The organism is Bdellovibrio sp., from assembly GCF_036384735.1.
Classification (GTDB): domain Bacteria; phylum Bdellovibrionota; class Bdellovibrionia; order Bdellovibrionales; family Bdellovibrionaceae; genus Bdellovibrio.
On sequence record NZ_DASVLT010000017.1, the window covers coordinates 1 to 46556 of the forward strand.

The window sequence follows — 46556 nt, forward strand, 5'->3', positions numbered from 1 at the left end:
TTCCATTGGGGATCCACTAATGACACCTGCTTTCTTAGATTTTGCTTCGTAACCAAATCTTAAGAAGATTGTGTAATTAACTGGATCCCTTTTTTCTTAGGTCCTAACGCCTAGCATTCCACCATTAACTGGGAACAACCGAATGTGTTTATGAAATCAGATTCCTTCTATTACGCCGTCATTTTTAGTTCTCAACGAAATTCATCTGACTGCGCAGGCTATGAGCAGATGGCCGAACGCATGGTTGAACTTGCGAAAATTCAAAAAGGTTTTCTGGGGATGGAAAGCAGTCGTGGAAGCGATGGCTTTGGAATCACGGTTTCTTATTGGCAGACGCTTGAGGATATTAGTGCTTGGAAGTCGAACTCGGAACATAAAATCGCGCAGGAGTTTGGGCGATCGAAATGGTATGAGAGTTTTTCGACGAGGGTTTGCAAGGTGGAGCGGGAGTATGGGGTTGGGAAGTAGATGCTAGAATGATCGATTCTGTGGAAACCCGAGAGCCAATTTCTGACGTTAACTAATTACCTAGCGTTTTTATTGCAGATCACTAGTGGAGGGGGGGCAACTCTCGAAATTTCAGTAACGGGACAATAGTTTTTAAAGACTATGCAGAGAATCTATGACCGCTGGAAGACGAATCACTGAAACATTCACACCAAGTTCCAAAGCTGTTCTACCAGTGTATTCAGAAGCGATGCGGGGATTTTGATGATGTTCATCGAAAATATCTTCCAAGGCTAATTTTCCTGGGCCTTGGCTTCCGATGCCCAAGAACTAAGTATGTAGTTGTGGCAGGTTTCGATTCTTATCGCCTCCATCATTTGAAAAATCCTGTCAAGTTTTGGCTGGTCATCCAACGAATTTTTAGCGAGAATTCAATTAGTTGGGTGCACTCCGAGCGGGTTGGATTATTTGAGGAAGTTTGTAGGCAAATGGAATTAAAGGACATCTACAAGAATCTTCTTACTAAAATTCGAAGCGAAACTGATATTGTTGAAATTAAGAGAGAGTACTTACTTCCGCAAGATTCAAAGTATCAATACCGCAGAACTCTTCAAAGCAACGGATTTAAGCGCCCACATATCTTAGTATATCGCAAAGACAAGCCAGGCTATCTCAGCACCGATACACAATTCGACGAGTTTTTTTCCGAATGTACAGACTATCTCGACGAGCTAATTTGTATGGCTCATGAATTTGGGCACCATTTTTCGCCAGATCATGAGATTGATTCTCTATATGATAAAATCAGAGACAACGGCAATTGCGCGACTCCTGATGAGAAACGAAGAATTTTAGAAGAAGAAAGCCTTGCGTGGGATAAGGCAGAAGCAATTCTAAAGGAATTGAAATTTTCTAATTGGGAGGCTTTTCATGATTCAAAGAAGAAGGGTCTTCGGTCGTATCAACAGAATATTCACGAATGGCAGCCGCTGTCGATTGATGAGGCCATTCAAACCTTGAAATCTTAAAGTGCCAATGGATGTTGGCAGGTGGATGGGCATTGGATATTTTTCTAAGAGAGCAAACAAGAGAACATTCTGACATCGATATTTTGATACCTCGACAGGATCAACTTGAGATTCAGGAGTCCTTAAAAGGCTGGGATCTTCAGGTTGGTGATCCACCTGGTACTTTGAGGGTTTGGAAACCGGGCGAGTTTTTGAACAAAGGTATTCACGATATCTGAGGTCGTCCATTCCCTGAGTCTCCTTGGAAAATTCAATTCATGCTTTTCGATATTGAAAACAATGAATGGGTTTATCGAAGGAATTCTGCAATTCGTGGTAGTTTGGATTCGATGGCGTTAGAGTCTTCGCACGGATTAATGTACCTCGCGCCCGAAATTCAACTTCTTTATAAGTCAAAAGGACTTCGTCCAAAGGACATTAAGGATTTCGAGTCAACTTTGCCAGCGCTGACTCAAGATAAGCGCAGTTGGTTGAAAAAGGCTCTTCAGATTTCTTACCCTGATGGTCATGATTGGATCTCACGCCTCTAAATTTTAAATATTAATACGATTAATTTCATAATTAGTCGGGTTTCTCAATTCAGTTTCTTGAAATCATCAAGGAATTCGATACGATTTTCATAAGCAAAATTTATACGGAAATGGCGTTTTGACGGTTCAGAAACGGCGAGAGGAATTTCGGAATGAAATCTTATTATCACGCACACGAGTCGGCTTATCAGCAAATTAAATCAAAAGGATTTGTCGGCTGGGGAAACGCAAAAAACTTATCTGAACTTGGCGACGCAAAAACTAATGAGTATTTAAAACAAAAAATCGGAAAATACTTTTCGTATGTGAACGCAAAGTCGGCATTAGATCTTGGATGTGGAACTGGAACGACAGCGTTCACCTTCGCGAAACATGGTTTCCAAACGACTGGAATAGACATTTCAGCAACTGCTATTGAGATGGGTCGGGATTTAGCTCGCCAGCAGAATCTAGAAATTCGGTTCGTTGCAGGCGATGCTTTAGATTTAAAATCACTCGGTCAAAAATTTGATTTAGTTTACGATAGTCATTTTCTTCATTGCATTGTTCTTGAAGAGGACCGAAGAAAAGTATTTGAAGGAGTTAAAAGTGTTCTTTCTTCAAACGGCATTTTCATTTTAGACACAATGGTCATGCCCGTTGGTCAGGTTGATCCGGCGAGAATGTTCGACACGCTTCGCTTCGACGACGATTTTATTTTATGGCACAAAGTCAAACCGTCAAACGATCGAGGCATTCTTGAGATTGAAGGTCAGCATTGGTGTGCTCAACGTCGAATTTATCCCGCCGACAAAGTTGTGAGTGAAGTTACCGGTGCGGGTTTCGAAATCCTAGAACAACAGGTAGATGATCAAGAAAACAGCCCTTCGATGCTTAGAATGGTGCTTCGCTGATTAGTTGATTTTAGGTCGCGAATGCTTTGTATTGTCCATCGCATTTTTCTTTCTGCGAGCTGACTGCATTTGCAGCTTTCTAGAGATGGCCAAGCCGGCGAAGTAATTATCCCGTAATCTTAAAGTAATCTTTAACGAAGCCCCCCTCGATTAGAAAAGTGGCAATTTTCGCTCTAGTGAAAGGCCTTAGACACAGATTGCAGCCTTTAAACGAAATAATCCGTCTCGGCTCTGGTATGGTTATCGCTTGAATCCGTCCTCATAGGAGTTTTATATGAAATTAAGCTATTTCTCTTTTGCCCTGGCAGCCCTTGTTAGCACCTCTGCTTTTGCTCGCACTATCGACGCCTATGTTTATGCGGGAGACTGTCCTGCTAATTCAATTTGTGTGCAAAAAGGCGGTATGACCCAGGACGGAACAATCTTTGTGAGCGCATTGCTGGATACTTCTGCCAATGTTTACATCCAACCTCACCAATCCACGGTGGTCATTAAGGAAGGCAATCTTTTAGTAAATGGGACTCGCATTGGAGCAGTAGAAAATGTGAATGCCGTTAACGGTAATCACCTTGTTCAGCTTGAACAAGGTGTGAGTTTGAATATTTCTACAGCTCAGGGGCCTGATATTATTGTGCCTCGTAAAATTTGTGTTGCTGTGGATGTTTGCCAGACATTCGGCACGAAAAGACTTCCGGGACTTATTGACACTCTGACTGTCAACGGAGATCAGGAGTTGTCCGTTCAATCGGATCCGTATTCTCTTCAGCAATAGGGATCCGTGACTTATCATCGCAATTACCATTCCGGATTTGTTTTGCCTTCGCCTGTTTTGATCAAGCTCTTCAAACTTTTTTTGATGTAGTATCCCCAGCCCTCAAAACAGGCGTCGTAACATTCCACATCCGGAGTCAGACCCACGTGAGTAAAGCGCAACTGAGTTTTATCGCCCTTCTTGGAGATTTCAAAGATCACATCAGTGCCAGTCCATTCGTCCTTTTGCTTTAAAAAACTAAGATTACTTTCAGTAACATGCCAGACGATTTTTTTATTCGGTACAAACTCAGTCACTTTCTGAGTGCTCTTGTGAATGTCTTTGTATTGATAGGTAAACTTGCCGCCCAGCTTGTTTGAGGAGCCTTTTAGATCTTCGGCCCACCAGCCGCGAACATTGGCGATGGCATCGAAAACTTTTTTTGGAGACTCATCAAAAGACATTGTTATTGTGAGGTTCTTATTTGATCTCATAAAATCTCCGTCATTTTTTTAGTGAAGGATTCCCAGCCAGCACGATGTGCTTTTTGTTCCGCGAGGCTGTGAAGTCCTTGATGAATAATTTCAATAAACGAGCTGCCATCTTCCTTGCTGTTGAAAGCAAGTGTGGCCGTGCCGCCAAGACCAGAAAGTTCGATTTTTTTATTCGGACCCACTTTGAAATTTACAGAGTCACGGAATGCTTCACTCATAAGAGATAAAAAGCGCTCTTGGTTTTTGCAAATTTCAAAAATCTTTTCGGCTGAAGCAGGATAAGCTCGCAACATACGCAATTGACCATTTTCGACTTGAGCGGTGAAGTCATTGATTCCACCGTCCCAGCCCATTTGATGGTTGTCTCTGGTAGCTTGATCTTTAAAGCCCGTGTGATTCAGAACCAGTCGAGTTTTAGACCCGTCCTCAAAAAGTTCGATCACGACTTGAGTGTCGGGTTTTTGATCGGCTCCGAAGGTCTGACACCAACTAAAAACAATTTTCTTATTGGGAATGATTTCTAAAAACTCTCCGAAATTTGCGAGGGTTTTATTTTTAAAGTTGATGTGATATTTTCCACCGACACGAAAATCTATTTGCATAGAACCCGAGTCAGCTCCGCAGTTCATAAAAAGGAGTCCGTCTTTGAGGGCGTTAAAGACTTCACTTGCCGGGCGGCCAATCAATTTTTCGGCTTTCACTTGATAAGTCATTTTACTTGATTCCTTTCGATGATTTATTTTTTGATTCTAAATTTTCCGCAAATGAATCTAGATGGTCATTCCAGAACTTGGTGTAAAATTGAATGCACTCTTCTGCGGTCTTCAGGGCTTCCGGATTCAAAGTGCATTCATGAATGCGTCCCTGTTTTTTCCGGTTTAAGAGTTTTGCTTTTTCGAGAATTTTGATGTGTTTCGAAATCGCTTGCAGTGACATTTGAAAAGGATCACTGAGAGCTCCCACTGTGTGAGTGCCTTCGTTCAACATTTTCAAGATCTGTCGGCGAGTCGGATCTGAAAGCGCATAAAAGAGACTGTCTAAGTCTGACGAAAGAATGTTAACCATATGGTTTAATATTAGATGACGTCAGATAAACAGTCAACCAAATGGTTTACTATTCATAAGTACCTGTTATAACTAGGTAAAAAGACGAGAACTGCCGGCTAAGTTCACACAGTCGTACCGAACAACGCACCAATGCCTGCGGTGAGAGCCATCGCTAAGGCTCCCCAGAAGCCTACTCTCAAAGCTCCTTTCCAGATATTTGCACCACCTACGCGAGCGGCTACAACACCAAGTACTATTAAGAAAGCAAGAGAGGCAATGGAAACAATCGCAATAAGATTTTGGGGCAAAGAAATCAGGACCATCAATAGAGGAAGAACTGCACCAACTGAAAACGCACCAGCTGATGCAAATGCCGCTTGTATGGGACGAGCGCTCAGTGCTTCTGTAATTCCCAATTCATCTCTGGCATGGGCCCCCAGCGCATCGTGAGCCATCAGCTGCTCGGCAACTTTCGATGCCAGTTCAGGCTCAAGTCCACGACCGACGTAAATTTGTGCAAGTTCAGCACGTTCAAATTCAATATTTGAAGCAAGCTCTGACTTCTCTCGAGCAAGATCGGCATTCTCGGTATCTGCTTGAGAGCTTACGGAAACATATTCTCCTGCGGCCATCGACATTGCGCCAGCTACGAGACCCGCGACTCCAGTTATAAGGATACTCTGATGTGAAGAGTTGGCGGCAGCAACACCCACGACAAGACTTGCGGTTGATACAATTCCATCGTTAGCACCCAGAACGGCTGCACGAAGCCAGCCGATGTGTTCAGAGCGATGAGATTCAGGCGGCATTTGAGTTGATTTCATCTAAAGTCCTTTTATCTAGTTCGTTCAGGTTGATAACCTGTTCCACCGGTGCCAATGGGTTCTCTCTTTGCAGGCTTTTCTAGGAAATATTTAACGACAGGAATAGCTCGTTCTGGTTCAGAGAATAATAAAAAGTGGCCCGCGTCGGGAATCACGGCAAGTTCTGCATTTGGAATTTTTTTGAATGTATCGACGGCGTGATCGAGTCGAACAAAGTCGTGGTCTCCTAGAAGAATGAGCAGAGGTGCTTTAATGGAAGATAACTCTTCATCGGAAAAACCTTCCCATTTCATCGCGGTTGCCTTCGCCCAAAGTTGAGACCAATCGGTTGGGATTGGTGCAACTTTTTTATAGCCTTCTCGCTGAAAGGAAAGGCTTTGTGAGTCCGCTGTCTGCGTTGAGACATCCTTCAGCATTTCAAAATTGAGAGCATCCTTTGATGGGCCGAATGTTCCTCCGTAAGATGCAACACGATCGACAAGTTCTGGATTGCGAACGGCAATCATGGTGGCAATGGCACCGCCGTAGCTTTCTCCAAAAAAATTGGCTTTTGATATGTTAAGATACTTGAGAAGTGCCACGATGTCTTTCGCATGCTGCTCGATACTTAAAGGGCGATCTGCAAGATCTGCGGTACGGCCGTGACCTTGAAGGTCCATGCAGATGACTTGGTGGGAATCAAATAGCTCGGGCAAAGATTTTAGTCCTGTGAAACCAAAGGCTGGATGAATATAGACCAGAGGTTTGCCTTGCCCCTCGATTTCGTAATACATGTTTAGTCCGTTAATCGGGGCATATCCGGTTGTTTTTTTATTTTCTGCCATCGCCTGTACCGCCATAATTGAATAGACCACGCCAGAATTGTGCGGGCTCAATTAACTTTCGTTTCTTGGTGTCTTTTAGGTCAATTATATTTTCATTAAGTGGCTATATTTGAGATGGGGGAGTATCCTTGTTGTGTTTAATCTTTTCTACTTGTCATCTGCCCTATTCGGAAGGCAAATGTCGCATAATATTGGATTTAAAGGACAGCTATGACCCTTCCATTTTCCGCAGCCGCAGACCGTAATAAAGAACCCATTCTTGAAGTACTTAAGAAAGTTCTTCGTCCAGAAGACGAGCGACTTCTTGAAGTAGGCGCGGGGACGGGACAGCATGCGGTTTATTTTGCGCCGTTTTTTCCCTGGATGGATTGGCAGCCGACGGAGGTTGCGGAAAATCTACCGATGCTTCGCGAGCGCATTAAGGAAGCGGGAATTTCTAACATCATGACTCCGTTTAAGATGGTTGTAGGCGAGGATGATTTTCCGATTCGTATGTTCGATGCTGTTTTGACTGTAAACACCTTCCACATCATGTCTTGGAAGGAATGTAAGACCTTTATGAAGTTAATCAGCGGCCGCTTGGAGGAAGGTGGGAAGGTTTTAATTTATGGACCTTTCAAATACAATGGTAAATCAACAACTGAAAGTAACGAAGAGTTCGATAAGTCTTTGCGCGAAAAGGATCCGCAAAGTGGAGTTCGCAATTTTGAAGACGTGATCGCAGCGATGTTTAAGAATGAATTCGAACTAGTTCGTGATTTCGAAATGCCTGCGAACAATCGCATGCTTTATTTCCGCAGACTGAAATTCATGCGCAAGAAGTAATTCTTCCTGCGCACTTTTCATCATCGTCAAGACAACTTGGCCTTTTGCAACGCTAGCTCTAAAGCTTTTTCCCGTTGAAACTCTGGCAAGGCTACGCCTTCAACGCGAATAGTGGTGATGTCTGCCATGCCCATGAATTCCAAGACTGTACTTAGATAAGGAACCAAAAAGTCGTACGCCTTCTGAGGCCCTTGGGAATAGACACCTCCAGTTGCGACGGCAAGATAAACTTTCTTGCCCTTTACCAAGCCCACAGGTCCTTCTGGTGTGTATTGAAAAGTCACCCGAGGTCTTGAAATGAGATCCAGCCAGACTTTCAAATTCGATGGAATAGAAAAGCTATACATAGGTGCGCCAATCACGATGATATCGGCGTCTAAAACCTCTTTCACTAACTCATCGGAATAGTGAAGTGCTTCTTGATCTAAAGCAGTTCGGTTTTCAGAAGGTATTAGAATCGCTGTGGTCTGCGCTGATGTCAGGTGGGGCGTTTGTGGACTATCAAGGTCACGTACAATGACATGGGCATCTGGGTTTGCAGCCTTCAGCGTTTTTAGAATTTCGCTAGTCAATGCGCGAGTGATAGAGATCTTGCCTCGAGGGCTTGATTCGACAACTAAAATTTTTTTCATAAAGCCTTCTCTAGTATGGATTCCGTTGTTGGAATGAAATTCATACTTAGAATATACTTAAATCGATTTTCAAAAAAGAAGGCAGAATATTCTGCCTTAGTCAGATGAGGCGTACTAATGAAAGAAAAGGGAAAAAGAAAACAGCTCCCGTCGCTGGAGGGTTGCAAAAGTGAACGATCTTTAGCTACGAAGGAATTCATCAGTCGTATTGGTGATAAGTGGAGCATCATGATTGTTTTGGCATTGTCTCGTCATGAGGACTCACGAGCGCGATTTTCTGATCTAAAAAAGGGAATTGTGGGAATTTCACAGACAATGCTAACATCAACGCTGCGAGGTCTGGAGCGAGACGGAATTGTTGAGCGCGAAGTATTCCCCGAGATTCCGCCACGAGTCGAATATCAACTAACCAAATTGGGCTTGAGCGTTCTAGAGCCTATGAAAGTTCTTACAGAATGGACAATGATAAATTGGGATTCCGTAAAACGGGCTCGCGCAAAATATGATTCGAAGCTTTAGCAAGGTAATAGGTATAAAAGGTCTTTTATCTTGCTGTAGCGTTATGACTATAGCGTGCGCAAGAAGTAATTCTTCCTGCGCACTTTGCGAAATTATATTTTTGAATAATCCATATTCTTTAGATCTGTGATCAGATCTGGTCCTGTCGGGTTCCAATTTAAAACTCGGCGAGTTTTTTCACTGGAAGCTGGCAAGTCCATACCTGCAAACATCGCAAGCCAACCGAAGTGAGCTGCCGCATCTTTCGCGGACATGCTGATCACAGGAACTTTTAAACCTGCACCGATAGTTTCAGCGATGTGGCGCATAGAAACACCTTCTTCAGCAACAGCGTTGTAGCGCGCGCCTTTTTCGCCTCTTTCAAAAGCAAGCTTATAGAGGTGAGCGACATCCGTTACATGACATGCTGACCAACGATTGCTTCCTTCATCGATATAGACAGATACTTTCTTTTCTTTCGCATGTGGAATCAACATGCTGATCAATCCCTGCTTGTGAGTATCGTGAACTTGCGGAAGGCGAACGACTGAAACATTCACGCCCAATTCCAAGGCAGCTCTGCCAGCATATTCTGAAGCGATGCGAGGATTTTGATGATGTTCGTCGAAAATATCTTCTAATGCTGGTTTGCCGGGTCCCTGACTTCCGATGCCTACACCTGAAGTGATTAATAGAGGACGGTTTGTTCCCTTCAAGGCATCAGCGATCACTTTGATATTGGCTTTGTCTTTTTCGCAGTTCGCGACAAATTTTGAAAAGTCGTGATCGAATGCGCAGTGAATAACTCCGTCAGATTCTGCAGCACCTGCGCGAAGACTTTCAGGTTCATCTAAAGTTCCTCGGTATGGAGTCGCTCCGAGTTGAGTTAGCATTTTCGCACCTTCATCAGAACGAGTCAGGCCGATCACTTGGTGTCCACCTTGAATCAGCTCTTTAACAATACGCGAACCGATAAAGCCGGTAGCACCCGTTACGAATACTTTCATAGATATCTCCTAATGTCTGAATGTCCTTTTTTAGGACTTCGATTAAATCTAATGTAGCAAGTAAAAACTGGCCTTTCTATGCTACAAAATCCATATTTTATGCGATATAGTCTAATGCATGGAATCTGACACACTTTCCGATGTTTTAATGAAAATGCGCCTCAAATCTACTTCGGCGGGCATTTTAAGTGCCGCTGGCAAATGGGCCATCGAATATCCCCCATTTGAGGGCTTTAAATTGCAAGTCGTCTTAGAAGGCGAGCGCTATTATATCGGTGAGGGAAAATCCAAAGTCATTCATGTCAAAGCAGGTGATTGTGTTTTGATGACAGGCAAAAAACCGATGGTTGTGGGCACAGATCTGAATGTTAAAAAGCGAATTCAGATGGAAGACCTATTGAAAACCAAAAACGGCGGAGCCATGACGATCAACGGTGGTGGCGATATGTTATCCATCGGAACTTATTTTGAATTCGAAGGACATCTGCCAAAAGTTTTATTCGAAGGTTTGCCCGCATGCATTCACGTCGATGGAAATTCTGATCAAGCGGCTATTTTACGTTGGAGTCTTGAACGCTTCAAAGCAGAGTTCTTCGGAAAAAATCCAGGCCGAGCACTAATTCTGAATCATCTGACTCCGATCATGCTTTTGCAGATCTTGCGTATTTACCTGGGAACTTCAGATAAGAAGCAACAGAACTGGCTCATGGCGATTTCAGATCCGCAGTTATCGAAGGTCTTTGATAAAATGCATTTGCAGTATCAACATCCTTGGTCTTTAGAAAGTCTGGCTGACGTGGCTGGGCTTTCGCGTTCGGGTTTTGCCTTAGCATTTAAAAAGAAAGTGGGGATTTCCCCTCTGGATTATTTAACGAACTGGAGAATGCAGATCGCTTGTGATCTGCTTCGTACAGAGGGCCAAACGGTGGCCTCTGTTGCAGAGGCCATTGGTTATGAATCGGAAAGTGCATTTAGTGTGGCGTTTAAACGAGTTATTAAATCGCGACCCGGCCAATATCAAAGACAGATCGCTGATTTAAAAATCATTCTTTGATGTGAAAAGTAAGATCAGCCTCTGTCGACATTACTGATGGCAAAGAGGCTTCATCTATTTTCTCGTGCCACGAACGTGTTCGCTTTACGATACGCTTGAAGAGGTCCAAGCTGGAAAATCCAGCTAACAGAATCACTATTAAGTTATCGCCGCTAAAATGTTCCACCTGCACCTCTTCTTGCTTAAAAAATTAAATGAAGATTAATTAACGAAGACCGCCGGAAGCTTGAATGCGTTCACCCGTCAGCCAGCCGGAATCGTCAGAAGCTAAGAACAACGCAACTTTCGCGATGTCTTGTGGTTGACCAATACGTCCCAATGGAGTTTGAGAAACGATATGCTTTTCCATGTCACTGCCAATCATTCCCAAAGTTTTCGCACCTTCCGTATCAACACCGCCCGGAGCAATGTTGTTCACGCGGATGTTACGACCCGCAAGTTCACGAGCTAAACCGATTGTTAATGTATCTACAGCACCTTTGGTAGCAGCATAGATCGCAACGCCTGGCATAGGACTTGTGCTGACGACAGAGCTGACATTAATAATGCTTCCGCCTTCTTTAGAGAAATACTTCACGGCTTCACGAACTGTTAAAAGAGTGCCCAAAACATTTGTATTGAATTGGCGATGAAATTCTTCTTCTGTGAGTTCTTCGATAGTGCCGAATTTATAAATACCGGCATTGTTCACGAGAATATCTAATTTTCCGAAGGCTTGTTTTGTCTGTTCGAAAATTCTTTTAACGTCACTCGCGTTAGCAACACTACCTTGAACAGCGATAGCTTTGCCATCATTAGCGACGATCTCTTTCACGACTCTATCGGCGTCTTCTTTGCTTGTGGAATAGTTCACAACTACAGAGGCGCCATTGGCTGCGTATTCTTTTGCGATAGCAGCGCCGATGCCTTTAGAAGCTCCTGTTACGATCGCCACTTTGCCATTTAACTTTTTCACTTCGTACTCCATTGAATATCCGGTTGAACCCGGGGTTTTTATTGTTCGATACTTAGATAAATATCGAAATGAAAGAAGCTTTGTCAATACGACGATTAGATAATTGTCGAAACGTAACCAAAAAGACTCGTAAAAACGGATACTTAGAGCCAAAGAAAAATTAGATTTTTGCTAGTTTGTCGAGATAGGCGTGCAAAACTTCGCGTTGGACAGACATACGCATGAACTTGCCTTCGCGAGTGATCTCTATCAGACCTGCGGTTTCAAGTTCTTTGATGTGATGGGAAAGGGTCGCGGCACTGATCTCGTGCTCTTCTTGTAAAGCGCCGCACGACATCGTGCCGTCATTCTTACAAGAGCCGATTTGCTTCAAGATCATATAACGACGTGGCTCTGCCAAGGCCTTTCCAATTTGTTCGAACTGTTTTTCTGTTAAGCGAACTGTTTTCGTCGTTGTCATGTGTAATATAATACTTGAAAACGCGAACTCTGTCCAGTCACAGGCTTTTGCAGGGAATTCAGACACTTAGATAAGTATCGAAGTATGCGAGATCCTCTCACTAGAGGACCTCGCCCCTTAGAAATTAAATGAACTTAGTTTCTTTCGCCCACATCACTGCATCTTCGCCTGCGGGATTGCGCATTGGTGCAGAGGGGTCTGTCACGACTTTCCAAATTTGCTCAGCAACGTCTTGAGAATGAGTGATCGGACCGCTCGCTTGAGTTAAACCCGTCATCACTTGTTGAACAAGGGCGCTGTAGGCTTCAGGTCCGGTGCCCATGCGAGTTCTTGCGTTGGCTCCGAAATTTGTTTGTGGTGCTAGACCTGGCAAAACCAAACGTGCGCGAATATTAAATGGCGCAAGTTCAATCGCGACGGATTCAGTGAAGGCATTGATCGCAGCCTTACTAGCAGTGTAGACCGCAAGTAGTGGAAGGGCTTTCACTGTCACAGTCGAAGTCACATTGACGATAACGCCGGATTTGCGCTCGCGGAATTGCGGAAGAACCGCTTGAGTCATTGCGATGGTGCCGATTGTATTAGTTTCGAAAATTTCGCGAATAGAATCGATCGAACTGCCTTCCAATGGATTCAACATCCCGATACCAGCGTTATTCACCAAAGCATCAATAGGGCCCGCATCTGCGATGGCTTTGCGAATGCTTTCAGTTTTGCTGACATCAAGGGCAAGGATTCTTAGGTTTTCAGAGCGAGGAAGAATGTCTTCGCGCGGTGTACGCATTGTTGCGATGACTTTCCATCCGCGTTCCAGAAAATATTTTGCTGTTTCAAGACCGAAACCAGAAGAGCAACCCGTGATTAATACTGTTTTCATGTGCTATACTCCTTGTAGGATTTAAATGCTGAACACATTTAGATTAAAACACATAATTACGAGACTTTCAAGTTCCGGAACTAAATAGTATCGAATATGGTGATTATATGAGTGATAACAAGAAGATGGCGAAAGTAAAAAAGAAAACACTTGGCAAAAAGACGCCCAAATCGGCGGCAGTTTTGGGGCGCAAACGCGATCCGAAGCTTGATGATACTATCTTAGAATCCACGCTCAACATTCTTGCTGAAAAAGGCTTTGATAGTATGACAATGGACATGGTTGCGGCTGATGCGAAGTCAGGCAAGGCGACGCTTTATCGTCGATGGCCTTCAAAGCCGGAACTTGTTCGGGATGCTTTGATCTTTATGAGTAAAAGTTCTGTCGATGTCGATCACTTGCCAGATACAGGCAGCTTAAAAGAAGACTTGCTTGCGATAGTTAAGCCATATTCTTCAGAACATGGTCAGCGGAAAATTCGTGTTTTGTCGGGGCTGGGTTCTTTTTTTTCTGAACATCAAAAAATTGCGGATGAAGCAATGCAGGGAGTTTTTGCTCCGTGGACGGCGATGAATCGCACACTCATGCAAAGAGCAATAGAGCGAGGCGAGATTTCCACAAAAGCTAATATTGATCTTGCATGTGAGGTTATCGAAGCGATGACCTTTTATAAAACAAATTTCCAACGAACAATGTTCAGCAAAGTTTATTATGGAAAGCTGATCGATCAAATTTTATTGCCAGCCATAAAGAAAGCGTAAGGCCTGACCAGGCTGCGGAGGCAGCCTGGAGTTGATTGATAAAATAACTACTTCTTAGGCTTCACAAAGCGGAAGGCAAACTGATCTGTCTTTCCGCGAATGGCCGGATCAAAGACATTCAACTTGTGATCTTCTTTTCTTTCCAAAGTTTTCGACTCAGCTTCCAAGACAAAACCAGCAGCTAGAATTTCTTTTTTCACAGTTTGCGGATCAATGCGGTGAAGCTTCTCTATATCAGAATCCTTAGTTCCAGCATTAGCAACGTGATCCACTATAATCAAATGGCCGCCAGGCTTAATCATTTTGAAAAGAAGTCTGTTGTAGGCAGCTACATCTGCCTTGATAAAACTTTTAAGGTGAAGATCGTGATAGTTTTGCGAAATCCAAACAGCATCAACATTTTGTGCGGGGGCTTCCAGAAGGGGAGTCACTTTGACCTCCGCATTCTTTGCACCTTCAACGGCTTTTTTGGCAAACTCCACAGGTTTGAACGGGGCATTTTCGATTTCTTTTGGCACGTATGCCACGACATGACCTTGAGGTCCCACAAGATTAATAAACAGACGAGTGAAATAGCCTTTGCCGGGAATCACATCAACGACAGTATCACCTGCTTTAATTTGTGAAAATTCGAGAAGATCGCGCGGGTGACGACGCTCATCTGCACTTTTATCATCTGTGGGTCGTGAAGGGTTTGCGATTGCAGCATCAACGGCAGAGCTCGCTGCCGCGAATGCTGATGAAAATGAACAAAGAATTAAAAAAGCACAAAATATACTGTTCATGATGTTCTCTTTCTAAATGGATAGTTAAACGTCTCGAACTTAGAAAGCGTACTATCATAAAAAAAAGAAATCACTGATTTGCGCCGCATCTATCCGATTTGAAATGAAGGGGACATTTGAGCCCGAGGCAAATCATTGAAGCTCAGGTCTCCTTTACCAATATTTTTCGATAGGTCTTACTTCGATAGCGCCACCTAATCTTGCGGCGGGAATTTGAGACGCGAGAGCAATTGCGGCCTCGATATTCTCTGCTTCAAATTCGAAACAACCAGCAACTCCTTCGTTTAAGTAAGTGCCATCTTTAACTTGTACATTTCCATCCAATAAGCGTACTGTCTTTGCTGCTGTCGGTGACCCCAAGGGCATTCCTGGCTTTACTCCTGGTGTGTTATTGATTTTTCCGTAGTCTGCGTAAATGGCCTTTTGCTCCGTCTCTGACAATTCATTCCATTTTGTAGAGCCTGGGACTGGTGTAGAACCTTGATAAATTAACAGGGCGAACTTCATATTACTCTCCTTTAATCAATGACTTACGGATTTTTGGCGGGGACAATATATTTATTGTCACAACTTTATTTCCTCATCCGTCATCTATATGACGAATGAAGTTTTAAATGTGTGACAGATGAGGTTGGAAAATGAGCGGAAATGATTGGCTAGTAAAAAAATTTGAAGAAAGTCGCAGTCGTTTAGAAGGCGTGGCCTTTCGCTTACTTGGTTCCAAAGGGGAAGCTGACGATGCCGTTCAAGAGGCTTGGATTCGAGTCAATCGTGCCGACACTCAAAATATAGATAATCTTGGAGGCTGGCTAACAACTGTTGTGGCACGCATTTGTCTAGATATGCTTCGCACACGCAAAGTTAGAAAGGAAGAACCTATTCCAGAGAAATATGATGAGGCTTTTGCGACGGAAAGTCCTGAAGAAGAAATTCTCTTGGCGAATTCGATGGGGCCAGCGTTGCTAATTATCCTAGAGACTTTGACTCCACCTGAGCGTGTTTCATTCGTACTTCATGATTTATTCGATATTGAATTTGAAGAAATCGCGAATATTCTGGATCGCTCTGAAGTAGCGACTAGACAGCTTGCCAGTCGTGCTCGTGTCAAAATTCGTGGTGCCAAAAAAGAATCTAAGCAAGAAATGGATCAACATATTGTCTCGGCGTTCTTAGCAGCATCTCGCAGTGGAAATCTCGAAGGCCTTTTGCAACTACTCGATCCAAACATCGTTCTTAGGGCAGATCCTGTTGCTGTTCAAATTGCTACAGCGAACAAAGACCGAGGTGCTCCGCAATTTGAAAAGGAAATGCGTGGAAATGCAGCTATTGCGGATGTCTTTAAAGGTCGTGCGACGGCGGCTCAGCTAGCATTTATCAATGGTCAGCCGGGTGCAACTTGGATTGCCGATGAAAGACCTCGTGTGGTCTTTACATTCACGATTGCAAACGGAAAGATTTCAGAGATTGGAGTGATTATGAATCAGGCAGACCTTGATGACATAGAAGTTGTTTTGCCGGCATAATGAGATTTTGTGAAATGGCACAAATGGCCTATGTCTCGGTATTGGGGACCATGGATTCCTCCTGAACAGTTGTGGCAGGATCCAGTTCCAAAAGTTGATCATAAATTAATCGACGCTCAAGATATCAAATCGTTGAAAGAAAAAATTTTGACTTCGGGAATAGAGAATTCTCGATTGATCTCTACAGCATGGGCTGCTGCCTCCTCATTTCGCGGAACAGATATGCGCGGCGGAGCAAATGGTGGTCGCCTTCGTTTGTCTCCGCAAAAAGATTGGGAAGTAAATGAGCCGGCGGAACTTTCTAGGGCATTGCAAGCTCTTGAAAAGGTGCAAGCGGATTTCAATAAATCTTTGTCGGGCGGGAAAAAAGTTTCGCTAGCAGATATCATTGTTCTTGGTGGTTGTGCGGCTATAGAGGTCGCCGCGAAAAAAGCAGGTCACGATTTCATTGTCCCTTTTTTTCCGGGGCGTACGGATGCTTCGCAAGATCAGACCGACACTCATTCATTCAAAGTTCTAGAGCCCAAAGCAGATGGCTTTCGCAATTATGTTGGCGGCAGAACTCGTCTTTCCCCAGAAACTTTATTACTAGATCGTGCGAGCATGTTGAAACTAACAGCTCCGGAAATGACGGTGCTTGTGGGTGGAATGCGTGCTTTGGATGTGAACTATCAGAAATCGCGTCACGGTATTTTAACAGACAGACCCGGTGTTCTCACGAATGACTTCTTTACGAACCTTTTAGATATGGCGACGGAATGGAGCGTGTCTTCTAAGCCCGAAATCTATGAGGGTAAAGACCGTTCAACGGGAAAAGTTAAATGGACGGCGACGGCGGCAGACTTGATATTCGGTTCTCATTCACAACTTCGGGCTCTTGCCGAGGTGTATGCAAGCGACGATGCGAAAGAAAAGTTTGTGCGCGACTTCATTGCCGCTTGGAATAAGGTGATGAATTTGGATCGCTATGACTTGGCGGACTGATCTGACTTGAAAATCGGATTACCCTATTTCTAGTTGCTTGTGGAAGCCGAAGATTTCGGTAGGGAAAAATAAAAGGTAGAACCAGCATTTGGTGACGACTCTGCCCAAATTTTTCCTCCATGAAGTTCGATAATTTTTCGACAAGTAGCTAAACCGATACCGGCACCCGGATGCTCGCCTTGGGTTTTCAATCTTTTGTAGAGACTGAAAATTTCTTCTTTATCTTTAGCTTCGAAACCCATCCCATTGTCTTTAACTGAAATTATCCAAACTTGGGGATCTTCGATAACGGAAATTTCAATTTTAGGATTTGTTGAGCCACGATATTTGATTGAGTTTGTGATAAGGTTTTGGAAGACCAAAGACAGTAGATTGAAGTCACCCCTCACTTCTTTGGGTAAAGGTCTACTCTCTATTTTTGAATTTGTTGTTTTAATAAGCTGAGCAAGGTTTTGTAACGAGGCTGAAAGAGATTCGTTTAAATCGACGTTTTTGAATCCGCTGGATCTTCCGAAGCGGGCGTATTCAAGCAAACTTGTAATGAGGCCTCGCATTCTAGTAAGTGCTCGGTCGATAATTTCGACATATTCAGAAGCCTCGGGGTTTGAGTGTGAGGCGAGACTGTCATTCAAAAGCTCTAAGATACCGGTTGCAGTGGCCAACGGCGAGTTCAGATCGTGAGCGGCGATCAAGGCAAATTCATCCAGCGCCTTGTTGCTAGCTTCAACTTTTGCGAGGGTCGCTTGTAGTTTACTTTTTTGAATTTTTTCGAATTCAGTCACTGCTGATGACATGGAGGCATCGATGGCTCGGTCAATAACTGAATGTACATCCGGAGTTAAATTTAGCTCGCTTTGAAGTTCTTTGATAACAGCCTCGCGCACGAGGCTGAATTCCCACAGGAGACGCGACAAGGGATACCCTTCGACCGCAGCTTTTTGTCCGCCATAGATTTTAGACATCGCATTTTCAGAGAGAACTTCTGGATCGGACTCAGGTCGCCTTAGAATAAGCGCGAGTTCACTAAGAAAAGTTCCCAAAGAATTGGCAATCGCTGGAAAGCGGGGGTCATTGATCTTCGAACTCTTTTCAGAAACTAGTGCTTCCCATCGGGACTTTATTTTGTCGCTACGATCTAATAAGAAATTAGCGACAGAAAGGCGACAAGACGCTGAACTTTGATAGACGTGGTCATAATCCATGGTCTTTCTCCCTGACACCTTTTTAGCATTGGGAAAAGTTGTGACCAACCTGTATAATGGCATGGTTGGTGAATGCTCGCCGTACTTTGTTTTTTGTCTGGATTCCCGGAAGATTTTGTTGCATATCAAAGAGTATGGATGCATCGGCTGCGGCACTTTCATTTGGATCATTAAAAAAATCTTTGGACGTCTTTTTGCTTTTCGCCATACCAATCGGCGGAGGCATCCCTGCCGGCGTCGTTCTTGCCCAAAGCAAGGGCATTGGTTGGGTCGCCATGACCATTCTTTATTTTTTTTCGGATATATGTCTGGCATTTGTTTTCGAACCTTGCATGAAAGTATTTGGATATTTCGCTAAACGATCGGAATTTCTTCAGCGCTTTGTTGAAAATATGAAGATGACGACGAACAAAACAATCGCGGCATATGGTCATAATCCAGGTCCCTTTTTGCTCGTATTGATTGCTTTCGGTGTCGATCCTATGACAGGTCGAGCGGCAGCATTAGCTCAAGGGCACAATTTTATCACAGGTTGGGCCATCGCGATCACCGGCGATATGATTTTCTTTGGTGTCGTCATGGTTTCAACGATCTGGCTTAATAATATATTAGGCGATGGAACCTGGACTGCGATCATCATCATGGTTTTAATGTTGGGTATTCCAGCACTGATTCGCAAAATAAAAAAATCAATTAAGGGCGAAAAAACCGTTTAAATCAAGAGAGGGCCTGCAATGGATGAGCAAGATTTTGAAGGCACTTTGGTTTTAGAGAAAATGGCCGAAATTGGAAAGATCGACGCTTTTTTTGAAGCCATTGACTCTGACGATTTTGATAAAGCGAAATCGTTGATGAAAAGAGCTGGCATTGACTCTGAAACCATCTCGGTCGTTCTAAGAAAGATGCGCAACCCAGGTGAAGGGCATTGATGAACGAGATTCTGATCAGAAAATAATCAGAAACTTTTTAAAAAATCGACTGCTGCAGTTTTCGGATCCAATCCAGTTGTGCCTGTTAGAGTGGTGTTGCACGGATAAGATGCCGTCGCAAGGCAATGGTCTCCACCCGAAACACTTCCATTGATTGTGGTTTGCGCAATCACTTGAAGCTTTATTGTGCCGCTACAATTTGTCCAAGTTGTAATTTGTCCCGAGGTTGATCCCGATCCCATGGTTTCGCCACAAGCTGTGGCAATACGAGTGGGATAGTAAACTTTTTCGTTAAGAACTTTTGGAACGGTGTCTACCCATGCCGTTGGCTCTGCTGCCACAAGAATCGGTTTGATGGTCCATTGAGTCGCCGCCATATTTCCAGATGTCTGTAGAACTTGATCTGTGTCACCAACAACAATCATATAAGGTTTGATAGAAGAAGGTGCGCATCCACTGAGGGTCGGAGCCGGTGGTCCAGCAAACGATACATATCCGTCGAACGTAGAAGGTGATTCACACCACATTCGGTTCACCATCATACCACCATTAGAGTGCCCAACTACGTAAACTTTAGTGATGTTTCCCAACGAAGAGTCACTTTTTATCGACACGACAAGATCTTGCAGAAAGCTGACATCGTTTTCTCCGGATGTCATAACGTAGTTACTCCAGGTCCAATTATTTCCGGCAAAGGTCTGACCTTGCGGAAAAATGGCGACGACCTTCTGATTGATTAACCAAGATTGAGCATCGCTAGATGCGGCATAGGTTGATGTCGTGTTGTCGCTTTTGATTCCCAGATTATAGGCGAAACCTTCTTTTTTTCCGCCTCCGCCATGAAGAAAGACGATGGCCGTAGTTGCATTGCTAGGAATATAATAATCTATGGTGTGAGGCCAGCTTCCGATAGTTTGATTGGATTTTACGCTGACAGTAACGGTTGAGGAATCTCCGCTGGTACCGGTGCTAGATGAAAATCCACCGTTCTTGCATCCCACAAAGTAAAATGCAGCGAGCACATTGCAAATAACTAAAATTTTTCCCACAGCGTCTCCTACCTTAAGAATCACATTGGAGTATTTTTGAAGCAATACTTACGTTTATTCATTTTCGATTCAGACTTGTGTTGCGGTGGTATTTATTGGGCTGCCATATTATTTACTGAATGGCACTTGTATTTTGAATTAGCGCGAAAGTTCGATACAATGGTTTTATTCCCTTGGTCCTCGAACTTTTCCTTAGAGGAGTTATTCAGTGTTAAGCCAGAGCAATAACTTTAAAAAAGAGAATGTTTTCTCGATCGCTTCTGAAGAAGAATTAGTGCAGGCATTTCGTTTGCGTGATCAGAAAAAACTAATCCTTCCCGAAGGTCTTAAATTTCCACTAAACGTCGCCTCTTATTTCGCATGGAAAGAGCCGTCAGGTGTTTATACATATCTTGTGATCAAACTTCCGAACTGGGATATGCCTCGCGGAGTCGCATTTAAACGCACAGCTTCGACAGGTGAGCCGGTGGGTGGTCTTTGCAGTTGGTGCAATCAATACGGAACTTCGGAAGACATCAATATGCTTTCAGTGACAATGAGTGCGAATGTCAGTACGTCGTATTACTTGTGTCACGATATTAGTTGCATCGAGAAAATCGAGGACATGGCAGATCGTGCAGGAAAAGACCCAGAGAAATACATTGCAGAGCTTTACCATAAAATCGGCAAGCTCTTTGAGAATTTGAGCGGCTATAAACCTGACTGATAATTTATTTTTTCAGAGTCAAGCGAACAGGGCAGTGATCAGATCCCATGACATCAGGACAGTGAACTGCCGCCTTCAAACGATCTGAAGCTTCTTTATTCACTAAGAAATAATCCAAGCGCCAACCCACGTTCTTCTCGCGAACTCCGGGACGATAGCTCCACCATGTGTAGTGCTCAGGTCCCTGTTCGAATTTGCGGAATGAGTCCACCCATTCTAGCTTATTAAGAAAGCGATCCATCCACGCACGTTCTTCCGGAAGAAAGCCCGCGTTTTTTGTGTTGGTCTTTGGATTTTTAAGATCGATTTCTTTGTGAGCGATATTAAAATCGCCGCAGATGATGACTTCGCGGCCTTTCTTGCGCAAAGCTTCGAGTCTTTTTTCCGCAGCGGTACAGAATTCCAATTTAAATGGCAGACGAGCATGATCGCGTTGGCTATTGGGGAAATAGCTATTGATCACTGTGATCGGGCCAAAGTCGGCTTCAAGCCAACGACCTTCGCTATCAAATTTTGGAACGCCCAAACCGATGCGCACGTCATCAGGTTCTTTTTTAGAATAAAGTGCTAAGCCCGAATATCCGGCCTTTTCGGCAAAGGCCCAAGAGGAATGATATTTTTCTGGATGATAAAATGTTTCATCTTCTTGAATAGCCTCATCAGAAATTTTGATTTCTTGAAGGCAGACAACATCTGCCTTTTCATTTTCAAACCATTCGCGAAAATTTTTACGATGTACTGAGCGCAGGCCGTTCACATTCCATGAGATTAGTTTCATAGAAAATAGAATAGGCCCTTGCGCCGTAAAGAGCAAGACCAGCAGCAAATCCGACTGACTCTAAAATTCCAAGTCGGGAATAAGATGCTTTAAGAACATTCTCGAGGTCAGGCTCAGTTGTTTTCCTTTGGGTTTGGCCAGCCAAAGGTGGAACTCGTGAATATTGTCGACGGGAATCTCAAAAAGATCACCTTTATCGATTTCCTTCTTTACCATAAAACGAGACAGATAAGCGACTCCTTCACCGGCAAGACAGAAGCGCTTTTGTGACTCTTGACTGTTGATTTCAAGGCCTACTTTCGGAGACTCGCCAAAAAGCTCCATCAATACTCGAGAAGGACGACTTTCCAACAATGCGCCGATTGAGCACAAGTAACCGTATGTTTTTAAAACCTTCTTTAATGTTTTATCGTGGTTCGAGGACTTGCATTCTTTCCATATATCAGGATGGCAGACTAAGGCCATCGCTTCCGGTTGAAGTCTTTTATATTCCACGTGAGGCATATTGACCTTTGCAAATAGCAAAGCGAATTCGCTATCCGTGTTCAACAGACCAGTGACGATTTCATCCGGAGTGCCAGAACGAATGCTAGGAACAACCTCGGGGTACTGTCGGCGGAAATCATGCAAAGGTTTTACAAGATAATCGTTCACAACATGATCCGGGGCAGAGAAGCGCAGTGGGCCCTCGCATTTTTCTTGAGCTCCACGACATAAATTTTCGATCTCTTTTTCTGTGCGGAACAACTGTTCACACAGTAAGAAGACTTCTTGACCCTTCGGCGTAAGAACTACGCCATTTTTTGAACGATCAAAAAGAATAACGCCTTCACTTTCTTCAAGCAGAGCCACCGAACGGCTGAGTGCGGATTGACTGGTATTTGTTTTCTTTGCCGCCTCCGAAAATTTTCCAACTTTGGCGACTTCGTAAAACACACGTAAATAATTTAGTTCCATAATTTTAAATACTTACCATTCATCTAAAAATTAGAAGTTAAGCTTTCAATCATTCTAATTTTCAAATTTGAGGAAGTAAATGAAATAGGTCGTATTGAAATTAATTTCTTAAAGGAGATCTAATATGAAACGACTTATTGCGATTCTTGTTCTTTCGCTAGCATCTACTGTGACGATGGCTCACCCGGGTGGTCATACATTGACTTGCACGTCAGCCAAGAATTCTGGTTCGAAGCAAGTCATCGAAGTGAGCTTGGCTCGCTCAAATGGTACTGGCTGGTGGGCTCCTAAAATTCAAATCACTGTTGATGGCAAACAATACCTTTTGGATACTCCAGATGAGATGAATAACTATGGTGAAACAATCAACGATGCTCCTTTGGGTGTGGTGACAGTAAGCGCGGATACCTCTGCAAATAAAGAGGCTAAAACTTACGGAGCATTCTCTGTTGTCGCGATTCCAAATACTGTGAAAGCATTTGATGAGGAAGGAAAGCCAGTGAGTTGGAAATTTGAGGACGAGAAAGACAGCTGCAGCTACTCAAATGGCAAAGCTACTTTTCAAGGTATTCTTCACGGTTATATTGGTCAGGGTCAGCAAGATATAGATATTGACACGCAAATCATGGACTGTGAGCTGAATTACAACTCGGGCATGGCCTGCTAGTTGGTTTCTTGGTTAATACGGGTTGGATTAAAGCCATTTCTTTGTCTGAAATGGCTTTTCATTTTACTCTGCCTGCATGTGAGCATTTACGGTAAAGCCCGCAGCCAGGGAACTTGTGACGGCCACACTAGTTCCCTGATGGATATCTTTAAGCGATGCCTGTTTGAAATTGATTTTCGCAGTCACAATTTTCGAACGATCGTCCGGGCAAAATCCGCTGCCGTTAAAATAAGTCACATCTTTTAATGGCCAATGACGATCCCAAAAATGCATGGTTAGTGAAGTTGGACGTTTTTTGCAACGGCAAGAATTCCGTTCACAAAAATTTGCAAACCCACACAGAAGGTCAAAAAGCCACCAAGCTTGTCGACGACCTGATGACCTTGCTCACTCAATGAGTTTAAAATCCTTGGCGCAAAGTAGTAGCAAATGCACACCAGTGTACACATTAAGAATGAGGCGAGAATCAATGCGGCCTGTTCGAACAGGTGACTGTCGTGTCCAGAGCCAAAGTTGTTTGCACTCAGCGCCAGCAGAACCGAAATTGTACCGCCACCTGTAGTTGTAGGAAAAGCGAGAGGAAAGAAAAGAAGACGTTGCACTTCTGCGGCTGACTGTGGATGACTATCGACTTCTTTTTCGCTGATCTGATTATTCGAGGAGAGTGATTCCAAACCCATCTTTGAAATCAGAAAGCCGCCAGCAAGTTGTACGACAGGAATGGAAATGCCAAAAAAACTAAAGAAGAATCCACCAAACAGCGCGACAATCGTACAAAGACAAAAGCAGTAAAATGCAATGGTTAAAGCAGCAGTAAGACGTTCCGCTGAACTAAGACGCTTTAAAAATGGTTCAACGATTAAAGCAGAGCTGAGGGGGTTCACCGGCGGGAAAAGGGCTACGAAACCTACAAAGGCTGAGTGCAAAAAAGGAAGGACAAAGGTTTTTTCCATATGCAAAGTGTAGGGGCATTAAGATGATTTTGGCAATGTCTTCCTCATGTTGCCCGCGACGATGTTAGCTGCTACATCTTAGGCTATGGATCAAATGAAAATTTCTAGAATTCTTCATGCAGGCTATGTTTTCGAGTGCGGCGACACTCGAATTGCTTTTGATCCAATTTTTGAAAATCCCTTCAGTGTTAACTGCCAGGCCTATCCAAATGTTCGGTTTAATCGAGATGAGATCAAATCTTTGAAGTTTGATGCGGTTTTTATTTCGCACTATCACGACGATCATTGTTCTATGGAAAGTTTGAATCTTTTAGAGCGCGAGACGCCGATCTATATGTTTTGTGTTTTCGAAGAGATGTTCGAATTGATTCGGGCACTGGGCTTTCAGAAAGTATTTTCTTTAACTTTAGATGTTCCCGTTAGAATCGGTTCGCTGACAGTAATCCCACGGAAAGCCTTGGATGCAGATGTAGATTCCTTGTTTCAAATTCAAGGTGCAGGTTTGAATGTTCTAAATGTGGTGGATTCATGGATTGATTACGAGACTCTAGATCTTCTAAAAAGGCAGGGCCCTTGGGATTTGGTGATGTGGCCCTTTCAAACTATGCGTGAAATCGATGTCTTATCACCTCATCGTGCGGCAGTGGCATCTTTAGAAGTGCCGCCTGAATGGATTGAACAAATTCAAGATTTGAATCCGCGTTATATAGTGCCAAGTTCTTGTCAGTTCATTCATGAAACTTGGTCGTGGTTTAGAAGCTTCTATTTTCCGATTTCTTATCAAAGGTTTGCAAATCAAGTAAGGCAGGTGCTGCCTCGATCAGAAGTTATTCGCATGAATCCCTCAACTTCTTGGAATTTGACGAAAGAAGAGTTGAAGCGAGCAGCTCCTCTTTCATGGGTGCATCCCATTGGAAGTCAGGACGTTGACTATGAATTCAATCCTTCCGTGCAAATTCCTTCAACTGCAGAGATTGCAAAACATTTTCCGGCATTGACATCAGAGCAAGCTCAAGATGTCTTAAAATACTGCCAAGTCGATTTACTGAGTCGCTATAGGACTCTCGATTTTTCGGAAGGTTCGTATTTTGAAAAGCCAAGAAATTGGAAACTGATTCTTTATGATCACACTGGTGTTGCAAAGGAATTTAAATATCAAGTTCAAAGTTCTCACATCGAATGTGTAGAGGATTTTCAAGGTCCAGTCTCATGGCTAAGTGAAATTTCAATGACGAAAATGTACGCAGCCCTGACGGAAGGTGAATCCATGTCTTCGATGTATATTCGAATTAATGACATGGAATTTGATCCTCGGGTCGAAGAGGAAATTAAACGGGCGGATGTCTTAGAAGACCCTCTGATTCACTGCCTTTTTGATGGGTACTTTGCCTCTTATCAGAAAGCACAGCTGAGACGTCTAAATGCAGATAGAACAAATTCCTGATCCTCACCTGACGTTAGTCCTTACTCGTGGAAATATCTGAAATCATTTCAGTCACTTGAGTTAGCATAATAATGTCCAATTTAAGTCGGGAGCGCCCAGTGAAAACCTCTGAAAAATTTAGTAAACATATGACAGTAGGTTTTGCGTTTTGTCTAATTGGCCTAATTGCGATCGGCATTTTCCAGCAAAAGAGTATTCAAGATATCAAAGAAATCAGTACTAAACGAGCGCAAGCACGCAGCAATTCGTACGAAATGGTCGTTCTAGAAAACCTGCTGACGGATGCAGAGACCTCCCAGCGTGGCTATCTTTTGACAGGTCGGGAAAGCTATCTCGCACCTTATCGTCAGGCACTTAACGAAATTCCGCAGTCCTATAAAGACCTTGAGGAAAGATTTGCAAGCCAACCTTCTCAACATGATCGCATCAATCGCATTGAAGTTGTGATGAATGATAAGTTGAAGGAGCTTGCCAAGACAATTGAGTTGAAACGCACAAAAAAAACAAAGAACGCATTGCTTCTAGTTAATTCAGGTGACGGTAAACTCTACATGGATGAGTTGCGCACTCTATTTAAAGCCGTAGATGACGAGCAGAGAAAGATGGTTTCGAGTTTGAGTGCCGAGATGGAGCGGATCGTTAGCTTAGCAGCGGCCGTTCTTTTCTTTGGAAGTGTCATTGAAATTCTAATTGTCGGCTATTTGTTACTTCTTTTGATTCGCAGGCAAAAAGAACGGGAATTTGCCATATATGCTTTGGGCGATGCGAAAAATGTTTTGGAAAAGCAGCAAGTTTTATCTTCCATCGTTATCGAAACTCAAAATGAAATTGCCGCGAATGAGGATATGGATCCGAAATCCATTATGGACTTGGTCGTCAGACTTTCAACGAACATCACGGGCTCTGACGGAGCCATTATTGAACTTGTTGATGGTGACGAATTGGTTTACTCGCATGCTTATGGTGCAGCTCATGCCATGCTGGGATTTAGAATTAAAAAAGCCGGAAGTTTTTCTGGTCTATGTCTTGAGCAAGGTCGGGCGTTGAATTGCAAAGATTCTGAAACTGATGATCGTGTCAATCGCGAAGCCTGTCGCAAAGTGAAATTGCGCTCAATGATTGTTGTGCCTCTTATGCACAGGGGATCTATCATTGGTGTTTTGAAGAACTATTCAGCGAAGCCGAATTATTTTGATGAGCCGACGTTCAATGCATTGAAACTTTTAACAGGTTTCTTGTCCGGAGCTCTTGGGAAAGCTCATGAATTTAGCGAGAAAAAGGCTGTGATTGCCGATCTAGAAAAGGCAAAAGCTGAATTAATTGTTTCTCGCGATAAAGCCGAGCAGGCCACACAGGCGAAGTCGCGTTTCCTTGCAAATATGTCTCACGAAATTCGCACTCCCTTAAATGGCATTTTGGGAATGGCAGGCCTGTTGCTTGACGGGCAGCTTGAATCCGAACAACGTGATTATGCCAATGGAGTGAAGGCATCTGCCGACTCGCTGTTGAGACTTGTGAATGATGTCTTGGATTTTTCAAAAATCGAGTCCGGTCATATGGAGTTTGAACAGGTGAACTTTGATATGATCAGCACATTGCGAGACATTTTGAAATCATTTAGCTTTGCTGCGAAACAGAAAGATTTGCAGCTTTCGATGACTGTCGCAACCGAATTTACACCTCTAATAAAAGGTGATCCGGGTCGCATGCGCCAGATTTTTATGAACTTAATCGGTAACGCTATTAAGTTTACACAAAAAGGTTCGATTGAAGTTATTGCGACCCAAGTATCTGAAGACGCGAATAACGTCGTACTTCGCTTTGATATTAAAGATACGGGCATAGGCATTTCTAAGGATGTAGTTCAAAATCTGTTCCAAGAATTTGTACAAGCCGATGTATCTACTACGAGAAGATACGGTGGTACGGGGTTGGGGCTTTCGATTTGTAAGCATCTCGTTGAAAAGATGTCAGGCCAAATGGGAGTCGAGTCTGAGCCAGGAAAGGGATCTAATTTTTGGTTCACGGTTCGGGTGCTCAGAGGCCAGGCAGAAAATACTCAATCAGAAAACATGAGTCCCATGGAAGACCTTCCAGTAAGAGAAAAACCATGGCGTATTCTTGTCGGCGAAGACAATCAGATCAATCAAATCATTATTGCGAAGATGCTCGAACATCTTGGCCTTCGGGCTGACATTGCCGGAAATGGTAAAGAGGTTATCGACTCGCTACAAGCACGTCCCTACGATTTGATTTTGATGGATTGTCACATGCCCGAGATGGATGGCTATGAGGCGACAGCATTTATTCGAGAAAGTCAGACAATCGCAAATCACAAAATTCCAATCATCGCGATGACGGCGAACGCCATGAAGGAAGATCGCGAGAAAACTTTAGCAAGTGGAATGGACGATTTCTTGTCTAAGCCTTTAGATAAGAGGAAAGTCCACACGATGCTATTGAAGTGGCTGAAGCATCTGAACTCGTTGGAAACTGTTTAAAAACCTCCGGGCCAAGCCTCGGGAAATTCCTTGCGATCTTCTTTTTGAGCCAGAGGAGTCAGAGCATTCGTTCGATCGATAAAAACAAATCCATCATATCGATTGGCGAGCGAAGTAGGTACGTAATTCCCGTAGCGTTCATGAGCGGGGTTGTAAACGACACCAATGGCTCTGTGACCGCGCCTTTCTGCAAATGTCTTGTCATGCCGTTGATCCTGAAGCCATTGGAAAATGTGATCGTTTCCTGACTCCAGACATAGACTGTGAAAAAGAGCCTCGTAGGTTTCTGGTTGCCCTTCGGGAACGGGCATCACTTCCGTAGGACCATCCCAAGCTCGAGATGCGATCACAGTGCCTTCATAAGTTCCAAATCCCAACAAGGCGACTTTGTCTTCGCCCCATTCTTCACGAGCAAGACCTCCAATATTGATTTGACCGTCGTCGACCATGGTCGTCGCCCGATAATCTCCAATGTGAGTGTTATGGGCCCACACGATGCCCTTCGAATGAGATCCGTACTTTTCTAAGAGAAGATTCAGGGTCTCCATCATATGAGCATCGCGGATGTTCCATGAATCATCATTTCCTCGAATCATAGCCCGATAATAATCCTCCGCATTTTTTACGATGCGCGCATTTTGCTGGGCATCGAAAAGACGATCACGTTCCCAGTCGGGGCCTCGGGCTCGCAAGAGAATTTGTAGAACCCTCAAGACTTCCTCTTCGCAGCTGTCAGAGAAATAAAGAGATTTTGCGTACTTCTTCTCGTTTTTTTGAAAACGATCAAAGCAGAGATATTGTTTGCGCGCTTCTATGACCATTGCTGGATCGACTTTGCTTAGAATTTTTAAAACTTGATCGATAGATTCAAATAAAGAATACACATCAAGGCCATAAAACCCCGCAGGAGTTTCAAGGCCTTCGGTTAAATTGTACTCTTTCATCCATGTGACGAGGTCCTCAACTGCCGTATTGGCCCACATCCACGTAGGCCAACGACGAAAATCCTTCAGAGCATATCGACTGTTGCCATTTCTTGAAGAGGTCACAAAGTGATTTACTTCTGAGCATGCCGGCCAATCTCCCTCGACAGAGATAAAATTGAACCCGTGTTTAGATATCAGTTCCTGCGAAATCAGTCGTCTCCACTCGTAGTATTCTTGAGTGCCATGGCTGGATTCGCCAAGCATAACGATTTTCGCGTAAGCGATTTTCTTCGCAATCTCTGAGATCTCTTCAGGAGTTGGCCCCATGTTCATTCCTAATGTGCACGCATCTGTCTTGTATGCGCGGCTTTTTTACCGGCAGCACGAAGACCCGCGGCTCCTTTTGTCCTTACCGCTTTGATGGCAGCTTGACGTCGAGAGGCAGGGCCGCGTTTTTGTGCTGACTGTTTAGCAAATTTCGACATTTCTTCTTTTGAAACCGATGAAGTGGGTTCGCGCTTCAAAGCCTTTAGTGAGGCGCGGCTGCGTGTGGCGGATGTCTCAGAAGAAGGGCGCCGAGTTGTTTTTGGTTTTCTAGACGAGGATGCTTTCTTTGTGGGATTCGGAGGAATTTTGACTCCGGCCTTTCTGGCTTCGGAAAGACCAATGGCAACGGCTTGCTTGGCAGACCTTGCTCCATGTTTTCCCGAACGGATTTTATCGATCTCGTCTTTAACGAATTCTCCGGCTTGAGTTGAAGGGGCTTTACCCTGACGGGCTTTCTTGTGTGCGCGTTCGATGGTTGCTCTTTCTGGCATAAGGACCTCCCATCAAAATTCTCGATCTAATTTGTAAAGGAAGAGAGCAAATTGCAATACACGTGATAAAGTACAGCTTCGTATCTAGACTCAAGCAGAGGCGCGGGTGTTAAGTCAGTTGATTTTGCCAGGCGGGATGATTCTTCAAAATTCGCAAAGCAGCCGTGAGTTTCTTTTTTCCCTCTTCGGTGTGAGGCCAGCTAGAGACCCCACTGGGATGGGGAAGACAGATAACATCGACATCTTGACCAAGAAAATGTGCTTTAATTTTCTTGCCGACCACTTCAGAGAGAGTCCGCGATTTTGGAAATGTGTCCACACCAAGGACTTCGGTAATGGCGACTCGGCCGACTGCAATAATAAGATCGGGCTTCAGAATTTGAACTTCTTTTTTGAGATGCTCTCGACAGCGTGCGATCTCTTCAGCATTGGGTTCACGATCCCCTCGTCCTGACTTTCCAGGAAAACATCTTGCGACAGCTGCGATGTAAACATTTTCTCGGAAAGATTCTTCATCAATGCCGGTTCCTTTTTCCATCCACTTGAATAAGGTTTTTCCGGCGGTGTAAGCGAAGGGCTTTCCGTATGTGCTTTCATGCGCTCCAGGTGCCTGTCCTACTAACATCACGGCCGTGTCCACGGCAGGCCCGTGTACTGGACTGCTGCACATGTTAGGGCACTGTCGACATTCGTCAATAATAGAGTGAACTGCATTCAACCGTTTAAGGACTGTCATAGGCCAGAACAGAATATCTGATCTTGAATACAGTCGCCAGTGAGTTGGGACAAAGGCCGGGTAAAAGCCCTTGAAAATTTCTGAAATGTTAGATGAACTAGCATTGGAGGCTTTATGCAAAAGATCAGTCCGTGTTTATGGTTCGATAATCAGGCAGAAGAAGCGGTGAAGTTCTATACCTCTCTCTTTAAAAACTCTAAAATAGGCAAGACCGCTCGATACTCCGAAGATGCCGCGCAGGCCTCAGGACAGAAAAAAGATTCTGTGATGACGGTGGAGTTCCAAATCGCTGGCTATCAAATGACTGCTTTAAATGGTGGGCCCGTATTTAAATTCTCGTCAGCAGTTTCGTTCTTTGTTTGGTGTGATAGCGAGTCTGAAATCAACGGGCTTTGGGAAAAATTATCTCAAGGTGGATCCGCATTGATGGAGATCAATAAATATCCTTGGGCGGAGCGATACGGTTGGTGTGAGGATCGTTACGGAGTTTCATGGCAATTGATGCTAGCTCCGAATAAGCAAAAGATTGCGCCGGCGTTTCTTTATGTGAATAAGCTCTTTGGTAAAGGCGAAGAGGCCATCAATTTCTACACATCAGTATTTAAAGATTCAAAGATCGAAGCCATACATAAAGATCCAAATACGAAGACAGTAATGCATTCTGTTTTTGATTTGGAGAATACGCCATTTGTTTTGATGGAAGGTGCCGGCGATGAGCATAAGCAAGTCATCACTCATGGAATTTCCTTTATCATCAATTGCAAAGATCAAAAAGAATTGGATTATTATTGGGACAAGCTTGGCCAAGGTGGAAATGTTGAACAATGTGGCTGGCTAACTGATAAGTTTGGACTTGCTTGGCAAATCATTCCTGCAGAGTTGGGTGAGATCATGTCTGATCCTAAGAAAGCAGGAGCTGCGATGAAAGCTCTTCTTGGCATGAAGAAGATCGATATCGCAAAACTTAAAGAGGCCTAGTCAAGAGTCTTTTTCTCGGTGGATTGCTCGCTAATTTGTTGCGAGAATCCACCTGCCATAAGGATCATCGATTCAAGCTTTTTTCATTAAACGTTTCCAGAGTCCTTTCAAATTTATCGAGGGACTCGTTCCATCCTTGGGTGCAAAGACGAACCATTTCTTCCGAAAAAAACTCTTTATGTCGTAAAGTCATCTTTGTCTTGTCACCTTGTTCTTTAAATTGGACGGTGACTTCCATTTCCTCAGGTGTGTGGTCTGGTTCAGTCCAAGTTTTCCAAACGAGATTTCTTGGAGCATCAAGAGTTCTTGTGATGAAGACGTCGCCGTTTGCCATAAATACCTCCTGACCTAATAGTACAGGTGAAGAATGTGAGGACCTAATGAGTCTGATTTAAATTGCTGCAAGTCAGTGGACACTCTGGCCTTTGTCTGTTTCATTTTGCAGGGACTAGAAAGATTTCTAGCAAAATTTTTGATAGCGCTGGCTGATTTTTTTGTTCTGTCCTTAACATGTGCGTAGCAGGTCCAACAATGAAATGCACAGGAGGATGCTATGACTTCAAAAGTCTTAATACTTGCAGCACTGCTTAGTGGAGCAACGATTGCTCTGCAAGCAGGAAGCGTTCGCGCTTCAGATGATTTAACGTTGGTTTCGAGCGAGCAACAGGTACAACCGCTCTCTCTAGCTCCAATGAATGATGATCCGACGGCGCCAGGTTGGTCCGCATGGGCAACTATCGGCGGAATTGGTACTTCAGATCCGGCGGCGTGCTCGCGATCAAACTTCAACACTGAAGTTTTTGTTCGTGGAACAGACAATGCTTTGTGGTGGAAACATTGGAACGGAAGTTCGTGGGGCAGTTGGAAATCTCTCGGGGGAATTTTAACTTCCTCACCAGCGGCCGCATGTAGAGGTTCGAATAAAATCGATGTCTTCGGTAGAGGACTCGACAATGCTCTTTGGACAAGAAGCTACAACGGAAGCTCATGGAGCGCGTGGAAAAGCTTGGGTGGAGTTCTTACCTCAGGCCCCGGAGTTTCAACATGGGCAAGTAATCGCCTGGATGTTTTCGTCAGAGGAACCGACAATGCTCTCTGGCATAAATGGATGGTTGGTAGCACCTGGTCTAATTGGGAATCACTCGGTGGTGGACTTACCTCGGACCCTGCTGCGGTTTCATGGGGAAGCAATCGTATTGACGTCTTTGTGCGGGGAACAGACAACGCTCTTTGGCACAAATGGTTTGCCTCTGGGGCCTGGTCAGGATGGGAGTCTTTAGGCGGAGTTCTGACTTCATCACCAGACGTTTCATCGTGGGAGTCAGGTCGCCTTGATGTTTTTGCTCGAGGTACTGACAATGCTCTCTGGCACATTTATTACGGTGGCAGCTGGTCAAGTTGGGAGTCGCTTGGAGGCGGATTAAGTTCTGGTCCCGGCGCAACTTCTTCAGCGAAGAATAGAATTTTAGTTTTTGTCGTTGGCACTGATGGAATGGTTTATTTCAGGGCCTATCGTGGAAATTAATTTTTAAAAGTGCGGGTGGATTCTTTCCGCCCGTACTTAGTGTCCTGTTGGGATCGCAGAGCCTTCCTCAGCTTCGATAACTTTTCCCATGTTGCTTTTGCCCAATAAGAAAATAATCGTTGCTATCATGGATCCTACGGAAAGAATCATCACTATTGGAAGAGCACTATCAGCCGTGAAAAGTCCGACGACAAATGAAGCCAATGCGCCAATTGCCATTTGAATAGCACCCATTAAGGCAGAAGCACTACCAACATTTTTTGTAAATGGGGCAAGCGCAAGGGCTGAAGCATTAGGATTGGTTAAACCGACACAGGCAAGATAGAAGAAGAAACACGCAATAGTTCCAACAATTCCAAACCAACCATTCAGAGTCGCAGTTAAGAATACAACGCCAGTGAGAACCTGTCCCACCAATGCAAATTGCAGAATGTGTTCGTTCTTAAAGAATCGTATGAGCAGAATATTTAACTGGCTCGAGCCGATGAAGCCAATAGAAAGACCTGCAAAGATCCATCCATATACTTGAGCCGATACATGGAATATATCCATAAAAATAATTGGAGAGCCGGCTACATAGACGAAGAGTCCCGCAAAAGCAAAGGCACCAGTAAATGTATAAGTGGAAAACTGACGATCCTTTAATACGCGGATAAAGTTTTTAACGATGGGCTTGATCTTAAGTGAAACCGTATGATCCGCCGAGTGATCTGGTGGAAGTAAGAAGAAACTGATGGCGATCAATGAAAGAGCAATCGCAGAAAGAATAATGAAAATCCAATGCCAGCTGACGTGCGACGCTAAATAACCGCCTACGGTTGGGGCAAGTAATGGAGACGCGCCCAAAATTAAAACTAGAAGCGAAAAGACTTTAGAGCTTTCCTTGATAGAAAAGAAATCACGAACCATCGCAACTGCACTGACCGAAGCCGCACAGCCGCCTAACGCTTGAATGAAACGAAATGCAATCAGCGTCTCTACATTATGTGCCGTCATGCACCCGAAAGAAGCCAAAACGAAAATGGTGAGCCCAAAATACAAAGGCTTTCTGCGACCATAGCGATCTAAGAAGGGACCATACAAAACTTGGCCCACTGCAAGACCAATGAAGTAACTTGAAAGTGATAGCGAAACTCTGGCGACATCAGTTCCAAAATCTTTAGCTATTCCCGGGAATGCTGGCAAATACATATCGATAGCAAACGGACTTAATGCCGTTAGAAATCCAAGTATCAAAATTAGTAAGAAATTATTTCGCTTAGCTTCTGACAAGCAAACCTCAGGGAAAAAGGGCTGAGATATATTCCCTGCCCAATTAAGCAAACTATTGTGCGATCGCTGGAAGAGACTTCATCAATTGTGGGAAACCTTGTTGATGCCAATATGGATAAATTCTTGGTGTATCACTAGCGGCGTCGAGACGAGCCACCTCTTCCGCGGTCAAAGACCATCCTATAGCACCTAAGTTTTGTTTCAATTGTTCTTCGTTACGAGCACCAACAACAATATTAGAAATGGTTGGACGTCTTAGAATCCAATTCAACGCAACCTGTGGAATTGTTTTATTGCGCTCTTTTCCAATGGCATCAAGCACATCAACGACATTATATAATATCTCACTGTTATAAGGAACAAAGCTGATTTGGCCAAGGCGACTGTCTTTCGGAGCTGGCTTATCGCGACGAATTTTTCCGCTCAATGCGCCACCGGCTAAAGGACTCCAAACGATTGTGCCGACACCCTGATCAAGAGCTAATGGCATTAATTCCCATTCAAGTTCACGACCCACAAGTGAGTAGTACGTCTGATGAGCTACATATTTTGCCCAACCATGCTTTTCTGAAGCAGACAAAGATTTCATCAAATGCCATCCAGAAAAATTAGAACAGGCGATGTAGCGAATTTTGCCTGCGCGAATTAAATCATCCAAAGTGTGCAGAGTTTCCTCTACCGGAGTATGAGAATCCATTCCATGCATGTGGAAGATATCAATATGATCGACACCGAGTCTGCGCAAGCTTGCCTCGACAGATTCAGTCAAATGTTGGCGCGAAGATCCAAAGTCATTGGGTGCATCTGTCATTGGGAACGTTGCTTTAGTTGAAATCAGCAATTGATTGCGTTTTCCTTCGATGGCTTTGCCAAGAATTTCTTCGGCCTGACCGCGAGAATAAACATTTGCTGTATCAAATAGGTTTAGTCCAGCATCAAGGCAAATATCAACAAGTCGTTTGGCTTCTTGAACATCTGTGCTGCCCCAAGCTTTGAAAAACTCGTTGCCGCCTCCGAAAGTCGCGGTGCCAAAGCTAAGTACAGGAACTTGCAATCCAGATTGACCAAGTCTTCTATATTCCATTTTTATGTAATCCTTTTTATAGTGAGGGAGGGTAACTCTGAATTACAGTAAGCCCGATTCTTCCATATTTCAATATTATTGAAGTATTGGAACAATGAATTCTTATTGAAAAATGAAACGTAACAATATAGTGTGTGTCCGTGGCTAGAGCATTTGTTCATCCGTCAGCTAAAGATTTCACCATAGATAGCGTATTGTACGCTATGGCGGATCCTGTTAGGCGCGGGATTATTCTGAAGTTATTAAACAATTGCGATGGCATGAGCTGTACTGAGACATGTGAAAATATGTCCCCTTCAACAATATCGTTTCATTACAAGGTTCTTCGCGAAAGTGGTTTGATTAGATCTGAAAAGGTCGGGGTTCAGGTTTTGAACACAGTTCGAACTGATGAAATGAACAAAAGATTCCCGGGCCTTTTAGATTCTATTCTCAAGCACCACAAGGAATCTAAATCGAAGTAATTAAGCTTTTTCTGCTAAGCTTTTAAGGGATTCGCCAGTTACACGGTGAACTGTCCACTCGGTCATGGGCTTAGAGCCTAGCGATAAATAAAAATCAATCGCCGGCTTATTCCAATCAAGAACAGACCATTCAAGTCGGCCACATCCCCTTTCGACGGCTATCTTCGCAAGCTCACGTAGAATTTTTTTGCCGTATCCTTTGCTGCGATATTCAGGCAAAACAAAAAGGTCCTCTAAGTAAATCCCAGGCATTCCCAAGAACGTTGAATAGCTGTGGAAGAAAAGTGCGAAACCGACTTTCTTCCCATTCTCTTCGAGGAAAATGACTTCGGCATATTTTTTATCACCGAAGAGTGTTTTCTTTAGAATTTCTTCCGTTGTTACAACCTCATGCTCGAGCTTTTCATAGATCGCAAGTTCGGTAATAAAATGAAGAATTGTGGGAATATCAGATTCCTTTGCAGGAACAATTTGAATATTTTTATTCATAGTCAGTCTTTTAAACTATGTAGAGGATCATTGACTAGACTTTTGATAAATATCTGCAAAAGTTGATTGAATTCATTTGTGAGGAAAATTAGTGACAAGGGTTTGTTTGGGATAGCTATAATACAGTCTATGGAATTAGATGCGATCCGGAACAACATCGTCATGCCAGCAATCCGCAGGGCCAACGAAACAATGCCGCACTTTAACCTGGAGAACGTGGACGCTACGACGGTTTTTTATGGCCTTCCTGGTGCCGTTTTAGATTCTTTGAATTTGGTGAGTTTTGTTTTCATCATCGAAGATGAAGTTGCGAGACAGGCAAGAAAGACCATCAAAATTACCACAGAGGATGTATTAGAAACTCAAACACCTCCATTTGCCAATATCGAAAATCTTTGCCGCTTTCTGCAAGACAAGATGGCTCAAGAGTAAGTGATCATGCAAATCGAGAATTGGAAGAACAATACAAAAACTTTCATCTACGAAAATGACCAAGTCATAACTTACAGTCAGCTTTATGAAGATTTACGAAATTTACAGGAAAAACTTCGTGCGAAGTTTCCAACGCGCCATGCGTTTTTGGTTGAAGCAGAAAATACCTATTCATTGTATTTGAAGAATTTGGCTTTGCTTGAGCTGGGTCACATTGTGTTTCCTAGCCCTACTTATCAATTTCAAGACGAGGCGTTTCGTCAATTTGTTCACGACGAGACGGGAATTCGCTTTGTCCTTTGGCCAAAGAATTTTACAGTTGATCAGCTATCTGGCGATATTATCGAAGTTTCCAGCGAAGTTTTGAAGGAATATCGCGTCCCTAAAACGGGGTTATTCATTGTTCGAACGTCAGGTTCGTCAGGGAGAAAATTTAAGCTTGTTCTTCATGACTATCAAAAGTTTTTAAAAAAGTACCAAACTATTGGTGCTCACTTTAGAAAGACTTTTGCATTTTCTCCGGCGGAATCAATCGCCGGAATGGAGACTGTTTTAGAGGCATTGTCACATCAAGCTGAATTGATTGTGGCAGGCGATCGCTTAAGCCCCGCCCAAGTGCTCGAGCTTCTTAGTCGCTATCAAGTTGATTATTTCCAAACAACACCGACTTTTTTAAATTTGCTCGCGACCTCGGGCCAAGTTGCTGGAAAAGATTTATCGGCTTTAAAGAAAATTGCATATGGCTCAGAGCCTGCTCAATTGCCAGTCCTAAAATCTTTAAAGAAGTCTTTGCCGCAAATTGAATTCATGCACACCTATGGCATGTCAGAGATTGGAATTCAAAAGACTTTTACGAATCAAGAAGATCCGAGTGTTTTCCGTTTAGATATGGCGGTGAATCCGGCCCGATTGGTTGACGGTATGGTGCAGGTTCAGTCATTGACCCCGCTGATTTGCTATTTGAACGAGCCGGAAATGCCAATGGACGGCAATTGGTTCAAAACTTTTGACGTAGCAAATGTCGAAAGTGAGTACTGGCGTGTTGTGGGTCGCACAGGGGATTTGATTAATCTTGCTGGCCGCAAATTCTTTCCCAGCGAAGTTGAATCACTCATTCTCGAGATGGATGAAGTGCAAGATGCCACGGTTATCAAAGAAACCAATGACTTTATTGGAAATATTTTGATTGCGAAGATTGTAATTTCTGAGGATTTAACAGAGCAAGAGTTTCTGAAAAAGTTTAAAGAATTCTGCGAAAAGCGTGTTCCTTTCTATATGCATCCTCATAAAACGATTATTAGTAAAGAGGCTAATATTAGCACTCGTTTTAAAAAGATTCGAAAGTCATGATTTATTCATCTCTGACTTTCGTATTCTTTGGGATCCTTATTCTGCTGGTGTTCTATTTCCTGCCGAAAAGATTTCGAATTTTTTGGCTTTGTGTCGCAAGCTTTGCTTGGTACTCCACTTGGAAATGGCAATGGGCTGCTATTCTCTTTGGAATTCTGGCAATTAATTATATCGGCTTGTGCTGGATTCGTGCTCGGGCCCTAGAGACACGAAAGAGGCCTTTAACAGGTTTGTTGCTGATAAATATTGCAGTGTTCATTTTTCTGAAAGTGGGAAAAGTTGGCTCATGGCAGTTTGATACTCCTTATGGGACCAGCTTTTTTATGTTCATGATCTTTGCCTATATCGTGGATTTATTAAGAGCTGGCGTGACCGGTCCTATTGAAAAGGCTCAAAGTTTTTTTCTAATGCCCAGCTTTTTTCCGTTGCTGGTTGGAGGGCCGATCGAGCGTGCCCGACATTTTTTCCCTCAGTTGAAAGACGGTCTTGAGTTTCGATATGACAATGTCGTCGACGGTATTTTGATTTTCGCATACGGTTTTACCAAAAAGAATTGCTTGGGGCTAGGTTTGAGTTCATTGAATTGGGACCTCCAGCATTTTGCTGAGTTGAATCCATTTCTATTTATTTTTGTAGGTCTTTTAAAAACCTTCCACGCTTATATTGATTTTTCCAGTTATTGCGATATGGGGCGTGGGGTTGCAAAATGCTTTGGTATCGATCTCACGATCAACTTCCGCCCAATTATTTTTTCTAAAAATCCTAATGATTTCTGGCAGCGTTGGAATATTACTTTAGGGACTTGGATTCGTGACTATATAAGCTTTCCAATGATGCTAAATTGGGGGCGAGTCATTAACCACAATGTGATCTTATTCTGTTCATTCGTCGTTGTAGGTTTATGGCACGGGTTTACTTTAAACTGGCTGGCCTTTGGCATTTTCAATGGCGTGATGATCATTCTCTTCAACTGGACCCAAAGAAAAATTAAAATTGGAAAGCTTGGATATCTTTTTACTTTCGTGATCTTTGTCGGAAATGGATTGTTTCAGCAAAGTGAGGTTTTAGAAGCTATTGTCGCTTCAGTAAAACAATTTGATTCAGCACATTTTCCACTGGTTTACGAGCTGAGAACCTCAACAAGTTCCAAATTAACCCCGGTATTTTTCAGCGCTTTAGCAGGCGTTTTCATCATGGACATCTTGCAAGAGCTAAAAAAAGACGTTGATTGGTACACTAAGATTCCAAAGTATCTTAAGGTTTCATTGGTTGCTATTATTGTTGGCACTTTCCTTTTGGCGATGGACATCGGTAAGCTGACGGACGTGAATGAACCTCCTCCGGTTTATTTTAAGATTTGATGGTGGATAACAACATGGATAAAAAAGAAACATTCTTTGTAAATATCTTTCCAATGAATGATCGCCGCGATGAAATGAATTTTAAGGCTGTCGCGGATGAGGTTGTTCAATTTTCAGTCGACATGGGCTTTAAATACACTCTGGTAACGGTGGGAGATAAAAGATTAGATCCATGGATGGTATCTCAGTACTGCATGGCAAAAAACGATAAGTTCAATCCATTAATTGCTGTGAATCCATTCTATCAACATCCTATTGATATCGTGAAAAAAGTGGTGGCCCTTGATAAGATGTTTTCTAATAAAGTGGCATTGAATTTTGTAACAGGTTCTTTTTTTGGAGAGTTAAAAGCCGTTACTGATAAACTATCCTTTGAAGAGCGTGGAAATCGTTTAAAAGAGTTCTTTCATCTCGTACAAAGCCTTTTGATTGCGAAAAAGCCAGTCACCTTTCAAGGCCAATACTATCATCTGGATAGTGCCGATGTTTATCCTAAATTTTCAAAGAACTCATTTGAGTCATTTGTTTCTGGAGCATTGCTGAATGAATTCAAAGATCAAAAAGATGCCTTCTTCGTTAAAAGTATCCGTCCTTTAGATCAAATGAGTTCCGCGAATGCCCAACATTGTGGTTTGGGACTTGGAATCTGCGCCCGCAATACCAAAGAGGAAGCGATTGCAGTGGCTAATCATCTTTTTCCAGAGGATCGCCGTGGTGAAATGCTTTTTGGCTTTTCAATCGCCAATAATGAAACTCCTTGGAATAAGTGGCTGAAAGATTATTTGAAAGACGGAAAAGAAGACTATTCTTTCTTCTTGCGCCCTTTGAAGAACTTCTGGTCTTCAACGCCGTATATCGTCGGCTCGTATCAAGAAGTTGCGGAGAAAATAAAGCAATATTCTGACTTGGGCTACAGTTTCTTTGTTCTGGATTTCTTACCGGAGGAAGCAACTCACGTGCAACGTTGTCTAGAGATTTTTCGAAACCTGTGATTTCTCAGCAAACACTTCCTCGTAAAGAATAGGGCTTAACCATTCAGACAAAACTTTGATGCCACTAGGTGTTGGATGTGTAAAGTCCCACCAATAGAGTCCTTGGGTCATTGGTAAAGGATTTAGAACGGCATTGGGATTTAAAATTAAGGCGCCGTGCTTTTGCAAGTGTCGCAGTCTTATTTTGTATGGAAAGTAATAACTGTCTGACGCGAAAGCTGTATCCGCTTGCTCAAGATTTTGCTCCAGAGTCGAAGCCAATACATGAGCTTGAAGATTTCCATTTTCACTATTCTGTGGAGGAACCATGACGATGGTTTGAATTTTCTTTTTTCGCGCATAATCGATCAGCTCTTCGATGGGCGGAATGACGTTGTCGTCTTCGAGAAAAATTGTCAGGTAAAGAAAATCCGGTTGGAATAAATCAATTTGATGCTTTAAATGCGGCAAGGTTTGAGCGTCGATGCTTAAATTGCTCTCTGAAATATTCAAAGATTCTAAGATTTGCCCAGTGTGCTTTTCTTTTAAAAGGTCGCTGATGTTCTGCTGATTGCGATAGAAAAAACTTTGCGAGTTGCGTTCTGCCCCGGCCCCCGCACTAAAAGAGCCGCCAATATAAAGAATTCTTTTTGTGGAAGGATCTTTAGGCCCCGCAGTCCAATTCTTGTCGAGTTCTACAAATTTGCAGTCATTTCCATGGCAGAATTGATAGGGCAATTGATCTACGTGAACTCCCATGTGCTTAAGGTCGTCATAAGTCAGTGGGGTTTCGCCGAGGAAAGTCTTCCATTGATTGAAGAACGAGTATCTGACTTTTTCAAAATTCAGATAGTAGAAACTGCTATTCATGGAATTAAACTCAAAGGGGGCGTAACTGAATCTTTGAGCTATTCGAGAATAATAGAAATAATCGAATGAATACCAGAAAATCCCCAGACAAAGAACTATTTGAGAGGCTTTAAAAAGAAGTCCTGGAAAATTTTTGAATCTATTAAGGGCAAGGAAAAGCAAGGATAAGACAAAGACAATAATTGTAATAACCGCCAGATTTTTAACAAAGAAAGTTTTTTCATCTTTGTTGTTGTTGAAATCAAAAGTTCTTACATGTCCGGTGTCATCGGCTGTCGTAATTGAAAAGATCTCGATATCAGAAAGACTTGTTAGAAAGCCAAATCGTGTATTTGGGGTAAATGACTTCTTGAACGTCTGTACTTTTTCAGAATTCACCAAAAGAGTCAGTTCATTAGGGGCCGTTTGAGCCAAGGTCACAGTATTTATTCGAAGATTGTCGATCGGTGCATCAAAGGCCTTGCTATTTAAGAACTTGCCGTCGGCGGTGCTATCATAAACTAAAGAAGGATATAGTTCGTTACGGCTGATGCGCACGCCGGAAAACTTGTTATCTTCGACGTCAAAAAGGAGATCGACGTAGCCGTCTCCTTGAATGCGCACATCCATTGAATATGATTTTAAACTTTGGGTCTCTGTGGAAAAGATTCTTTGATGTCCATAAGCGGGCAAAGGCTTAAAACGATTTCCTGCCAATTCGACACGACCAACAAGAGCTTCCACATGATAAGCAGGTGGAAATTCAACCAGGCTTTTATACGATTTCCACTGAGGATGGGATAGCAAGACGTTCTGAGAATAAAGATACGATTTGTTCCAAATGTAGGCACTTAAGATAGTGAAGACTATCGCGAGCAGAATAAGAAATAATCTGGATTGTCCCAGTTTATTTTTTAAATTTTGAACTGCGTTGACGGAAATCATCACTATGTCTCATTTTCGCTGAAGAGCTCAGCATTCGTTGAAGGATATCGGATGCAAAGAACTGGTCGCGAATTGTTTTCTTGATTTCTGCGAGCGACCGAGCACTGTTTTCACTGATTTCTCTTAGAATCAAATTGGCTTTTGCCGAGTGGTCTTGCTGAGAGACCAAATGATGAACAAGTCCCCAGCGCAAAGCTTCATCAGCGCTGAAAACTCTTGCTGTCAAAGAAGCTTCCGCGAAATGTGAAGCTCCAATTTTATGAATGACCAAGGGGGTAATGATTCCCGGAACTAAACCTATTTTGGCTTCAGAAAGCGCAAAGTCAGTGGAAGTATCGCAGACTACAATATCGCTGACTGCGACAAGACCCAATCCGCCGCCATAAATTCTTCCATGGGCAAGACAGACTATCGGAATGTCTAAATTGAGAGCACTTTCATAAAGCTCTTTGAGCACCTTAAGATCAGCCTGGTTTTCTTTTTCCGAAAGGTCTGTCGCATGGCTCATCCATTCAAGATCGGCGCCAGTGCAAAAATTCTTTCCATTTCCTGACAGGACGAGGGCTCTTAGATTTTTATTGGCAGAAGCCCGCTGAAATTCGTCACGCAGTTGAGTCGCCATTTCAAAGTTATAGGCGTTGGATTTTTCAGGGCGATTCAAAGTCATCCAAAGGATGTCATTTTCTATCTTAGTTAAGACCATTGTAGCAATGCCATTTCTATGGTGAGTCCAGGTCCCATGGTCATAACGAGGCCGTAATCAAGAGGATGAACCGTGTTTTCCTCAATCAAGCGCTGATAGCTGAATAAAAAACTTCCACTAGAGACATTGCCAAAATCTTGAAGAACAGACCGCGTGTGGCGAAGGGCATCACTTGGAAGTTGCAATGTCTTTTCCATAGCATCAAGAATAGCAGCTCCGCCCGAGTGCACAATCCAATGCTTAAGTTGTTTATCTGTGACGTCCATTTTACCAAGAAGATTCGCAAAAGGTTTTTTCACCTCGCGCGCTAAAGTTTCTGGAGTTTTCTTATCAACATAGAAGCTATAGCGACCTTTTTCCAAATCCCAATTAAAACGCAAAAGATCCAAAGAGTTTGAAATCAAATGGCTTGAGAAAGACAAAATACTGGGATGAGAGGGATCTCTTTGTACTTTTGAGTTTTGCAAAACCGCAGCAACAACCCCATCACCAAAGAGGCTATTTACCAGGGCCGTATTTTCAGAGTCGTCAATAGTGTAAATGCAGGAACAGAGCTCACAGCAAATAAGTAACCCGATTTTTTCAGGATTGCTTGCACACCAGTTGGCCGCACTCTGCAATCCATTCAAGCCTGCATTACAACCCATGCCGACGATGTCGACTCGTTGTGTGTCGGAATTCAGTCCGAGCTCTTCAATAACCAAAGCAGATAAACCAGGAACAACGAAACCTGTTGAGGTCACGCAGGCGATGTAATCGACATCGCTCAGTTTGACTTGAGCCTTTCTTAATGCGACTTGAATGGCTTTATCGATGATTTTCGTTGAGTGATGAAGAAACTTTTCGCGAAGCTGCACCGGGCTTTCTTCTTCTAGAACTCCATTTTGCGAGAGGTTCTTTGGAAGCAGGAGGTGGCGTGTCTTAATGTGTTCGTGTTCAAAGAAACGTTTGGCCTTGGACGATTGAATGCCCATAAGCTGCGCCGCCTCTTCTTGGGTGAAGCAAGTTTCGGGTACAGCGGTTCCGACTGCTAGGATTCTTGTCCTTGGCTCCATGCTCACGCTAGTCTTCCTCTTTGAAAAAACGCATGCAATAATGATAAGTGTAGGAATTGATTTCGCAAAGAATTTGTTGAGTTTATTTATATGAAAAGACGACTAGCTATATCGCTAACATTTATTCTTGTTCTAACTGTGGTCTTGCTCACTTTGAGAAAGTCGCAAAAAGATAACGAAAGCGGCATTCGTTATTGCTCAGCCTTTCAAAGTAAACTGACGAAGGTGACTGGGCAAATTGCCAGCAAGGAGCCTTTTCAAATCGTATATGCCTTTCCTCTCGACTATAAGGATGGAAAAAATCCGGATTTTATTATCACGGAACTGAAGGGTGACTTCTGGAAGGACAAACAGGCACCCCATCCGCGACTTCGATACATCAAAAATTTAGGAGACGGAAAGTTTGCGGAAGATGAGAATTTTCCAGTCTTCGAAACTCTGCATGCGCGTCATCTAGTTCCGGTTGAGCTGAATGAAGGTCGAGGTTTTATATTCGCAGATCACGGTTTGGATGCACCACCATTTCTTGGATCGTTCCCGAGAATGATCCTGAAGCAGAAAGATGGAACTTGGCGAGAATATACAAAAGAGCTTTTGCCACAGAATCCCTCGTTCAACTTTCATGTGACGACATTCAATATGGACAAGAATGGTCCCGACCTTTTTGTCAGCGTTGTCAGCGATGCGGGGAAGTCCAAGGGATCTTATCTGCTTAAAAATGATGGTCATGATCATTTTGCTATTTCAGATAAAATTCCCGAGGATCTTCGCAAGGGTGATGCGTGCTTTATGACGAATCATGTGGCGGATCTTTTAGGAGACGGCAAAAAGGAAATCATTATTGGTGGCTGCGACAGGCCACCGGGAACAAAAATGGCTGCGCGCGATCGAATTCTTCGTTTGGTGAATGGAACTCTTGAGTATGCTCCTGAAGAGAGCATTCCTTTGCGTGCTAAAGATGAAAGCTGGGGCACGGTTGCGATCGCGACTGCGGATCTAAACCACGATGGCCATCCTGATATCGTTGAAGCCGTTCATAATTTTGGATTCACAAAAGGTGCTATTCAAATTCATTTGAATACGGGCAGAGATTTAAAATTCCGTGAGGCAGAGCAAAGTCTTCTTCAACCTGCAGAGAAAAATAAGACGAGTTTCATCCCCTGGGTTCGTCTTGGAGATTTGGATGGGGATGGATTGCCAGAGATTCTGGCTCCGATCACGCCGATATTCAAAGACGGAATAGATCCGAAATTGGAAAAGAACTTCGCACTATATAAAAATGTCGACGGCGAGCATTTTGCGAATGTGGGACCGTGCTTGGGTTCGAAGTTGCCTTATATTTCCGATGCGGAATTTATGGATCTTAATAATGACGGAAAGCTGGATATTTTGTTGTTAAGCTCTGACGGACATTTCGAAATCTATTATAATAAATTTTAGGACTGACTCTCGATATACTTTTTTAACTGATCAAGATTTTTTTCAGAGTTCTTCTGAAGCTGCACATGATAAATCTGGCTATGAGAAATTAAATAAAGAGCTCTTTTAAAACGTGACCAAGCAATTTTTCCCAAAGCTAGCATATTGTCTTCGCGGATGAGAAACTCCCTCATCTGCATATTTCCGAGACCTAAAATAACTCGAACAGCGAATATAAGTTGAATCAGGAAGGCTGCCTTCATCACCTTGAATTGTTTTCCCCAGTGAGTGATCACAAAGATTTTATGAATTCGTTGCGGTCCCATCGGTGAAAAAGGAGAAAGCGTGATAAGATCTCTTTCTCCAGACAATCGTAAGACTCGCATGCTTTGCTGAGATTTTGCCTCGATAGATTTCTTCATGGCGATGGGAAGGGCCAATCCGTAAAGAAGACCGCTATTGTCGATCAAGCAAGTTTCGTCACTGTAAATTTTTAGAGGTGGATTCTCTAGTTGGCCTTGATAAGCTAAGTACGATTTTCCGCCACCACTCGACGCTGAAATCAAAATATTCTGATTGTTGTATTGGAATCCAAGACAGTGAAGACGGTGAATTCCTTGAAGGTCTAAAAGTTCTCCGGATGACGACAAAAGATACATTCTTAAAATATCGAAAAGCTCATCGCTGTCTGTGCCATTTAACTCGGTGGCAAACCCGTGATCTGTTCTTTGAATTTGCAGGGTTTCTCCGTGAGGATATACACAGATCCGGTCTTTGAAGCCGAAGGCCTTGCA

At 43.3% G+C, this 46556-nt stretch carries 56 protein-coding genes and 1 pseudogene; 26 read left to right on the forward strand and 31 right to left on the reverse strand.

Annotation, left to right across the window (positions count from 1 at the left end; translation table 11 throughout):
- The first annotated feature begins 150 nt into the window (after positions 1-150).
- Positions 151-468: an antibiotic biosynthesis monooxygenase gene (locus VF412_RS05405; RefSeq protein ID WP_331338193.1), complete on the forward strand. Its 318-nt coding sequence runs from the start codon at positions 151-153 to the stop codon at positions 466-468.
- A 132-nt stretch (positions 469-600) separates the two neighbouring features.
- Here the strand turns inward: VF412_RS05405 and VF412_RS05410 are convergent, their stop codons facing one another.
- Positions 601-774: a hypothetical protein gene (locus VF412_RS05410; RefSeq protein ID WP_331338194.1), complete on the reverse strand. Its 174-nt coding sequence runs from the start codon at positions 772-774 to the stop codon at positions 601-603.
- A gap of 161 nt (positions 775-935) precedes the next feature.
- Here VF412_RS05410 and VF412_RS05415 point away from each other — a divergent pair, with 161 nt between their 5' ends.
- The 5 genes from VF412_RS05415 (at position 936) to VF412_RS05435 (ending at position 3670) form a co-directional block, all read left to right on the forward strand.
- Positions 936-1475, forward strand: a complete 540-nt coding sequence (locus tag VF412_RS05415) for a hypothetical protein (protein WP_331338195.1) — start codon at positions 936-938, stop codon at positions 1473-1475.
- An 11-nt stretch (positions 1476-1486) separates the two neighbouring features.
- Positions 1487-1693 (forward strand): nucleotidyltransferase domain-containing protein, encoded by a 207-nt coding sequence (locus VF412_RS05420; protein ID WP_331338196.1) that lies wholly within the window; start codon positions 1487-1489, stop codon positions 1691-1693.
- Positions 1694-1732: 39 nt separating this feature from the next.
- The gene (locus VF412_RS05425; RefSeq protein ID WP_331338197.1) at positions 1733-2005 is read left to right on the forward strand and encodes a hypothetical protein; all 273 of its coding nucleotides are present in this window, start codon (positions 1733-1735) and stop codon (positions 2003-2005) included.
- Between the two features lie 152 nt (positions 2006-2157).
- Positions 2158-2898: a class I SAM-dependent methyltransferase gene (locus tag VF412_RS05430; RefSeq protein WP_331338198.1), complete on the forward strand. Its 741-nt coding sequence runs from the start codon at positions 2158-2160 to the stop codon at positions 2896-2898.
- Positions 2899-3172: 274 nt separating this feature from the next.
- Positions 3173-3670, forward strand: coding sequence for a hypothetical protein (locus tag VF412_RS05435; RefSeq protein ID WP_331338199.1), 498 nt, complete (start codon positions 3173-3175; stop codon positions 3668-3670).
- A 23-nt stretch (positions 3671-3693) separates the two neighbouring features.
- On the opposite strand, the gene VF412_RS05440 is transcribed toward VF412_RS05435, so the two are convergent.
- The 5 genes from VF412_RS05440 to VF412_RS05460 form a co-directional block, all read right to left on the reverse strand.
- Entirely contained in the window at positions 3694-4143 is a 450-nt protein-coding gene (locus tag VF412_RS05440; RefSeq protein ID WP_331338200.1) for an SRPBCC domain-containing protein, read from the reverse strand.
- Positions 4140-4856 (reverse strand): SRPBCC domain-containing protein, encoded by a 717-nt coding sequence (locus VF412_RS05445; protein WP_331338201.1) that lies wholly within the window; start codon positions 4854-4856, stop codon positions 4140-4142. The genes VF412_RS05440 and VF412_RS05445 overlap by 4 nt, the downstream gene beginning before the upstream one ends.
- Position 4857: 1 nt before the next feature.
- Positions 4858-5208 carry a metalloregulator ArsR/SmtB family transcription factor gene (locus tag VF412_RS05450; RefSeq protein WP_331338202.1) on the reverse strand — a complete coding sequence of 117 codons (351 nt, stop codon included), beginning with the start codon at positions 5206-5208 and terminating at the stop codon, positions 4858-4860.
- A gap of 104 nt (positions 5209-5312) precedes the next feature.
- Complete coding sequence (locus tag VF412_RS05455) at positions 5313-6014, reverse strand: VIT family protein (RefSeq protein ID WP_331338203.1); 702 nt, start codon at positions 6012-6014, stop codon at positions 5313-5315.
- Between the two features lie 11 nt (positions 6015-6025).
- A complete protein-coding gene (locus tag VF412_RS05460; RefSeq protein WP_331338204.1) occupies positions 6026-6868 on the reverse strand; it encodes an alpha/beta hydrolase in 843 nt (280 codons plus the stop codon).
- Positions 6869-7048: 180 nt separating this feature from the next.
- Here VF412_RS05460 and VF412_RS05465 point away from each other — a divergent pair, with 180 nt between their 5' ends.
- Positions 7049-7663 carry a DUF938 domain-containing protein gene (locus VF412_RS05465; protein WP_331338205.1) on the forward strand — a complete coding sequence of 205 codons (615 nt, stop codon included), beginning with the start codon at positions 7049-7051 and terminating at the stop codon, positions 7661-7663.
- Positions 7664-7689: 26 nt separating this feature from the next.
- Here VF412_RS05465 and VF412_RS05470 read toward each other — a convergent pair whose 3' ends face one another.
- The gene (locus tag VF412_RS05470; protein WP_331338206.1) at positions 7690-8295 is read right to left on the reverse strand and encodes an FMN-dependent NADH-azoreductase; all 606 of its coding nucleotides are present in this window, start codon (positions 8293-8295) and stop codon (positions 7690-7692) included.
- Between the two features lie 117 nt (positions 8296-8412).
- Here VF412_RS05470 and VF412_RS05475 point away from each other — a divergent pair, with 117 nt between their 5' ends.
- Complete coding sequence (locus VF412_RS05475) at positions 8413-8814, forward strand: helix-turn-helix domain-containing protein (protein WP_331338207.1); 402 nt, start codon at positions 8413-8415, stop codon at positions 8812-8814.
- Positions 8815-8906: 92 nt separating this feature from the next.
- On the opposite strand, the gene VF412_RS05480 is transcribed toward VF412_RS05475, so the two are convergent.
- Positions 8907-9800, reverse strand: coding sequence for an SDR family oxidoreductase (locus VF412_RS05480; RefSeq protein WP_331338208.1), 894 nt, complete (start codon positions 9798-9800; stop codon positions 8907-8909).
- Positions 9801-9918: 118 nt separating this feature from the next.
- Between VF412_RS05480 and VF412_RS05485 the strand changes: the two genes are divergently transcribed.
- Complete coding sequence (locus VF412_RS05485) at positions 9919-10854, forward strand: AraC family transcriptional regulator (RefSeq protein ID WP_331338209.1); 936 nt, start codon at positions 9919-9921, stop codon at positions 10852-10854.
- A 205-nt stretch (positions 10855-11059) separates the two neighbouring features.
- Here VF412_RS05485 and VF412_RS05490 read toward each other — a convergent pair whose 3' ends face one another.
- The 3 genes from VF412_RS05490 to VF412_RS05500 form a co-directional block, all read right to left on the reverse strand.
- Entirely contained in the window at positions 11060-11809 is a 750-nt protein-coding gene (locus VF412_RS05490; protein WP_331338210.1) for a glucose 1-dehydrogenase, read from the reverse strand.
- A gap of 160 nt (positions 11810-11969) precedes the next feature.
- Positions 11970-12335 carry an ArsR/SmtB family transcription factor gene (locus VF412_RS05495; RefSeq protein ID WP_331338211.1) on the reverse strand — a complete coding sequence of 122 codons (366 nt, stop codon included), beginning with the start codon at positions 12333-12335 and terminating at the stop codon, positions 11970-11972.
- Between the two features lie 58 nt (positions 12336-12393).
- Positions 12394-13146 (reverse strand): SDR family oxidoreductase, encoded by a 753-nt coding sequence (locus tag VF412_RS05500; protein ID WP_331338212.1) that lies wholly within the window; start codon positions 13144-13146, stop codon positions 12394-12396.
- Positions 13147-13253: 107 nt separating this feature from the next.
- Between VF412_RS05500 and VF412_RS05505 the strand changes: the two genes are divergently transcribed.
- Positions 13254-13907: a TetR/AcrR family transcriptional regulator gene (locus VF412_RS05505; protein WP_331338213.1), complete on the forward strand. Its 654-nt coding sequence runs from the start codon at positions 13254-13256 to the stop codon at positions 13905-13907.
- Positions 13908-13954: 47 nt separating this feature from the next.
- Here the strand turns inward: VF412_RS05505 and VF412_RS05510 are convergent, their stop codons facing one another.
- Positions 13955-14692 (reverse strand): hypothetical protein, encoded by a 738-nt coding sequence (locus VF412_RS05510; RefSeq protein ID WP_331338214.1) that lies wholly within the window; start codon positions 14690-14692, stop codon positions 13955-13957.
- A 153-nt stretch (positions 14693-14845) separates the two neighbouring features.
- A complete protein-coding gene (locus VF412_RS05515) occupies positions 14846-15199 on the reverse strand; it encodes a hypothetical protein (protein WP_331338215.1) in 354 nt (117 codons plus the stop codon).
- A 131-nt stretch (positions 15200-15330) separates the two neighbouring features.
- Between VF412_RS05515 and VF412_RS05520 the strand changes: the two genes are divergently transcribed.
- Both VF412_RS05520 and VF412_RS05525 read left to right on the forward strand, forming a co-directional pair.
- Positions 15331-16215: a sigma-70 family RNA polymerase sigma factor gene (locus VF412_RS05520; RefSeq protein WP_331338216.1), complete on the forward strand. Its 885-nt coding sequence runs from the start codon at positions 15331-15333 to the stop codon at positions 16213-16215.
- A gap of 27 nt (positions 16216-16242) precedes the next feature.
- Positions 16243-17199, forward strand: a pseudogene (locus VF412_RS05525) (peroxidase family protein); the annotation flags it as partial.
- A 29-nt stretch (positions 17200-17228) separates the two neighbouring features.
- Here the strand turns inward: VF412_RS05525 and VF412_RS05530 are convergent.
- Both VF412_RS05530 and VF412_RS05535 read right to left on the reverse strand, forming a co-directional pair.
- Positions 17229-18401, reverse strand: a complete 1173-nt coding sequence (locus VF412_RS05530; RefSeq protein ID WP_331338218.1) for a sensor histidine kinase — start codon at positions 18399-18401, stop codon at positions 17229-17231.
- A gap of 22 nt (positions 18402-18423) precedes the next feature.
- Positions 18424-18678 carry a hypothetical protein gene (locus tag VF412_RS05535; protein WP_331338219.1) on the reverse strand — a complete coding sequence of 85 codons (255 nt, stop codon included), beginning with the start codon at positions 18676-18678 and terminating at the stop codon, positions 18424-18426.
- Positions 18679-18799: 121 nt separating this feature from the next.
- Between VF412_RS05535 and VF412_RS05540 the strand changes: the two genes are divergently transcribed.
- Positions 18800-19117, forward strand: a complete 318-nt coding sequence (locus VF412_RS05540; protein WP_331338220.1) for a hypothetical protein — start codon at positions 18800-18802, stop codon at positions 19115-19117.
- Positions 19118-19135: 18 nt separating this feature from the next.
- Entirely contained in the window at positions 19136-19330 is a 195-nt protein-coding gene (locus VF412_RS05545) for a hypothetical protein (protein WP_331338221.1), read from the forward strand.
- A gap of 26 nt (positions 19331-19356) precedes the next feature.
- Here VF412_RS05545 and VF412_RS05550 read toward each other — a convergent pair whose 3' ends face one another.
- Positions 19357-20379: a hypothetical protein gene (locus tag VF412_RS05550; RefSeq protein WP_331338222.1), complete on the reverse strand. Its 1023-nt coding sequence runs from the start codon at positions 20377-20379 to the stop codon at positions 19357-19359.
- Positions 20380-20587: 208 nt separating this feature from the next.
- Between VF412_RS05550 and VF412_RS05555 the strand changes: the two genes are divergently transcribed.
- A complete protein-coding gene (locus VF412_RS05555; RefSeq protein ID WP_331338223.1) occupies positions 20588-21085 on the forward strand; it encodes an FBP domain-containing protein in 498 nt (165 codons plus the stop codon).
- Positions 21086-21089: 4 nt separating this feature from the next.
- On the opposite strand, the gene VF412_RS05560 is transcribed toward VF412_RS05555, so the two are convergent.
- Positions 21090-21863, reverse strand: a complete 774-nt coding sequence (locus VF412_RS05560) for an exodeoxyribonuclease III (RefSeq protein WP_331338224.1) — start codon at positions 21861-21863, stop codon at positions 21090-21092.
- A 60-nt stretch (positions 21864-21923) separates the two neighbouring features.
- Positions 21924-22820 (reverse strand): LysR family transcriptional regulator, encoded by an 897-nt coding sequence (locus VF412_RS05565; protein WP_331338225.1) that lies wholly within the window; start codon positions 22818-22820, stop codon positions 21924-21926.
- Between the two features lie 124 nt (positions 22821-22944).
- On the opposite strand from VF412_RS05565, the gene VF412_RS05570 reads away from it, so the two are divergent.
- Positions 22945-23487, forward strand: a complete 543-nt coding sequence (locus VF412_RS05570) for a hypothetical protein (protein ID WP_331338226.1) — start codon at positions 22945-22947, stop codon at positions 23485-23487.
- A 63-nt stretch (positions 23488-23550) separates the two neighbouring features.
- Here the strand turns inward: VF412_RS05570 and VF412_RS05575 are convergent, their stop codons facing one another.
- Positions 23551-23760 (reverse strand): hypothetical protein, encoded by a 210-nt coding sequence (locus VF412_RS05575; protein WP_331338227.1) that lies wholly within the window; start codon positions 23758-23760, stop codon positions 23551-23553.
- Positions 23761-23762: 2 nt separating this feature from the next.
- Entirely contained in the window at positions 23763-24440 is a 678-nt protein-coding gene (locus VF412_RS05580; RefSeq protein WP_331338228.1) for a MarC family protein, read from the reverse strand.
- 94 nt (positions 24441-24534) lie between these two features.
- Between VF412_RS05580 and VF412_RS05585 the strand changes: the two genes are divergently transcribed.
- Positions 24535-25884, forward strand: a complete 1350-nt coding sequence (locus VF412_RS05585; protein WP_331338229.1) for an MBL fold metallo-hydrolase — start codon at positions 24535-24537, stop codon at positions 25882-25884.
- Positions 25885-25982: 98 nt separating this feature from the next.
- Positions 25983-28385 carry a CHASE3 domain-containing protein gene (locus tag VF412_RS05590; RefSeq protein ID WP_331338230.1) on the forward strand — a complete coding sequence of 801 codons (2403 nt, stop codon included), beginning with the start codon at positions 25983-25985 and terminating at the stop codon, positions 28383-28385.
- Here the strand turns inward: VF412_RS05590 and VF412_RS05595 are convergent.
- The 3 genes from VF412_RS05595 to VF412_RS05605 form a co-directional block, all read right to left on the reverse strand.
- Positions 28382-29638: an erythromycin esterase family protein gene (locus VF412_RS05595; protein WP_331338231.1), complete on the reverse strand. Its 1257-nt coding sequence runs from the start codon at positions 29636-29638 to the stop codon at positions 28382-28384. The genes VF412_RS05590 and VF412_RS05595 overlap by 4 nt on opposite strands.
- Before the next feature lie 8 nt (positions 29639-29646).
- On the reverse strand, positions 29647-30129 hold the full coding sequence (locus VF412_RS05600) for a DUF6496 domain-containing protein (RefSeq protein WP_331338232.1): 483 nt from the start codon (positions 30127-30129) through the stop codon (positions 29647-29649).
- 109 nt (positions 30130-30238) lie between these two features.
- Positions 30239-30769 (reverse strand): uracil-DNA glycosylase family protein, encoded by a 531-nt coding sequence (locus tag VF412_RS05605; protein WP_331338233.1) that lies wholly within the window; start codon positions 30767-30769, stop codon positions 30239-30241.
- Between the two features lie 210 nt (positions 30770-30979).
- Here VF412_RS05605 and VF412_RS05610 point away from each other — a divergent pair, with 210 nt between their 5' ends.
- Positions 30980-31843 (forward strand): VOC family protein, encoded by an 864-nt coding sequence (locus VF412_RS05610; RefSeq protein ID WP_331338234.1) that lies wholly within the window; start codon positions 30980-30982, stop codon positions 31841-31843.
- A 64-nt stretch (positions 31844-31907) separates the two neighbouring features.
- Here the strand turns inward: VF412_RS05610 and VF412_RS05615 are convergent, their stop codons facing one another.
- Positions 31908-32177 carry an SRPBCC domain-containing protein gene (locus tag VF412_RS05615; RefSeq protein ID WP_331338235.1) on the reverse strand — a complete coding sequence of 90 codons (270 nt, stop codon included), beginning with the start codon at positions 32175-32177 and terminating at the stop codon, positions 31908-31910.
- A 219-nt stretch (positions 32178-32396) separates the two neighbouring features.
- On the opposite strand from VF412_RS05615, the gene VF412_RS05620 reads away from it, so the two are divergent.
- Positions 32397-33368, forward strand: coding sequence for a hypothetical protein (locus VF412_RS05620; protein WP_331338236.1), 972 nt, complete (start codon positions 32397-32399; stop codon positions 33366-33368).
- A gap of 36 nt (positions 33369-33404) precedes the next feature.
- On the opposite strand, the gene VF412_RS05625 is transcribed toward VF412_RS05620, so the two are convergent.
- A complete protein-coding gene (locus VF412_RS05625) occupies positions 33405-34640 on the reverse strand; it encodes a multidrug effflux MFS transporter (RefSeq protein WP_331338237.1) in 1236 nt (411 codons plus the stop codon).
- 52 nt (positions 34641-34692) lie between these two features.
- Positions 34693-35724 (reverse strand): aldo/keto reductase, encoded by a 1032-nt coding sequence (locus tag VF412_RS05630; protein WP_331338238.1) that lies wholly within the window; start codon positions 35722-35724, stop codon positions 34693-34695.
- A gap of 203 nt (positions 35725-35927) precedes the next feature.
- Between VF412_RS05630 and VF412_RS20050 the strand changes: the two genes are divergently transcribed.
- Positions 35928-36188 carry an ArsR/SmtB family transcription factor gene (locus VF412_RS20050; protein WP_349258998.1) on the forward strand — a complete coding sequence of 87 codons (261 nt, stop codon included), beginning with the start codon at positions 35928-35930 and terminating at the stop codon, positions 36186-36188.
- Here the strand turns inward: VF412_RS20050 and VF412_RS05635 are convergent, their stop codons facing one another.
- Positions 36189-36677: a GNAT family N-acetyltransferase gene (locus VF412_RS05635; protein WP_331338239.1), complete on the reverse strand. Its 489-nt coding sequence runs from the start codon at positions 36675-36677 to the stop codon at positions 36189-36191. It lies immediately after the preceding gene.
- A 129-nt stretch (positions 36678-36806) separates the two neighbouring features.
- On the opposite strand from VF412_RS05635, the gene VF412_RS05640 reads away from it, so the two are divergent.
- The 4 genes from VF412_RS05640 to VF412_RS05655 all read left to right on the forward strand — a co-directional run bounded on the left by VF412_RS05640 (position 36807) and on the right by VF412_RS05655 (position 40812).
- A complete protein-coding gene (locus VF412_RS05640; RefSeq protein ID WP_331338240.1) occupies positions 36807-37109 on the forward strand; it encodes a hypothetical protein in 303 nt (100 codons plus the stop codon).
- A 6-nt stretch (positions 37110-37115) separates the two neighbouring features.
- Entirely contained in the window at positions 37116-38459 is a 1344-nt protein-coding gene (locus VF412_RS05645; RefSeq protein ID WP_331338241.1) for a class I adenylate-forming enzyme family protein, read from the forward strand.
- Positions 38460-38710: 251 nt separating this feature from the next.
- On the forward strand, positions 38711-39820 hold the full coding sequence (locus VF412_RS05650) for an MBOAT family O-acyltransferase (protein ID WP_331338242.1): 1110 nt from the start codon (positions 38711-38713) through the stop codon (positions 39818-39820).
- Between the two features lie 14 nt (positions 39821-39834).
- Positions 39835-40812 (forward strand): LLM class flavin-dependent oxidoreductase, encoded by a 978-nt coding sequence (locus VF412_RS05655; RefSeq protein WP_331338243.1) that lies wholly within the window; start codon positions 39835-39837, stop codon positions 40810-40812.
- Here the strand turns inward: VF412_RS05655 and VF412_RS05660 are convergent.
- From VF412_RS05660 to VF412_RS05670, 3 genes are read right to left on the reverse strand one after another with little or no spacing between them, the layout of a single operon-like run.
- On the reverse strand, positions 40789-42588 hold the full coding sequence (locus VF412_RS05660; protein WP_331338244.1) for an SGNH/GDSL hydrolase family protein: 1800 nt from the start codon (positions 42586-42588) through the stop codon (positions 40789-40791). The genes VF412_RS05655 and VF412_RS05660 overlap by 24 nt on opposite strands.
- On the reverse strand, positions 42548-43288 hold the full coding sequence (locus VF412_RS05665; protein WP_331338245.1) for an enoyl-CoA hydratase/isomerase family protein: 741 nt from the start codon (positions 43286-43288) through the stop codon (positions 42548-42550). Before VF412_RS05665 ends, VF412_RS05660 begins: the two co-directional genes overlap by 41 nt.
- A complete protein-coding gene (locus VF412_RS05670) occupies positions 43279-44349 on the reverse strand; it encodes a type III polyketide synthase (protein ID WP_331338246.1) in 1071 nt (356 codons plus the stop codon). Before VF412_RS05670 ends, VF412_RS05665 begins: the two co-directional genes overlap by 10 nt.
- A gap of 84 nt (positions 44350-44433) precedes the next feature.
- Here VF412_RS05670 and VF412_RS05675 point away from each other — a divergent pair, with 84 nt between their 5' ends.
- A complete protein-coding gene (locus VF412_RS05675) occupies positions 44434-45783 on the forward strand; it encodes a VCBS repeat-containing protein (RefSeq protein ID WP_331338247.1) in 1350 nt (449 codons plus the stop codon).
- On the opposite strand, the gene VF412_RS05680 is transcribed toward VF412_RS05675, so the two are convergent.
- The coding region (locus VF412_RS05680; protein WP_331338248.1) for a hypothetical protein at positions 45780-46556 on the reverse strand (777 nt) is incomplete at its 5' end. The genes VF412_RS05675 and VF412_RS05680 overlap by 4 nt on opposite strands.

Excerpts from the sequence above, each read along its gene's own strand:
- VF412_RS05595 (WP_331338231.1), bottom strand. The coding sequence starts at position 29,638 with ATGGGGCCAACTCCTGAAGAGATCTCAGAGATTGCGAAGAAAATCGCT.
- VF412_RS05565 (WP_331338225.1), bottom strand. The coding sequence starts at position 22,820 with ATGGAACTAAATTATTTACGTGTGTTTTACGAAGTCGCCAAAGTTGGA.
- VF412_RS05520 (WP_331338216.1), top strand. The coding sequence starts at position 15,331 with ATGAGCGGAAATGATTGGCTAGTAAAAAAATTTGAAGAAAGTCGCAGT.
- VF412_RS05420 (WP_331338196.1), top strand. The coding sequence starts at position 1,487 with ATGTTGGCAGGTGGATGGGCATTGGATATTTTTCTAAGAGAGCAAACA.
- VF412_RS05425 (WP_331338197.1), top strand. The coding sequence starts at position 1,733 with ATGCTTTTCGATATTGAAAACAATGAATGGGTTTATCGAAGGAATTCT.
- VF412_RS05610 (WP_331338234.1), top strand. The coding sequence starts at position 30,980 with ATGCAAAAGATCAGTCCGTGTTTATGGTTCGATAATCAGGCAGAAGAA.
- VF412_RS05540 (WP_331338220.1), top strand. The coding sequence starts at position 18,800 with ATGACGACGAACAAAACAATCGCGGCATATGGTCATAATCCAGGTCCC.
- VF412_RS05415 (WP_331338195.1), top strand. The coding sequence starts at position 936 with ATGGAATTAAAGGACATCTACAAGAATCTTCTTACTAAAATTCGAAGC.
- VF412_RS05480 (WP_331338208.1), bottom strand. The coding sequence starts at position 9,800 with ATGAAAGTATTCGTAACGGGTGCTACCGGCTTTATCGGTTCGCGTATT.
- VF412_RS05515 (WP_331338215.1), bottom strand. The coding sequence starts at position 15,199 with ATGAAGTTCGCCCTGTTAATTTATCAAGGTTCTACACCAGTCCCAGGC.
- VF412_RS05530 (WP_331338218.1), bottom strand. The coding sequence starts at position 18,401 with ATGGATTATGACCACGTCTATCAAAGTTCAGCGTCTTGTCGCCTTTCT.
- VF412_RS05405 (WP_331338193.1), top strand. The coding sequence starts at position 151 with ATGAAATCAGATTCCTTCTATTACGCCGTCATTTTTAGTTCTCAACGA.
- VF412_RS05585 (WP_331338229.1), top strand. The coding sequence starts at position 24,535 with ATGAAAATTTCTAGAATTCTTCATGCAGGCTATGTTTTCGAGTGCGGC.
- VF412_RS05630 (WP_331338238.1), bottom strand. The coding sequence starts at position 35,724 with ATGGAATATAGAAGACTTGGTCAATCTGGATTGCAAGTTCCTGTACTT.
- VF412_RS05465 (WP_331338205.1), top strand. The coding sequence starts at position 7,049 with ATGACCCTTCCATTTTCCGCAGCCGCAGACCGTAATAAAGAACCCATT.
- VF412_RS05470 (WP_331338206.1), bottom strand. The coding sequence starts at position 8,295 with ATGAAAAAAATTTTAGTTGTCGAATCAAGCCCTCGAGGCAAGATCTCT.
- VF412_RS05635 (WP_331338239.1), bottom strand. The coding sequence starts at position 36,677 with ATGAATAAAAATATTCAAATTGTTCCTGCAAAGGAATCTGATATTCCC.
- VF412_RS05575 (WP_331338227.1), bottom strand. The coding sequence starts at position 23,760 with ATGCATTTTTGGGATCGTCATTGGCCATTAAAAGATGTGACTTATTTT.
- VF412_RS05560 (WP_331338224.1), bottom strand. The coding sequence starts at position 21,863 with ATGAAACTAATCTCATGGAATGTGAACGGCCTGCGCTCAGTACATCGT.
- VF412_RS05485 (WP_331338209.1), top strand. The coding sequence starts at position 9,919 with ATGGAATCTGACACACTTTCCGATGTTTTAATGAAAATGCGCCTCAAA.
- VF412_RS05435 (WP_331338199.1), top strand. The coding sequence starts at position 3,173 with ATGAAATTAAGCTATTTCTCTTTTGCCCTGGCAGCCCTTGTTAGCACC.
- VF412_RS05440 (WP_331338200.1), bottom strand. The coding sequence starts at position 4,143 with ATGAGATCAAATAAGAACCTCACAATAACAATGTCTTTTGATGAGTCT.
- VF412_RS05570 (WP_331338226.1), top strand. The coding sequence starts at position 22,945 with ATGAAACGACTTATTGCGATTCTTGTTCTTTCGCTAGCATCTACTGTG.
- VF412_RS05640 (WP_331338240.1), top strand. The coding sequence starts at position 36,807 with ATGGAATTAGATGCGATCCGGAACAACATCGTCATGCCAGCAATCCGC.
- VF412_RS05430 (WP_331338198.1), top strand. The coding sequence starts at position 2,158 with ATGAAATCTTATTATCACGCACACGAGTCGGCTTATCAGCAAATTAAA.
- VF412_RS05475 (WP_331338207.1), top strand. The coding sequence starts at position 8,413 with ATGAAAGAAAAGGGAAAAAGAAAACAGCTCCCGTCGCTGGAGGGTTGC.
- VF412_RS20050 (WP_349258998.1), top strand. The coding sequence starts at position 35,928 with ATGGCGGATCCTGTTAGGCGCGGGATTATTCTGAAGTTATTAAACAAT.
- VF412_RS05450 (WP_331338202.1), bottom strand. The coding sequence starts at position 5,208 with ATGGTTAACATTCTTTCGTCAGACTTAGACAGTCTCTTTTATGCGCTT.
- VF412_RS05500 (WP_331338212.1), bottom strand. The coding sequence starts at position 13,146 with ATGAAAACAGTATTAATCACGGGTTGCTCTTCTGGTTTCGGTCTTGAA.
- VF412_RS05655 (WP_331338243.1), top strand. The coding sequence starts at position 39,835 with ATGGATAAAAAAGAAACATTCTTTGTAAATATCTTTCCAATGAATGAT.
- VF412_RS05445 (WP_331338201.1), bottom strand. The coding sequence starts at position 4,856 with ATGACTTATCAAGTGAAAGCCGAAAAATTGATTGGCCGCCCGGCAAGT.
- VF412_RS05505 (WP_331338213.1), top strand. The coding sequence starts at position 13,254 with ATGAGTGATAACAAGAAGATGGCGAAAGTAAAAAAGAAAACACTTGGC.
- VF412_RS05580 (WP_331338228.1), bottom strand. The coding sequence starts at position 24,440 with ATGGAAAAAACCTTTGTCCTTCCTTTTTTGCACTCAGCCTTTGTAGGT.
- VF412_RS05675 (WP_331338247.1), top strand. The coding sequence starts at position 44,434 with ATGAAAAGACGACTAGCTATATCGCTAACATTTATTCTTGTTCTAACT.
- VF412_RS05615 (WP_331338235.1), bottom strand. The coding sequence starts at position 32,177 with ATGGCAAACGGCGACGTCTTCATCACAAGAACTCTTGATGCTCCAAGA.
- VF412_RS05510 (WP_331338214.1), bottom strand. The coding sequence starts at position 14,692 with ATGAACAGTATATTTTGTGCTTTTTTAATTCTTTGTTCATTTTCATCA.
- VF412_RS05455 (WP_331338203.1), bottom strand. The coding sequence starts at position 6,014 with ATGAAATCAACTCAAATGCCGCCTGAATCTCATCGCTCTGAACACATC.
- VF412_RS05600 (WP_331338232.1), bottom strand. The coding sequence starts at position 30,129 with ATGCCAGAAAGAGCAACCATCGAACGCGCACACAAGAAAGCCCGTCAG.
- VF412_RS05645 (WP_331338241.1), top strand. The coding sequence starts at position 37,116 with ATGCAAATCGAGAATTGGAAGAACAATACAAAAACTTTCATCTACGAA.
- VF412_RS05545 (WP_331338221.1), top strand. The coding sequence starts at position 19,136 with ATGGATGAGCAAGATTTTGAAGGCACTTTGGTTTTAGAGAAAATGGCC.
- VF412_RS05665 (WP_331338245.1), bottom strand. The coding sequence starts at position 43,288 with ATGGTCTTAACTAAGATAGAAAATGACATCCTTTGGATGACTTTGAAT.
- VF412_RS05620 (WP_331338236.1), top strand. The coding sequence starts at position 32,397 with ATGACTTCAAAAGTCTTAATACTTGCAGCACTGCTTAGTGGAGCAACG.
- VF412_RS05535 (WP_331338219.1), bottom strand. The coding sequence starts at position 18,678 with ATGGCGACCCAACCAATGCCCTTGCTTTGGGCAAGAACGACGCCGGCA.